This window comes from Haliscomenobacter sp. (assembly GCF_965225875.1).
In the GTDB taxonomy this organism is placed as follows: Bacteria; Bacteroidota; Bacteroidia; order Chitinophagales; family Saprospiraceae; genus Haliscomenobacter.
The window spans coordinates 2,988,258-3,045,928 of the sequence record NZ_CBDDBS010000002.1 but is presented as its reverse complement, the minus strand read 5'-3'; the positions used below and the strand labels follow the sequence as shown (position 1 = coordinate 3,045,928).

The following is a 57,671-nucleotide window of genomic DNA, read 5'->3' as shown; positions in this document are numbered from 1 at the left end:
TGTTGCCCCCGCAGTTTGTACATGTTCTTTTGAATGCCTTCCCCGATCATTTCGCCCTGAATGGCCAGATTTTGCCGACTGAGTTTTTCCTGCAACTGTGTTTCGGCTGCTACTTTCCAGTAAGAATTAGGATCTTCATCCGACAACTCCCAGTTGCGCGAACAGATGCCGAAATGGCCGTTGCGCTGGTAAGCGGTGAAGGAAGTTCCATCCAGTTTTTCGGTGACCACAAAAGGTAAACCCTGCCAGTTGGCAAATTCTTCTAGCAAGTTTTGCACCCGCTCCTCGTCCGTTTTGGGGATAAAGCCCGGAAAAGGCCCGATCACCTTGCCCGTCAAATCGGCTGGAATGGGCGGCTCATATTTGTCTACCCGCAAACGCTCAGTCAGGTCGGTACCCAGCGGCTCGGCCGGATCCACCTCGGGAAACCAGTCCAAAGGCAAAAACAAACCCTGCGACAATTGCCCCCGCAAACGGATGGTACGCAGCCGAAAACCTTCAACATCGCCCATTTTGCGCAGCGAAGATTTGCGCAGAAATTCAAAACGAGGATCACCCACGGGTAAAAAAGAATCGATTTCAAAATAAACCCCCTTTTGCCCAAGTTGAACTTCACCAATTTTGACGACACAAGTCCAACCGTCGACCACCGCTACTTGAATGGCGTCAGCTCCAGGAATGGCTTGTAATTCAGAGCATTGACGAATGCTGGCCAATTTTCGATTCATGAAAATGTCTTACATTTAATGAGGTTTTGAAAAAATACCCAACGGAGTTTTGTAAAAACGAGTTCCATCAAGAAAAAAAATTCATTTTCTCCGTAACCTTTTATCTAAACCCAAGTAACCTAAAATAGAACGCACACGAAATAAATGCAGCGCACACCTCATCCTACTGACGAAGAACTGATGGTACAGCTTGCCGATGGCAAGTTGGATGCTGCTGCCGTGTTGTTTCAGCGCTACAAGGTCAATTTGTTCAACTTCTTTCTGCGCCAGGGCATTGCCCGGGAAGCCAGTGAAGATTTGGTGCAAAACCTCTTCGAACGGGTGATCAAGTACCGGCAAAGTTACCGCAAAGGTATGGCCTTTCGGGCCTGGTTGTACCAAATTGCGCGCAATGTACAAGCCGATTGGCAAAGGAAAGGTGGTAAGATGATCCAGGAAGACGTCAGCCAGTACGAAAACCGCCCAGAACTACCTGAAATGGGTCTGGGACAGGAAGAGAACCTGGTGATGATGGAAAAAGCCATGCAACAATTGCCGCCAGAGCAACTGGAAATTTTGTTGCTGACCCGCTATCAAAAGATGAAGTACGCCGAGGTGGGGGAGTTGATTGGCTGCTCGGAAGGGGCGGTGAAACTGAAGGTATTTCGCGCTCTACAACAATTGCGCAGCCTTTATTTTAAACTCGAACAACTATGATGATGCACGATAATACTGCCTTGCTCCTGATGGAATACCTCGAGGGCACTTTATCCCCGGAGGCACGTCAGGAACTGGAAATACAACTGGCTCAAGACGCAGAACTGCGCAAAAGCCTGGAAGAATTGCAAATGGTGTGGACGCAAATGGAACAATTGCCGGAGCAGCAACCTTCTGCGGCATTGGACCAGGGCTTTAATGATTTTTTAGGAGCAGAAAAAAGCAAAGTGCAATCACCCAACTGGCGTGGGAGGATTTTTTCCTTCCACGCGCTTCCGCGCATCGAATTGCAGGCAGCAGCAGCGGTGGCGCTGGTGTTGGTTGGGCTTGGGTTTGGCTGGTTTTGGCGCACCAATCAGCGACAACAAGCCGAAATTGTAGCCTTGCGCAACGAGATGCACAGTACCCAAAAAATGCTGGTGCTGGCCATGTTGGACAAACCCAGTGCCAGCGACCGCATCCAGGCGGTGAACGTCCTGGAGCAACAAAAAAAGGCCGACCCCGAAGTGATCAAAGCCTTGATCAATACCCTGAATTTTGATGACATGGTCAATGTGCGCATGAAAGCGGCACAAGCCCTGAGTACATTTTCTGAAGATCCAATGGCTCGTAAGGCCCTGATCAGTAGTTTGTCAACGGAACAAAGCCCCGAAGTACAAATCACCATCATTGAAATTTTGGTCGAGCTGGGCGACAAACGGGCAGTACCCACTTTGCGCTCGGTTTCTGAAGACCAAAAGCAGATGGACTTTGTACGAGAACAAGCGGCTAGTGGAGTGGAACGACTCTTGTAATGGTTGAGGAGGTTGAGAAAGTTGAGAAGGTTTAGGCTGCCGCAGCGATTTTGATAATGCCCTTGTCTAAGCCGCTGCGGTAGCCTCAACCTCCCTCAACCATCTCAACCTTCCTAAACCTATCTTCGACATTTTTTACCTTTTCAAAATACCAAAATCATGAAGTATTTATTCGCTCTGGGCGCAGCGTTGCTGTTGCTCACCCCGGCTACTTTTGCCCAAAAAACCTTCAAAAAAGCCTTTACTGGCTCTTCGCCTAAAGTGAGCATTATGATTGAAAAAGCGGAAATTGAAGTAAGTGGCTACAGTGGCAATGAAATTCAAATTGAAGCCGATGGCACTTTTCCTGGCCCTCCCGAACGCGCCAAAGGACTCAAACCTTTGTACAACAGCGCCGAAGACAACACGGGCATTGGGCTCGAAATCAAGGAAGCAGGTGGCGTGATGACCGTCAAAAAAGCGAGTTACCACGAAGCCAAGTACAAAATCAAGGTACCCAACAACGCGGATGTCAAAGTGGAAATTTTGGACTGGAACAAAAGTGACCTGGACATCAAAGACATCAGTGGCGAGTTGGAGATCATTGGCAAAAGTTCGGACATTAAGCTGACCAATGTAACTGGCCCCATTGTATCTAACACTGTAAATGGCAACACTGAGGTCATTTTTACCAAAGTCAATCAAAGCAAACCTTGTCACATCAGCACCATCAACGGCTTTGTGGATGTAACCATGCCCGCCGATACCAAGGCAAAATTGGCCATGTCGACCATCCACGGTGAAATTTATTCAGACCTGGACATCAAATTTGCCTCGGACGATAAAACCAGAGGGCTTACCCCCATCCGACGCAACATTTCAGGTGCCAGCCTCAACGGTGGTGGAGTAGAATTGACCATCAAGTCCATCAATGGAGATTTGTACCTGCGCAAGAAATAGTCCAGAGTCCACCTTTCTTCCTCATACCTAACTCAGTTCCTATCATGAAAAATTTGATCTTTTTGTGCCTGATCCTCTTGTCAGGCTGCACGGGGCATGCCCAAAATTCACCCACCACTCCTGCTCAAACCCAAACCAAAAGTGGAGACGCGACGGACTTTACTTACTCGATGCCCAGCGGCAAAAAAGCGGTGTTGAAACTGCCTTTTGCCCGGACCATCACCGTAAAAACCTGGGATAAGGCTGAATTGAAACTCACCACCATCCTCAAAACCACTCGGGAAGAATACAAAAAAATCCACACCATGGAAGCAGTGGATGGCCAGGAGGAACTCAACATCAAGACTGATTTTCAGAAGGATTTTATGCGCGATGAGCGGAGCTCTGGCCAATTTTGGTGCAGAGATTGTGACTCCTTGTTGAACGCTGGTGTCAGCAACATCGCCTGTTATTGCCTGCGTATTGATTACGTAATCACACTTCCGGCCGGTACTTCCCTGGCTCTGGAAAGCATCTCTGGCGACATTGAAATACGTGGCCACAATGGCCCACTGCGCGCCAAAACCATCAGCGGATTTGTGGACATTGATCGTACGGCCAACACGGCAGCAACTTTGGAGTTCAAAAGTGTCACCGGAGAAATTTACACCGATTTTGACATCGACTTAAGTGGAAATAGCTCGGCTTACAGCAAAAAAGTTGCAACCAGCATCAATGGGGGCGGCAGCAGCGTACGCGCCGAATCGGTAAGCGGAGACATTTATTTCCGCAAACGTGGGAAGTAACCTTTTGAAAAACCTTCAACCGTCGACTTTTTCAAAAGAATGCAGCAGCAACAATCCAAGAAATAAGGCTTTCTTTCTAATTCTCGCATAACACAAGAAGGGCTGGTGTGTGAACCAGCCCCCTGACTAATTATTTCAAATTGCTCATTATTTCGGCTCAATCAAATCCCACAAATTCCCGTACAAATCCTCAAATACCGCTACTGTGCCGTATACCTCCTCGGCAGGTTCTCTTACAAAACGAATGCCCTGACTTTGGTAATGCCGATAATCCCGCCAAAAATCATCGGTGTACAGGAATAAAAAGACCCTACCTCCGGTCTGGTTGCCAATGCGGCTTCGTTGTTCTGCTCCCACTCCTTTGGCGAGCAAAAGGCAACATTCCCCTTGCCCTTGTGGGGCCACCATCACCCAGCGTTTGGTGTCACTTAATGGTGTGTCTTCCAGGAGCTGAAAGCCCAGTTTTTGGGTGTAAAAAGCGATGGCTTCATCGTAGTCGTCAACCACCAGGGCGATGTGGGCGATGCGTTGGTTCATGTTTGTTTTTGGGGTAAAAATAAACCCAAAAGCGGACAATCACTGTCCAAAACTGAACAATTGTTGAGGTTAAAAATTGTTGATTATCAATGGAATAAAAGAATTTTTTTCGCTGGCACGGAACTTGCGTTACCAAAACATACCGAAATCACACGACCATGTTACAAAACTATTTTAAAATTGCCTGGCGCAGTCTTTTGCGCAACCGCACCTATACCATCCTGAATGCCACTGGCTTGACGGTGGGCATTGTTTGTGCCTTGATGTTGTACACTGTCATTCAATTTGAACTGAGTTACGACACGCATCACCAGAAAAAAGACCGGATTTACCGCCTGGTGACCGATATGGAAACACCCGAAGGGCCAAATTTGACCGGAGCCATTCCTTATCCCGTGCCCGCTACGTTAAAAGCCGAGTACCCTCAAATTGAACGCGTTTCTTTTTACATCGGCGGCGGACCAGGCCAAATTACCGTCAATTCCAGCAACCAAAAATTCCGGGAAACCAGTGGCATCTATGCGGTGGAGCCCAGCTTTTTCGACATTTTTGATTACACCTGGTTGTCCAATGACGCCAGTGCTACCTTAGGGCAACCCGATAACGCCGTTTTGACCCAGGAAGTGGCCGAGCGCTATTTTGGTACCTGGCAAAAAGCCCTGGGCCAAACCATCCGACTCAACAACAACCGCACCCTGAACATCAGCGGGGTGATCAAAAATCCACCCGCCAGTAGTGACCTGCCCATCACCGTTTTGTACTCGGTTACGCCGCGCACTTCGACCGACTGGGTTTCGATCAATAGTGCCTGGCAGGCTTTTGTGTTGCTTGCTCCCAATACCAGTGGCGAGCAGTTCAATACCATGATGCCGGAATTTGCCAAAAAACACCGCCCAGCGGATGCCCATAAAGCCGTGTTTCGCTTGCAGCCTTTGAGGGAGATGCATTTCGACGCAGCTTATAGCACCCCCTCTGGGCGTACTTTTTCCAAAGCCACCATTCGCTCACTGACCCTGGTGGGTGTTTTTCTTTTGTTGATGGCTTGTATCAATTTTATCAATTTGGCCACCGTTCAGGCCATTCGGCGCTCCAAAGAAGTGGGGGTACGCAAGGTAGTAGGGGGCAATCGCCGCCAACTTTTGGGCCAGTTTTTAGCAGAAACCACCCTGATTGTGAGCCTATCCGTAGGCGCTGCCTTACTGCTTTCTCAGGTGACCATGCCTTTGGCGAGTCGTCTGCTGGAATTTCCCGTGACTTTACAAGTATTGCATGGTTGGGATACGCTGGCCTTTATTGTTGGCTTAACCCTGGCGGTTACCTTCTTGTCAGGGTTTTACCCAGCCATCATTTTATCGGGCTTCAACCCGATTGTAGCGCTGAAAAGTCGCGTAAAAAGTACGGGCAATGCGACTTTGCGCCGGGCCTTGGTGGTGTTTCAGTTTGCCATTGCTCAGGTTTTGATTTTTGGCATGTTGGTGGTGGTCAAACAGATGAATTTTTTCCAAAGCACCAATCTTGGTTTTAGCCAAAAGGACCCGGTAATTCTGATTAGTGTACCGACTGATAGCGTCAGCCAATCCAGGGTCAATTCGCTAAAAAATGAACTGTTGCAACAACGTGGAGTTGCGGAAGTCAGCATGAGTTTTAATTCACCTGCCGACGACCGCAATTGGTTCACACCCCTGCGCTACGACAATGCCGAAAAGGACAGCGATTTTGCGGCCAATATGAAAGTGGCGGATCCCAATTATTTCAGCTTATACGACATTGAATTCGCGGCCGGCCATGCTTTTGCCAGTACGGATACCTTCCGCGCCTTTGTCGTGAATGAAACCTTGCTGAAACGCTTGGGAGTAAAAGACCCACAAGATGCCATTGGCAAAACGATCAACCTTTGGGACGGCTACTACAAAGCACCCATTGTGGGCGTAGTGAAAGACTTCCATTCGGAATCCCTGTCAGAGGAAATTGCACCCGTACTGATGATGCACAGCGACAACTACGGTACCGCCAATGTCAAACTCCAGGCTGGGCAGTTGTTGGAAACTATTCCGCTGATTGAAAAAGCCTGGAACAAAATTTACCCTGAATACATCCTGGATTACCAGTTTTTGGATGACCGGATTGCCAGTTTTTACCAGCAGGAGCGGCAAATGTCGCAATTATTCAAACTGGCGGCGCTCATTGCGATCATCATCGGGTGTTTGGGTCTGTTTGGCCTGGCTTCATTTACTGCCGAGCAGCGGGTGAAGGAGATTGGCATTCGCAAGGTCCTGGGCGCTACGACCGGGAGTATTGTGAGCATGTTGTCCAAAGATTTTTTGTGGCTGGTATTGGTGGCTGCCATTATCGCTTTCCCCATCGGCTGGTACCTGATGCATGCCTGGTTGGATGATTTTGCGTACAGCATTCAGATCACTTGGTGGATGTTTGGGTTGGTAGGGATTTCTGCTTTGGCTATTGCCTTGATTACGGTGAGTTTTCAGGCGATTCGGGCTGCGCTGTCGAATCCTTTAGAGAGTATGCGGAGTGAGTAAGAGGATTGCAGCAAGCTTAGGTGTTTCTTAGGTGTCTTCGGATTCTAAGGTGGTGAAATCATTTTTTTACCACCTTAGAATCCGAAGACACCTAAGGGGCACCTAAGAAGCTGCTCATGTGCAAAAAGTAGCAATGGCTATTGCAATTTAGATGACGAATTGCCCGAATACATCTTGTTTTTTCTTTTAAAAGGTAAGATATTAACGGAAAATTCCACTCCCATGAAAGGTTGGCTTTACTTTTCCCTTTTGATCATATCATTTTTTATCTCAAACTGCAAAAACCAGGAATGCGACTACATTCAAGAAATCACTAAAGCTAGCAAAGACTACATCGAAACCAGTGACTCCACTGCGTTTAAAGGCCAAAAAACCTTGGTATTTGATGAGGAAAACATCCAGATGAAATACAATTATTCTTTTTGTGAAACCAGTGCTAAGGGTGCCTGGAGTTGCCGCAGTGTGGTGACGATTCAAAACCTGACCGACCGCCAAGTCCGCATTTATTTTTACCGCAGTGAGGCCAATCAAATGGCGAAACAAGGTTTAATGACAGTGATAACTTGTGCGCCGCAGGGAAAAAGTCAAAATATTGCTTTAAATTTTATAGCAGCGCAGAGCTGTACTAGCCTCGACAATTTATTCCGCTTGATCCGAGTCAGTTATCAATAATGGGATTTTTCGTTCTACCCGGCGTAGCTTTTCGCCTGTTCCCCTTTCGATCCCTTGTTTGCATTTTACAATCAAACCACTGATTCCTTTTTCCTGCAAAAAAACGTGTAATGCAGCGCTGATTGTGGCAGAAACAACTTGAAAATCTTCACTTTCTAATTCCAACTGCAATTCCAACGCCCCCACTTGCCGCAAACGGTAAGTCCGAAACCCCTCCGTACTCCGTGCAATCACCCGGCAAATCAAATCTGGAAATACCTTGATTAGCTCTCCATCGGCTCCAGGAAACACCAAAATATCGTCCTCCCGCCCTTCAATCCGCTCCAGGGCAGTGAAACAAGACCTACAGGGGCAAGGCTCCTTTTTTTCCACCAATACATCGTTCAATTCGTAGCGAACGATCGGCTGCGAACTGCGGGTGAAATCTGTGATGATGGGGATGAAGCGCGACTCGTCGAGGTATTTTTTTTCAAAAATGGCGATGTCCTCGTTCAGGTGCAGGGTGCCATGTTTGCAGGTAACGGCCAGGAAGCCTTCGGTACATTGGTACACTTCGCGGAGGGGAACTTGAAAAGTCTTTTGGATAAAGTGCTTGTCCGCATCATTCAACACCTCCGCAAAAGAAATGAGCAACTGTGGCTGAATGCTGATGCTGCCCGCCACTTGGCCTTCGGCAATTGCGCTCAGGATCGAAGGCTGGGCGGCCAAAATATGGGGATGGAAATCCGCCAGCGCTACCAGCAGTTTTTCAATGGGTTGAAAAATGTCGAAAAAGCGAAACTCCAAACTGGCCGATTGCACCGAGCTGTACAAATTGCTGTTGGCCCGCAGAAAAAAAGCCACTTTTTGGCGCTTGAAGAATTGGATAGGCACCACCCTGCGCAAGACCATGGCGGTCCATTGCGCTCTTTCCGTAGCGGATACCAAAAACAGGCCACAGGTACCGCTGGTTCCGGTGGATAAACCCACCGTAGCGCCCTTGAGTTCGGGGCTGAAGTCGCGTTCAATTTCCGCTTGTAGGGCCACCTGCATGGCTTCTTCCCGCTGGATGCCCAGGGTGTTGATTTGGTCAAAGTTGGCCATGAAGGCCGTTTTGTTCATCAGGGGGAAATCGGCCAAATCCGCTTTTTGCTGAGCCAGTTTCTGGTAAAAAGGGGAGCGAGCAAGGACTTTTTTTCTAAACCTCTGCCATTTACGTTGCTGAAAACGCTCCAAAGCCTCCCGCCGCAGAAAGGTGCCGCGAAGGGTGTAAACCAATAGGAAGTATATGATTTTGAGTTTGAACATCTTTGTTATCAGTACATGGGGTTAATAGGTACAGGTTGTTGAGCGATAAGTGCAAGGGAGTAAACGCAGAGCGAAAAAAAAGAGCATAAGCTTATTCATTGGTCTGGATATGGATGTTTACGGATATTTTTACGTTTTATAAACGAGTCTAAACCTGTTCGGCATCGAACAACAAAGCATAGCAATGTATGCAGTATTTTGTAGAAAAACATTCCATCGTCAGGCAAATTTGGGGCAAAAGTGACACCATCCTGTTCATTTTTGCGGGGGCTGCCGCTGAATTTGCCTTGAATAAAGCGGTGGACTGGCTGTACTTTACGGGTAAGTTGCCTTCCGACCCTTTAGGCAGGTTGTTTTCTACGGTTCAATACGCCCGGAGGATCGTTTTTGCCCCTTTGGAGGGCGCCCATGCGGCCATTGACACGATGCGGCAAATCCACGATGCTGTAGAAAAAAAACGTGGCGCACAAATCCCCGACTGGGCTTATCGCGATGTGCTCTTTATGCTCATTTATTATTCGATTGCCGCTTACGAATTGCTTGAACGAAAACTAAGTGAGGCCGAAAAAGCGGAGGTTTATGACGTTTTTTACCGCGTGGGCAAACGCATGGGTGTAAACGAACTGCCTCCTACCTACGCCGAATGGCTACCCGTCAGGGCAGCACACCTGGCCGCCGACCTGGAACAAAGCTCCTTCAGCATCGACCTTTTTCAACAGTACAAAAAACACCTGGGGGCCATGCGCTTTCGGGTTTTGATCGAAGGGCAAAAACTGGTGGTTCCTGATCGGGTAAAGGAGTTGCTGCATTTCAGCGATTTTTCATTGCTGACCCCGGTCGTGCCCTTGTATAAAATCAGCAGATTGATGAAAATGGACTGGTTGCTGAAAAGTATTTTGCTGCCGGGAGAGTATAAGGCGCAGATTGAGGCGTTGGATGTGGAGTGAGGGGGAAACGGAAATGGTACTTATTGGTTTTTTCGAAAGCCGATTTGACAGGGGGTAAATTGGAACCCTTTTTATAGGATAACTTTGATTTCTGCTCAAAAGACTTTAAATTGTCCTACGAATCATCACAACATGCAAGCGATCAGAAGTATTTATAAGGTTGAAAACGGGAAGTTAGTAATTGAATTGCCCGCCTCTTTTCAACATACAGAGGTGGAAGTGATTATTTTGCCAGCTGCTGCAGAAGAAGATGTGGCAACATTACCAAACGCCATTGATCGGGGTAGTAAAGCGGAGCGTCTGGAAAAATTGGCCTCGATGAGTGTTTGGGATGAGGCAGATGAGCAAGCGATCGTTGAAAGTCAGAACCTAATCAATCAATGGAAAGTAGTCGAATTTTAATTGATACCTCAATTGTGATTGAATATCTGTGTAGTAATAGTCGACAACAAACAAATTTCACAAAGCTGTTTAGTGACAACGAGCTTTATTTGTCTTCCATTTCCGTGTTCGAGCTATTCAATGGAGCAACTTCAGAGGCTAAAAAACAAGATGTAGAACAAATTTGTCAACAGATCACCGTGCTGGATTTCAACCTGGACACTGCTAAGATTGCCAGCGAAATTTATCTTGACTTACGCGCTAAAAATAAGTTAATTGAATTTAGAGACATCCTGATAGCAGCTAGTGCCTTATAGCATGCACTACCAATTGCAACCTTGAATCGGAAGCATTTTGAGCGGATAGAGTGGTTGGAACTCGTCTGAAAGCAGCATATTCTTACGAGCCAGATTTGAATATCTTTGAAGACGGTTTTAAAACTCGACATTCAAAAGTTGACATATGGTTATGCTCATTTAATCAGCGAGGTAATGTTTTGCAAGATGAATAGTCTTCAATACTTGAGGCGAGTTGATTATCAAGTAATTGTTAAAACCAACATACAAACTTAGTGCCAGCGACCAGCGGCAGCGCCGCCAAAACGTCTGTAGCATTCAGGTCAAGCAAGGTTTTTAAGGTGCAGCGCACCGTAACAAAAGGGAATTGTTTCGGTACTACGTACCTTAAATCTGTCTCCGTTCTTCAAGCTACAGACGTTTTGGCGGCGCTGCCGCTGGTTGTTAGCTCTAAAGTTCTCCAATTGCTTGACAATCAACTCACCTCAAGTCTATTAGATTTGTTATTTTTACCTAGCCCTCAGAAACTTAGTAAATGATTCATAAGATTGAATTGGCTCCAATTTTCGCATTCCTTCTTGTATAACGTGAACAGGAGGGTTTTCTCCTTCCGATAAAGACATATAATAGTGAGTAACCCCTTGACTACTTAAAAAAACGATATCGTCTTTTTTTAATAACGCTAACCCAATATCACCAAAGTCTAAATACAGATTACATTCTGCACTGCCTCTATAACCGCTTAACTCATACATTGAGTAATCTATTCCTGTAAAAAAATATGCCTGTTTTCCCATTAGATGAAGGAACTCTCGGTATGCCTCAGGGAATTTGCACGTATACATCTTTTCAACTTCCTCGATTTCTTTAAACGAATATCCTTCCATATAATGTGGATATTTTAGATGATCAAGGAGTTCTTTAGTCAAGTATTTCATGAGGTAAATATAGAAACTGGAAGTATTACTTTTATTCCGCAAGTTTAAATTAGATAGCTATCGTGAGTTTTAAATTAATGGAATTGAAAATCAATTCGATAAATCCTAGACAAGGTATTTTGCTGCCTGGAGGGCAGCTATCTTGGTAGATACAAGGTAATCGGGATATTGTTGCGGCTGCCCGGCGGGCAGCTATCTTTGAAAAAATCTTGTAGATAGCTGCCCACCGGGCAGCCAGGAACCAAAACCATTCCATTATTTCTACCCAGATAACTGCCCTCCTGGCAGTTTTAATTCAAAACTCACGTTAACTATGAATGTAATCCTATTTTAGGACGAGATCCGAATCGCTCTCTACCGTACCGCCCCCCACAACACCTCCGCCGGATGCTCTACCTTCCTCCCCGTCCCATCCAAAATCTGATGCCGACAACTCGTCCCCGGTGCTGCAATGATCTCCTCTGCCCCCGCAGCCCTTACCGCCGGAAACAACACCAATTCCCCCACCTGCATGCTCACCTCATAATGCTCTTTTTCGTAGCCAAAGGAGCCCGCCATGCCACAGCAGCCCGATGGAATCAGCTCCACCGAATAATTGCGAGGCAAAGTCAAAATTTGAGCTGTCGCCTCTGCACCCACGATTGCCTTTTGGTGGCAATGGGCGTGTACTTTTACCAGTTTAGCCTCATCAGTAAAATCATCCGAGCCAATGCGGCCAGCCTGAGCTTCGCGCAAGAGGAAGCTTTCGAGTAAAAAAACGTGTTGCCCCAGGGCTTGGGCGCTTTCCCGCTCGGCAGCGGGCACCAGTCGGGGGTACTCGTCGCGGAAACCCAAAATGGCCGAGGGCTCGATGCCAATTAGGGGCGTTTCGGCGCTCAGCAAGGGCGTGAACAACCGTACATTGGCAATGGCCAACTCCCGCGCTTCTTTCAACAGGCCTTTGGAAAAATAAGCCCTGCCCGAATCGGGATGTTGGGGCATTTCCACCTGATAGCCCAGTCGGAGCAAGAGTTTGATGGCCGTTTCACCGATGTGCGGGTCATTGTAATTGGTGAATTCGTCGCAGAACAGGTAGACTTTGCCTTTCGGCGCACCATTTATCGCCAGTTTTTTACCCTCCCGATTCCACCAACTGCGCAGGCTGCGGCCTACGGGTGGCAAGGAGCGCTCGGGAGCAACACCCAGCACTTTTTTGACCAAGCCACCCAGCGCTTTGCTGCCCAAAACCGCATTGCTCAAACCCGGCATCCTGGCCGCCAGCTTGTTGATTTTTCCGATGTTGCCAAAAACGCGGCTGCGCAGCGGCGTACCATTGGCCTTTTGGTAGTGGTACAAAAACTCCGCTTTGAGGGTGGCCATATCCACACTGGAAGGGCATTCCGACTTACAACCCTTGCAAGACAAGCACAAATCCATCGCCTCGTAAATCTCGGGATGATCGAAGGGGTTCGCCTTGGTATTCATGGTCAAAAACTCGCGCAAGGCGTTGGCGCGGGCGCGAGTGGTGTCCTTTTCGTTGCGGGTGGCCATGTAGCTGGGGCACATGGTGCCGCCGGAGAAAGACAATTTGCGGCAATCGCCGGAGCCATTGCATTTCTCCACCGCATCCAACAAACTGCCCGGGTCGCTGTAGTCAAAAATGGTCTCGATGTGCCGCTCGGGCTCATCCTGCTCATGCCGCAGCGAGGTGTCCATCGGTGGCGCATCGACAATTTTGCCGGGATTAAAAATGTGCTGGGGGTCCCAGGTTTGTTTGATGCGGCGCAGAATTTGGTAATTGTTTTCGCCAATCATCAGCGGGATGAACTCGCCGCGCACCCGGCCATCGCCGTGCTCCCCGCTGAGCGAGCCCTGGTACTTTTTGACCAAATGAGCGGAGGCCTCCGCAATGGCGCGCATTTCCGCTACGCCCTCTTTGCTTTTGAGGTTCACCGAAGGGCGCAGGTGCAACTCGCCCGCCCCGGCGTGGGCGTAATACACGACCTTTTGGTCAAACTGCTTCATCACCTCGGCAAATTCGGAGATGTAAGCGGGCAGGTCGGGCAGGTCGACGGCGGTATCTTCTACAAACTCGATGGTTTTTTTCACGCCCTTCAGGTTGGACAAGACTCCAAAACCAGCAGCGCGTAAAGCCCACACACTTTTGCTGCGGGGCGCATACACCTTGGGGTAATGGTAAGCCAAGCCCTGTTGCTGCATGTCCAGAATCATGGCGTCGGCTTTGGCTTCGGCCTCCTGGAGGGTTTTCCCCCTAAACTCGATCATCAGCACCGCCTCGGGGTCACCCTCGATGAAAAAGCGATTTTTTTCTTGCTCGATGTTGTCTTTGGTGCAATCCAGGATCATTTTGTCCATCAACTCGCAGGCCGTAGGCTGGTGCGACATGGCTACCAAAACGGCCCGCATACTTTCGTCCAGATTGGTAAAGTGCGGTGCAACCACTACATCGACGGGGTCGGGCAAGGGGTCGAGTTTCAGTTTGATTTCGGTAGTCAGCGCCAGTGTGCCTTCCGAACCACAGAGCATGGTCGCGAAATTGAAGGGTTTACCCTCGGGGCTGAAGGGCTGCAGGCGCAACAACAAGTCGATGGCGTAACCCGTATTGCGCCGGTGGATGCTGGGCTTAGGATATTGTGCACGGATTTCTTCCTGCACTTCGCTTGGACTCAATTCAGCGAGCATTTGGCGGTAAACCTGGCCTTCCAGCGTATCCAATTGCAGTTTGGCTTCCAGCTCAGCGGCGCTCAAAGGGCCGAATACTGCCTCGGAACCGTCGCTCAACACACAACGCAATTCCTCGACGTGATCCCGCGTAGAGCCGTACACGATGGAGGTAGTGCCGCAAGAGTTGTTGCCCACCATACCGCCCAACATGCAACGGTTGGCGGTAGAGGTGTTGGGGCCAAAATAGAGGCCAAAGTTTTGCAGGTGCCGATTGAGTTCGTCGCGGATCACGCCGGGTTGCAGGCGCACCGTTTGTTCGGCGGTATTGACTTCCAGGATCTGGGTGAAATATTTGGATACATCCACCACGATGCCTTCACCCACACATTGCCCGGCCAGGGAGGTGCCCGCGGTGCGAGGAATGAGGGAGGTCTGATGCTCGCGGGCAAAAGCGACCAACTTTTTGAGGTCGGCAACCGAGCGTGGCAAGGCCACCGCTAGCGGGTAAGCTTTGTAAATAGAGCCATCGGTAGCGTAAAGGGCGCGGAGCAAACTGTCGAAGTAGAGCTCCCCTTCCAGTTGAGTGGCCAGTTGGGCGAGTGCTTGTTGCATGAGTCGTGGATTGTGAGGGGAAAGATAGAGAATGTGGCGGAAAACAATAGTTGATAATGCTGTCAAAGTGATTTCTTAAGTGGTGAAAAAAAATTAGCGCAGGATGCTCTTTCACCACCTAAGAATCCTAAGACACCCAAGAAATCACCTGAGGAATGATTAGCACTACGACAAATGGTTTTTTCACCACTCGATCACATCTTCAGCACCTTCTGCGCCACAATTTCCTGGCCTCCCCAGCGCAAACGCAAGATGTACATCCCTTGTGGCCAAGTGTTGGCATCAATTTCCACCAAACCGGGAAAATTCGCCGGAATATTCACTTGCTGACTGTATATGCGCTGCCCTTGCAGGTTGAACACTTCCAGCGTAGCATTTTCGATGGCCTGGGTGCTACGAATGGGCACCAGCAATTGTTCGTTGAAAGGATTCGGATGAGCCAAGAGTTGGGGACTCTGCTGCGCTTCCGCATAACAATATGCCGAAAGCAAACGTAAACTTTTATCGGCCCGCAAATACCCACCAGTCACTACTTTGCCACGCAAATCAGCTATGGGTTCTACGCCATCCAAAATTAGTCGTCGGGCCAGGAGGGCGGCTTCGGCTGGAGATTGGCGTGCCAAATCAGCCAATTGAACACAGGGTGAGGAATACAATAGGGCGATGGCTCCGGCTACCTGGGGGGCAGCGAAAGAGGTACCGGAAAACTCCCGAAAACCTTCGCGCAAACGAACAGAAAGCACTTCTTCGCCCATAGCAGCCAAATCGACTGATTGAGGCCCAAAACCCCGCTCTAATTTCCCCTGCCGATCAATACTCGTACTCACTATAAGGAAAGGACTGGTGCATCCTGAAGGTATATCGCCAGTTTCGTCCATGTTCTCAAAACGATTGCTGGCGGCATTGATGCTTAAAATCCCCTGGGCTCCCAAGCTATCAAAGAAGGGGCACCAAATGGGATAATCATCAGACCGCAATCCCGGCAAACCCCAAGAAGCATTGATGGCAACAATGTAAGCCCCCTTCACACCATTGGTTTGATTGTACAAAAGCCTTTGGGAATAAGCATAATTGAACGAGCGTAAAATGATCTCTTCATTTCCGGTGGCGCCCCATACAATCGGCAAGATTTTTACATTCCAGTTCACTCCGCTACCATCAATGCCATTATTCCCTTTTGCACCCACGATCCCTGCTACTCCTGTACCGTGGCCTCCAGCATTGGTTTCATTGACATCACCATTGAATCGTTGACTATTCCAACCCCGATAATCGTCAATGTAACCATTCCCATCATCATCGATTCGGTTGTTGGGAATCTCCCGGGTATTTCTCCAGAGGTTTGGACGTAGGTCGGCGTGGCTACTATCGATACCCGTATCAATAATAGCAACAACAATGCTATCTCCAAGCGCATTCACTCCTCCTGTGGTAATATTCCAGGCTTGCTGCAAGCCAATATCCAAACCTCGGTTGCCACCATTTTGCCCCTGATTGTACCACTGCCATTGTTGGGGAAAGAGTGGGTCATTGGGGGTGGTACCGCGCAATTCCACATAGTGGTTGAACTGAGCCAGCGCAACGGCAGGGTCCTGACGCAGCAGGTTCAGCAATTGGGTTTCATCCACACAATTCGGATCGAATTGTATTTTCCAAATATTGAGGGCTGAGGCCACTGGAACAAAGGCCTGAATGCAGGAGTAGGCAGATTGCGTTTTTTTCTCCAGTTTGTTTTGCGCCCACAAGGTGGCATCACTATTGGGTTGGAGTTGCAAGAGGAGTTCACCCGGTACGTGCTTGGGTGCTTGAGCACACAAAAGACAACTCCACAGACAGAATCCAAGGAAGGTAAAAGTTTTATGCATTGGGTCAAAGTTTAGGTCGGTCTAAGTTTTGAACGCGAGTAGGGTGTTTTTATTACTAGCTTTAAGTACAGTATGCTCATTTTAGCTAATTTTGTTCATTATTTCCCATCGAAACAGCCTTTGAATGAGAAAACTGCTTTGCGCCTTACTGATCCTCCCCGCTATTTCCCTTTTTTCCCAAAACACCGTCAGCATCAAAGTTCGGGATGCTCTTACCCAGGAGCCCTTGCCCGGTGCGGCCATTTTGGTGGAGGGGTTCAACATTGGGGGGCAGACCGATTCGGCGGGCGTGCTCATGCTGAAGGATGTTCCAGCTGGGGCTCATACCCTCCAATGCCGTTATTTAGGCTACCGCACCCAACAACGCAGTGCTACTTTTCCCCTGGCCAAAAATGTACAAATTGTCTTCTCGCTTTTTGAAGTAGAGGAGGAGCTGGAGGAAATAGTCATTCGGAGCACCCGCAGCAGCAGGGGCATTGCACGGATTCCGAGCAGGGTGGAAGTCATTGCCCTGGAAGAACTGGAAGAGAAAATCAACATGAAACCCGGCGACGTCCGCATGTTGCTCAACGAAAGTACGGGCATCCAAACCCAACAAACCTCCGCTACCTCGGCCAATGCCTCCATTCGGATTCAGGGCCTGGACGGGCGCTACACCCAGTTGCTGCGCGATGGGTTGCCACTGTATTCGGGTTTGTCCAGTGGTTTGGGCTTGTTGCAAATTTTGCCCCTCGATCTCAAACAGGTGGAAGTCATCAAAGGCTCCGCTTCGACGCTTTACGGCGGCGGAGCGATTGCTGGCTTGGTCAATTTTATCACCCGCCAGCCCGAAGAAAAACCCCTTACCCGCCTGTTGGCCAATATTACCTCAGCTGGGGGGCTCGACTTAAGCGCATACACTAGCCGCAAACTCGATGATGACGTGGGTTTTACCCTCCTGGCATCGCGTAACTCCGGCTCTTCCTACGACCCTGCCGATATTGGTTTTTCCGCCATTCCCCGGTTCAATCGACTGAGTATCAATCCCCGCTTTTGGTTCTATTTTCAGGAAAACACCACCATTCAAGCCGGATTCAATTACAGCACAGAAAACCGCCTGGGGGGCGACATGAAATACATTCGGGGACTGGCGCAGTGGGGCTATTTTGAACGGAACAAAAGCAATCGTTTTGCGACCCAATTGCAAATCGACCACAAGTTCAACAAACGGCTTCAGTTTAGCTTGCGCAATAGCATCGGGCGCTTTAATCGCGACCTGACCCAATCTCAATACCGCTTTGATGGGGCTCAATTGAACTCTTTTTCAGAAATTCATGCTCGCTTGCGCCCGGACAATGACCGGGAGCTGATCGCCGGGATCAACTACCAAAGCGAACATTTTGAGGAAGGCACCCTACAAACCCGCCAAAACCCCCTACCCCCACGCAATTACAACCTGCGCAACTTTGGCACTTTTGCCCAATATACCTGGAGCCCAACCGAGCAATACACCCTGGAAGCGGGCTTGCGCACGGATTTGATTCAACACTACGGTGCGTCGGTATTGCCTCGTCTGGCCGTTTTGTACAAAATGACTGAAGCAATTTCAGCCCGGATCAACATTGGTCTGGGGTACAAAGCCCCCACTTTGTTTACTGAAGAAAGTGAAGCCCTGGCTTATCGGGGTATTGCGTTGCCTGATGCAAACGCACTCCGCCTGGAGCGGTCTTTTGGGGTTAACTTCGACTTCAATTACCAGGGCAGTTTTGAATTGCCGTTTTTGGATGAGGAAATCACCTACAGCTGGAACCAGTTGTTTTTTTATACCCAATTGAACCATCCTTTGATTTTGGAAGCTCAAAACCAAGGATCGCCCTATCACTTCATCAACCTGGAGGGCAATTACACCACCCGGGGTCTTGAAACGAATTTTAAATTCAGCTACCGGGAGCCATGGAAGTTATTTGTAGGCTATACCCTGACCGACGCCAAACGTAAAGACGGCGGCGCTTCGATACAATTGCCCCTGACGCCCAAACACCGGATCAATACCGTGCTGATGTATGAATTGGAAGACCAGTGGCGCTTTGGCCTGGAGGCTTATTATTTTAGCCCCCAGCGCCTGAGTGATGAAGATGTACGGAGCAAGGCCTATTGGATTTGTGGGTTCATGGGCGAAAAAAGCTGGGATAAGTACACGTTTTTTCTCAACTTTGAAAACTTTTTGGATGCCCGGCAAACCCGCTACGGGCCGATTTATTCCGGTTTTCCCAACAACCCTTTGTTTAAAGAAATTTATGCGCCGATGGATGGTTTTGTGGTGAATGCGGGCGTGAAGATTACTTTTGAATAGTTAAACAAAATAGCCAGCAAGTAGATAGATTTTTACAACATGTACACAATCAATCAACTCCCCGGTCGATGCACCCAAATCGAGGGAGAAAACTGGCTTTATTTCAGTGGTACAGGCTACCTGGGCGCAGCCTGGAATGATGATTTGCAAGCACTGGTGCAGGAAGGCATCCAGAAATTTGGTTTGCATTTTGGAGGTTCGCGCTTGTCCAATATCCAAATCAATATTTTTGGCGAAGCCGAAGCATTTTTGGCTCAACACGTTGGCGCAGAACAAGCCTTGTTGTTGTCGTCAGGCACCCTGGCCGGGCAATTGTTGATGAAAGTTTTGGGCGCTCATGGGGAAGTATTTCCTGCGCCGGGTGCACATCCGGCCATTTGGGCAGGGACAGGGCCAAGCATAAAAAACTGGGATGATTGGGTGGGAAAAGTACAAGAACTGGCGAGCCAGTCTGGCCCTCCTTTGATCCTGGCCGCCAATTCGGTGGATCCTTTGTATGTGAGGCAGTTTGATTTTAGTTGGTTACAACATTTGAAACCTCAACGGGAATTGATCGTCGTGATCGACGATTCACATGGATTTGGGGTGCTGGGCGAAAATGGTAGCGGTATTTATCCACAAATTATTTTGCCTGCTGGTGCTGAATTGTTGGTTGTAAGTTCATTGGGTAAGGCCTTGGGGATTCCGGCTGGGGTAATCCTGGGCCCAAAATCCTGGATGGATCGTTTGCTGCGCAATCCGTATTTTGGTGGGGCATCACCACCTTCACCCGCTTTTTTGTGGGCCTTGTTGCAAGGACAGGAGATTTATACAAAAGCCCGGCAGAAACTGCAACTAAATGTCCATCAATTCGTACAATATTTATCGACTGAATCAGATTTTCATTTTTTTCCAGAATATCCCGTATTTTATACCGCAAATTCTGGATTAGCTGCGTTTTTAGCAGAGCGGAAAATCCTGATTTCCAGTTTTCCATACCCCACGCCACAGGATGACCTGGTTACTCGCATCGTGTTGAGCAGTCTACATACTGATGGCGACATTAAAGCCTTGATTAAAATTCTACAGTTTAACCTTCAATCTCAAAAACCACGATCATGAGCAGATCGATCCTCATTGTTTTTTCATTGTGTTTGGCTTTTTTGCCCAATTTGAACGCACAAAAAAACACCCTGCGTTTGATTTTGGAAAAACAAGGCCCCGGGATGGACTCCATCCTCAGTAAGGTAGATCGTTACCAGGTGCAGATCATCTACACCCAGATTGATCGAGATGCCAATAATTTTCCATCTTTTCGATCCTTTACGTACAATTTGGACACCAACTTGTACTACTATCCGGCCAGTATGGTCAAAATGCCGGTTGCATTTTTAGCCCTGGAAAAACTCAACCAGATTAAGGTTGAAGGTTTGTCCAAATACAGCCCCATGCACACTGGTGCCGGACGCCCGCCCCAAACTTCCGTTTCGGAAGACACCAGTGCCGAGAATGGCCAGCCCTCAATTGCAAATTACATCAAAAAGATTTTTTTGGTAAGCGATAACGATGCCTACAATCGTTTGTACGAATTCCTGGGGCAGGAATACCTCAACAAGCAGTTGTGGAACAAAGGCTACAAACGCAGCCGCATCATTCACCGCTTGTCGGTGCCGGGCTTTGATGTGGAAAGCAACCGGTATACCAACCCAATTACTTTTTTTGACACGCTGGGCAAACCCATCTTTCAGCAAGGACAGGTGATGAGTGCCGCTTATCCGCGACTCAACTTGCGCAAACAATTGCAGGGCAAAGGTTACATCGAAGGTGATAGCACCATGATCAACCAACCTTTTGATTTTTTGAACCGCAACTATGTGGGGTTGGAAGAAATGCACGATATGCTCAAGGCGGTACTTTTTCCGGAAGCGGTGCGGCCCGATCAACGGTTTGATCTGACGGAAGCGGACTACAAATTTTTGTACAAATGTATGTCGGCTTATCCTCGTGAAAGCATGCATCCGGCTTATCCCGAACACGCCGAGGAGGACAATTACGTGAAGTTCCTCCTGTTTGGCGATAAAAAACCTCCAATGACCATCCCCAACAACATCCGTATTTTCAACAAGGTGGGCCTGGCTTATGGCTTCCTCAGCGATGTTGCCTACGTCGTCGATTTTGAAAATGGTGTTGAATTTATGGTGGCGGCCACCATCCGGGTGAACAACGATGAAATTTTTAACGATGGCAAATACGAGTACGACGAGATTGGATTGCCGTTTTTAGGAAAAGTAGGCCAGGCAATTTATGTACACGAATTGCAGCGGCCTAAGTTGGTGCGGCCGGTTTTGGCGAAGTTTAAACCAGAGGATGGTGAGTAACTTTAAGGAAGCAAAAAATATTTGAAGAAATAAACTTATTTCGGGAATCTCACAAACTCAAAACTCGCTCCCCGAAAGTTCTAAACTTTCGGGGAGCTCCAAGCAACGCTCACACCTTAAACACCAAACTAAACCTCGCCCCATTCCCCAACTGCGACTCCACTCCCAGCACCCCACCGTGCAACTGCAAAATTTGACGCGAAAGGCTCAAACCCACTCCCGTTCCATCTTCTTTTGTGGTGTAAAAAGGAATAAAAATCTGTTCCAGTTTATCCGGTTCGATGCCGGGGCCATTGTCGCTGACCTCCAGGGTGGCGCGTTGTGTCGTTTGATCGAGTGAACTGCGGATGTCGATACGGGCATTGGGTTTCCCTTCCAGGATTTCCACGGCGTTTTTGATTAGGTTGATGAGCACCATTTCAATTTGATCCTGATCCATACTGATTTCAAGCCCATCCGGTTGAATGTCATAAGTCAGTCGAATGCCTTTTTCCCGCAAGGTAGGAGCAAAAAGGGAGGTGATGCGTTGCACCAAAGGCAATACCAGTACCGGATCCATATTGGGTTTGGGAATGCTGGTAAAGGTGCGGTAGGCATTGACGAAGTTCATCAAACCATTCGTCCGGTTTTCCACCACTTCAAGGGCCTCGTTCAGGTCTTGCCAGGTTTCGGTGGGGCCGTGATCGGGTTGCTCCATTTCTTGCTGAACAATGTCGCGCATGGTGGACACCAGCGAGGCAATAGGGGTAACCGAGTTCATGATTTCATGGCGCAATACCCGAGTGAGGTTTTGCCAGGCTTCCAACTCTTTACTCTCCAGCTCGGACTGGATGTTTTGAATGGCCACCAATTTGATCAGTTTGCCCCGCATACGAATGGCGGTACTGCTGATCGACAGTTGTCGGTCTGCGGAGGCCTGGAACAATACACTTTCCCCTGAAATCAGGTTGGTCAACAAACTTTGCAACTCGGGATTATCTTCCTGTAAGTCTTTTAAAGTTTTGAGGCGATACAAACCCAAAAGCCGCAGGGCGGCATTGTTGATCAATTCAATCCTGCCCGATTCATCAAAAGCCAGCAAGCCCGTGTTGACGTGTTGAACGATGGTTTGCAGGTATTGACTATTGGCTTCTTTATCCGCGCGGACTTGCCGGAAGGCGTCCAATACATCATTGAACTGCTTGCTCAATTCCCTAAAAGTAGAATCGTCCTGATTGGCGGCGAAACGCACCGAAAAATCATCGTAACGCACCGACTCCAAAAAGCGCACCAACTTCCGATTGGTGATGTTGACGTAATTGAACAAATTGACGACCCGCCAAAGCAGTAAAATGATCAGCAAGGCGGTAAGCGCCATTTGGTTGGATTGCGGCAAAGCCCAGGCAATTGCTCCGATCAAGACCACGATCAGTAGAATACGCAAAACCAAACCGGAAGCAAAAGTGCGAAGGTACATGTGGGTTGAGTTATATTCCGTATTTTTCCAAACGACGATACAACGAAGCCCTGGTCAAGCCCAATTCCTTGGAGGCTTCACTGATGTTGCCCTGGTGTTTTTTAATGGCTTTGAGAATGGTTTCGCGCTCCATGTCTTCCAGGTTCATACTGGCCGCTGAGAGCGCATCAACATCGATGGAAGGATTAGAGCCCAACATAAAATCGTCGGGTTGTAGGGAGCCGGAATCCCGGGCCATGATCACTGCGCGTTCCATGGCATGTTGAAGTTCACGCACATTGCCCGGCCATGGGTAAGCGAGCAGGGCTTTTTTGAGGGATGAACTGATGCTGGAAATATTGCGGTTGTACTTGCGGTTGTACACCTGTAAAAAATGCTCGCTCAGCAGCAAAATGTCCTCCGCACGTTCGCGCAGGGAAGGCAGATGGATTTCGATGGTATTGATGCGGTACAATAAGTCTTGCCGGAAACTCCGGTCCTTGACCATTTCATACAGCGGCATATTGGTTGCCGAAATTACCCGTACATCAATGGGGCGTGCCTGATTGGAACCTACGCGGGTGACTACGCGGTTTTGCAGCGCAGAAAGCAGTTTGGCTTGCAATCCGGCGGTGAGGTTGCCAATTTCATCCAAAAAAATGGTCCCCCGGTTGGCTGCTTCAAAACGCCCCGGTCGGTCGTCGCGTGCATCGGTAAAAGCACCTTTGACGTGGCCAAAAAGTTCACTTTCAAACAAGGTCTCGGTGATGGCGCCAAGGTCTACTTTTACAAAATGTTCGTTAGCTCGCAGCGATTGCTGGTGAATGGCCTGGGCAACGAGTTCTTTACCCGTGCCGTTTTCGCCAAGGATTAATATGTTGGCCTCGGTTTGGGCCACCCGATTGATGGTTTCAAAAACCTTGCGCATGGCCGTACTATTGCCCAGAATTTCAGGTATAGCGTCATTGTGGGCAATTGCCAGGCCCTTTTGTTTGGCTTTCAGCTCGTCATTTTCCACTTTTGAAGCGCGGAGCTTCATGGCCGAAAGCAGGGTAGCCAGTAGTTTTTCGTTTTCCCAGGGTTTGAGCACAAAATCGGTGGCGCCACCCTTAATGGCTTGCACCGCCATTTCCACATCGCCATAAGCAGTAATCAGGATGACCACCGCTGAAGGGTCAATTTGCAGGATGCGCTCCAGCCAAAAAAAACCTTCCTTGCCACTGCTGCGATCTTTGGTAAAATTCATGTCCAACAAAATCACATCGTAGCGCATGTTGTGCAACAGTGTCGGCAAATTTTCAGGATTGCGTTCGGTTTCCACTTGGCTGAAGTGGCGTTTTAGAAAAAGTTTGGCTGCGGTAAGTACGCCCGAATTGTCGTCTACCACCAATATTGCGCCTGGGTGAAGGTCTGATTTATCTTGCATATACCATCAATCAATATAAACGTACACTAAAATAAGGGCAAAGGCTAAGCCAAAAATGCTGAGGATGACAGGGTGAGCCGTAACCTAAACTTAACCAAAGCTTTATAGATGCAATGATACAAAAAAAATGCATGAGAGATAAAAAAAGTGTTCAAAATCGGACACTTTGGTGTTCGAAAATGAACCGGAATGCCCAGGTTCAACAGGAAAGATCATCCTTGGGGGCCAGTTCAAAAAAGGTATCCTGCAGGTCTTTTTCTTCGGTATGCCGACAGGGAAAATCCTTCTCAATCAATAATTGTAAGTATTGACCATCACTGTAAGCCTGTTGGTGTTCAATACTCACTTCTTCACTATTGATCCAATTGTTGGCGAGCTCGGTGGGTAGAAGTATCGTAATTTGTTGGGCTGTGTAGTTGGCTTGAGGGTGTTCGGCCAGCCCCAATTTGAGGATGTATTCCAATTTTATCCCCGGGGCAAAATTAATGGGGACGCTTACTTCACCCTGGCTTTGTAATGCATCCAGATCCGATTTGCGCACCCGCAAGCGGATGCTATTGGCGGTACAGCGCAGTTTCATGTTCGTGATTTTTTTAACATCTTTTCAAAGAAATAGGAAAAAAAACAATTTTGCGGCTTTAAAACCTGTTTAAAAACGCAAGAACCATTACATAATGAGAAATTTATTACCCATTCTTGCCTTTATTGCCCTGGCTGTGTTGGCCGGTTGGTGGTGCGTTTGCCTGATTCTTGGCTATTGTGGCCCAAAAACGGAAGTCAACAACGACAACGAGCGTCTCAAAACCCTGGCCTTTAATCACGGCACCAAAACCATTCTCCAAGCTTACGACCATTTCGCTTTTGATACTGGACAGGTTGCACCCAAACTCAACGCCAATAACGCACTTTTTTTGGACAAAATCACTGCGTATTTGCAGGAAAACCCCAGTTTGCTGCTCAACATCACGGGGGGCTTTGGCATTGACGAAGAAGGACTAAACCGAGGCTTTTTCGAAAACCTGGGTCTGGCTCGTGCCAATGCTGTGCGCGAATTACTCATTCAGCGCAAACTCGATCCCGCTCGCATTACCTTGAGTTTCAATACTGGCGCAGGAGCCATCCGCCAACAGCCCATTACATTTGATGCCTATACTTCGGCACAAAGTGTGGACTTCGTGCCTTTGGCCTATACTTTTGAGGACATGACTTTTTCGGATGAAAGTTTTGCCCCTAATGGCGCTGAGTTTCGGCCTATTTTGCCCCTGGTGGAATACGCTGATTCCGTACGCAAATTTTTGGCTTTACACAAAGAGAGAGGACTCAGCATCATTGGCCATACCGACAACCAGGGCGATGTAAAGGCGAATCTGGCATTGGGCACACAACGCGCCCAAAACGTACTGCGTTACTTTCGGGAACTGGGCATTCCTCCCCGTCAAATGGCCGCTTTCTCAGAAGGTGGAAAACACCCTGTCAGTGACAACAATACAGAAGTAGGTCAGCGGCGCAATCGCAGAATTAATTTTATCATCGAGTAGAGCATCTGACTTTTCATTAAAGTAATTAAATTGCGTCAAATCGGGCGTGAACCTAATCCATAACGAGCCCAATCCACAACGTACAGCATATGGAAAACTTAAATCAACTCTTCAGCAACCTGGGTACCGAACAAAGTATCTTAATCCTTAGCTGGTTGATCATTGCCTTTTTGTTTGGCTTATTGGCAGGCTATTTTTTGCGCAACCGCTATGTCAATGAGTTGAATCGCCAATTGGAAGAAAAAGATCAATTGCTGACGGCAAGGCAGCTAGAGTTGGATCAAGTTCAACATGAATTGTCGCTGAAAGAAGCTGATTTGAAACGAGCAGCCTTTGAAGCAGAAGAGGCTCAATTGAAAATTCGCCGAGGAGCAGAAGAAGTGGCCAGGCTAAACCAACTGGTGGCTTCAGCACAGGTGGAATTGGACAAAATGAAGGCCGAAGAACAGGCTTCAGCCAGCATCATCAATGACCTGAATGATCAAATTTTGGGCCTTAAAACCAAAAATGCCCAGCTGGTGGAAGGTGGTGCAACTCCTGTGGACGTACCTGTAGGTGGAAGTGGTGAAGCGCTTGATCGTTTGGGTGCCATCGAAATGCAGTTGGCCCGGCTCACCGAAGAAAACTCGGCTTTGTTGCGGAAATTGGGAGAATCTAGCGAAGGTCCTTTTGCAGAACAGCAACCCCTACCCACAACGGATGCTCAACCTACGCCTGAGACCAACATCAGTGAACCTGCTGGTGAGTTTTTTGTACCCAAAGTAATTCCTGCGGAGCCAGAACCAGTACAAGAAACCCCCAATTTCGGAAACGAACCTTCTACCTTGTTCAACGCCGACAAGGTTTTGCTGCGCACGGGAGATAAAAACGACCTCACCGCCATTGAAGGCATTGGCCCATTTTTAGAAAAGAAACTCAATGATGCAGGGGTGTTTACCTACGCAGACATTGCAGCATGGGATGCTGAAAAAATTGCCGAAATAACCACAAAAATCAGCTTTTTTGAAGGTCGTATTGAAAAGGATGACTGGGTTGGACAAGCTAAAAAGCTAATTGATGAAACCCCAGAAGAATTTGCTGAGGCCAGCACCATTGCGGAGGCGCGTAGCCTGGAGCTAGAAGAAATCCATGTTGTACCTGCCTTGAACGACCTCAAATTGATCCTGGGCATTGACGAAGCGATTGAAAAAATCCTGTTCACGGCGGGCATCAATTCCTTTGCCGAATTGGCCAAAATGGACCCCGATGAAATCCGCAATATTCTGGTGGTAGTCGACCCGGCTCTGAATGGCGTTGATCCAAGTGCATGGCCCGCTCAAGCCAGACTAGCGCTTGACGAGGAATGGGACGTTTTGCACGACTACCAGGAACAACTGAAAGCAAGCTGATTCCTCCCGGGTAGAGGTGAAAAATTGAAAGAGAAAAGATTGCATGGTGTGTGAAATCCTTTTATTTTTAAAGAATTATAGGATTAAACATACACCTACTCCATGAGTACCGAGAGGAAAAACCCTATTTTGGTTACGGTCACGGTATTGACCGCGATCGTCGGATTAGTCACCGCACTGTACAAATGTGGTGCCGAACAGCAAAATTTTCTTAAGGCGGTCAATACCCCCACCCACCAGGAGGAAAAAAAGTTTGAGGAGCCTAACAACACTTCATCAGAAGTCTCCAACACCGCTATTTCCGTACCTAAGCCACCCCCACCCCCACCGACTACGAGTACCAATGTCAGTATCATTTATACCGGTGACCAATTTGGCTGCACTCTGCCCATTAGCATCACCATTGGAGACAAGACCTTTCAACCCACTAGCAATGCCTATACTGCCTACAATATTCCCTTGGGTACGCAACAATACCGCATTCAGGGCAACATCACTTGTACCAGCATCGGTGGTTGTACTGCTTATGGAGAAGGGCTGATCAATGTACGGGAAAACGCCACTTTTGCCATTCGCTGGCAAAACACCGCTTATGCTCAGTGCTCGATTGGCCTGTTCGAACAATAAATAAACTAAGGTGCCCTTAGGTGTGTGTCTAAGGTGGTTCAATTTAAACGGCCTGTAGGACCTAAGTTTATTTAGAACCACCTTAGGGCACTTTAGAAATCAGCTAAGCTATTTTTTTACTTCGTCTTCGCTTTTTCAAAAACCAGCGCCGCACTATTCATACAATACCGAAGCCCGGTTGGTCGGGGCCCATCGTCAAAAACGTGGCCTAAATGTGCATCACAACGGCTGCAAACCACTTCGGTACGAGCCATGCCATGGCTGTCGTCTCCTTTTACCTGCACGTGTTTAGGATCAACGGGTTTGAAAAAGCTCGGCCAACCTGTACCTGATTCAAATTTTGCAGCAGAATTGAACAATTCCAGCTCGCAACAAACACATTTGTACACACCTTTTTCGTGGTTGTCCCAATAGGCATTTTGAAAAGCGCGCTCCGTTCCAGCTTGTCTGGTTACGTAGTATTGCTGTGCGGTAAGTTGTTTTTTCCACTCTGCATCCGTTTTTTTGATTTTTTGGATGCTGTCTTGCGCATAAATGCTTACGCTAAGGAGTAGGGCAACCAGCCCCAGGAAAAGTTTATTGATCATTGTTAGAACGTTAGTTTGAAAAAATGCTGTGGATGATGAGGTACATCAAATAGATAATGATCAATACGGAAAAAGGTTGTAGATGGTTTATAATCCCCTACTTGATAGTGCTCAATCTGTCCTGAGCGATACATTTTCGCACAATGAAAATGGGCTGGTGCAATATCTACTGCACCAGCCCAAATCCTGAACTTATAAATGCCTGTGTTATTTTTTGCCACCAAACAATCCACCCAATCCGCCCAAAAGGTCGTCGGTGAAATCGCCGTCGCCGTCTTTATCCAGGAACTGGCCAATCATGTCCATGGCTGGATTGCCGCTGGCTTTTTTCTGCTGGGTGCCTTGCAGCATATTGAGGATGCCGCCGATGTCGAAACCGCCGCCACCTTGTTTGCCTGTTTTGCTGAGTGCGCTCAAAATGATGGGTGCCAACATGGACATCAAATTGCCCGTTTTGTCGCCACTCAAGCCACTCATTTTGCTGATCATGTCGATGATGCCACCTTGTTTGCCGCCCAAGAGTGAATTCACAATACCTGCACCATTTTGCATCAAGCTAGCTTGACCACCTGCTTGGCCACCACCACCAGAGACCATGTTCATCACGTCATCGATGATGCTGCCGTCTCCATCTGCATCCAGCATGCCCAACAGGCCACTGGCACCCTGTTCAGTTGCAGCGGTTTTGGACATCGCAGAAGACATCGCTGCTACAATACCATTGGCTGCAGCACGAGTTTGTTCTCTTTCCGCACCGCCGATTTGTTGGCTCAAATTATCGATGAAATTGTCATCGTTCAAGTGTTGATCAAGGATATCGGCAAATTGATTTGACATGATGTTGATTTTTGTAGTAAGTAAAATAAAAAAACTTACTCAAAAGACGGCTGCCTTTTGAGTAAGTCACTTTATTGGGCTAAAAAAAGCTAAAGTTTGCGGATTTTTAGTCGAGTCCCGGCACGAATGATGCGATTGGAGTTGAGTTCGTTTATTTTGAGGATATCCTGCAAATTGGTACCCGGAAAACGATCGGCAATTTCAAAAATACTTTCTGGCCGCGTTGTTACGTAATACTGAAACGATTCTTGCTCAGGTGCCAGGTCTTTGGCCGAGGGAGCGGCTATTTTTGCTGCTGGCTCCAACAAACCCAATTGCAGCATCGGAATCAGGCTGAAGGTTTCCATTCGCTCAACGCGCAATTTCCAATTCTTGGCGCGGAAAATTTTGAGGAACTGGCCAGGAGCGATCGCAGTGGAATCCAGTTTGTTCCACTCTTTGATCTTGTCTACGGTACAGCCGTACATTTTGGCCAATGCTTCCAGGGTTTCGCCAGTGCTCACTTCGTGGCTTTCTTCTACGAGGGCACTTGCTGCGGACACGTCGCGCACTTTAGGCGCGTTCATGCTGCTGATCAACTCTGGTTTAACTGCACCATCCGGGCGATTGCTTTCCAAATAAACCCGTACTTTTTCCATGACCTTGGAAGGCATGGTCAGATAGTACCCACGGGCACTGGCGGGGATGGACTTGCGGTTGAAAGCCGGATTGAGAAACTCGATGGTTTCGATACTCACCCCGGTTAGTTTTGCAACTTCTTCAAAACTCAAATCCTGATGCACCAGAATAGAGGTAGTCAGCAACAGTTCCTCCGCTGGGAACTTTGGAGTCAGCCCGTGTTTGTCGAAGTGCTCCAACAAATAGCTGGCTGCAATAAAAGCTGGTACATAGTTGGCGGTTTCCTTGGGCAAATCACCACGGATGGCCCAATAGTTGGTGCCACGCCCCCGCTTGAGGGCACGAATCACCCGACCACTCCCCGAATTATAGGCAGCAATTGCCAATTCCCAGTCCGAAAACTCTTTGTACAGTTTTTTGAGGTAAGTGGCAGCAGCTTCAGTCGAACGGCGGGTATCCCGACGTTCGTCGATGTTAGCATCCACTTGTAGGCCCAGGCTGCGCCCGGTTGGAGCCATAAATTGCCACAGTCCCATTGCGCCCACCCGGGAAACAGCCCGGTTGTGCAAAGCAGACTCTACAATGGATAGTGCTTTTAGTTCTTCAGGGAGGTCATTCTGAAAGAGGACGTCTTCAAAGAGGGGGAAATAAATAAACCGACGTCCGAGCATTTGCTCTGTGCCTTCACGGCCTTTAACGAGATAAGTTCGAAGGTAGCTCATTACAACCGGATCGTATCGCGGTTTCACTACCCTGTTTTCCATCGCGTGGAGTCTGCGGGTAATTTCCGCTTCGTCCAGTTCGGTCTCGTTTGTTACTGTTTTTGCTTGGGTTACGAGGCTACAACACAGAAAGAGTGTTAGCATCGCCAGCAAAAATTTTTGACATGACGATTCCATTTGCTAAGGTTATTAATGAGTTTTGGGTGTTTTTTGCAGGCTAGTTATTGGATAAAAATACCGAGCAAGAACCCCCATTTCCCATGATTTTTGGTTATGGTTGTAATGTAAAGGTAGTAAACTTTTTCAAAGTTGTACGCACCTGCACTCCCCTTCATACGTAAATGACAGAAAAAGGATGCAAAATTCGGGCTCATTTTCAAGGAAAAGCGTCAATTTTTTTTCAAAAGCCAACGTACCAATACGGGTGCCAGCATAAGTTCTGTAAGCATTCCAGCGAACAAGGTGATGCTCGTCAGCACCCCGATGATCACACTGGTGGGGTGTTGTGAAAATAGCAGCACTAAAAAACCAAAAAAGAGAAAAACGGTGGTGAGAATAAGTGCTTTTCCGGTTTCCAACAGGGTGGTACGCAGGGCTTCTTCAACGCTGCGGCCCCGGTTGCGCTCCAGTTTGAGTTTGGCCAAAAAATGGATGGTATCGTCCACCGCAATGCCAAAAACGACTGAAAAAACGATGGAGATACCCGCATCCAGTTCTACACCCCAGTAGCCCAACAGGGCACCCGCCACAAGCAGCGGAACCAAATTGGGCACCAAAAAGATCACCATCATGCGCCAACTCCGCAGCACCAAGGCAATAATGATGCTGATCAAACCGACCGAGGAACCCAGGCCCAGCAATAAATTGCGCCGCACGTAGGCGGCATTTTTATCCATCACCAGACCAGTACCCGTTCGTTGCACTTTGACAATTTTGGGGTCGATGTTTTTGGCCATCCAGGCATCCAGTTGTTGCCCATAGGCCTTGATGTTGTCTGCACCAATGTCACTAACCCGGGAGGTAATGCGGGCTTTGCGCTCATCGCGGCTAACCAGTACTTGAGCGTTGAGCTGGGGCAGGCGCTTGGCCATGCGTTGGTATTGGGCAAACTCACCCGGGTCTTCGGGCAAACGATAGGCATCCTGGCGGTTATTGTGGGTCATCTGGTGGATGCTTTTGTAAATGGCAGTACTGGAAAAAATGGCTTGCACAAAATCGGCCTGGTGTAGCTTTTTTTCAATTTTTTCCATTTCACGCAATACTTCAAAGTCCGTCACGCGGTAATCGCCCTGGGCGTACACGGCAAATTCCATGGGACGAAAACCGGCCAGGTTTTTTTCAAAAAATAAAAAATCGCTGGTGATTTTGCTATTGCGGGGCAGGTTACTGATGATGTCGTAATTGGTGGTGATGCGGGAAATGCCCAGGAGACTGACCAAAACCAGCCCCAAGGTCGTCAGTACAATCTGACGGGGGTACTTGGCGGTAAAATCGACAATCCATTGCAGCAGGCGCTCCCAAAAGGCGTGCTCTTTCTGGGGTTGGGCAATCTGGTCGGCGCGGAACCAGGTCAGCATTACGGTAGTGAAGAGGATGACTGTGAAGTAGGCAATCATGACCCCTACTGCCGCATTGATACCAAAGTCTTTGATGGGCATGACCCGATTGCTGACCAGCGACGCAAAGCCAATCGCTGTGGTCAGGGCGGTCATAAAGGTAGCCAAACCCACGTCGCGGATGGTATTCCACATGGCCGTATTGCGCTCATTCCCTTTATGCAGTTCGTCGTTGTACTTGGACAGGATGTGAACAATGTCCGAGGTGCCAATGATCAATACCAGCACTGGGTACAATGCCGAAAGGGTATTGAGCTCGCGCACGAAACCTCCCAAAAAGCCAATGAAGAGCAAAAGCCCTAAGGCCAGTGAAACCACTGCAACTACCGTGCCCCAAATCCGCCGGAAGACCAGGTACATCACTATACTCACCAAAATGGCTGAAACGAGGGTGGCCACAATAATCTCGCGCTGTTGCAAACGCACCATTTCCTGTTGAAAATAGGGCCGACCCAGGTAGTGATAATCCTCAAACTGGTACTTTTTTACTGTTTTTTCTACTGCTGCCATCAGTTCTTTGGCGTCAGATAGCTCGATCGATTCGATTGTCTTGATGAAAATGACCAGGGTATTGCCGTCCTCCGAGATGAGGTTGCGCACAAAACGTTCGTCCTGGAGTAAACGGGCCCGATCCTGGGCATATAATTCCGGTTGGTCGATGTGAATAGCCGGGACAGTGGTGATGGCAAAGGGCGTTTTGATGGGGTAGCCAATCTTGGTCAAGGATTGAGCTTGTACCACGTGGGGTAGGTCGCGGCAATCGAGGGTGAGTTGATGAAATTTTTCCAAAAATTGCTGCTCAAAAACGCCTTCAGAACGATGTACTGCAATGAGCAAAAAGTTATCGTCGGTTTCAAAATCTTTGACAAAAGCCTTGAAAGCTTCCAGGTCGGGATCCCCCACCGGGAAAAACTGCTCGAAGTCGAAAGAAAAACGAATATTGAATGCAGCACGGACGCTCAGCAGCGACAACACTGCAAAGAGCACCAAAACCAGAATGCGAAACTGTTTCGTCATAAACACAGGATTAAGCAAGCTCTAACTCAAAACCTTTTCTTTGGTTCATTGGGATGGTAAGAGCATGTTTAAAATTTTTGACGCCGCTTCGCTTTTCGGAGCGACTTTTTATCTTTACCCCGAACAAAAATAAGTTGAATTATGCCGTTGCAGTTGCCCAGTATCCTGGAGAAATTTCAGGAAAAAGTGGAAGCTACCTTGAACCACACGATACGCATTAAGCCGAGTGCACAAGCACCCATCTATTTGTGGCAAAGCAAAATAGGTGGCAAGCCCTATTGGCCTAAAACCATGGACTACCCCAAAAGTGCGCAGGGTGAATTATTGTTTTTTCTGGCACAGTTCAATTTTGCGGAAATTCCGGCCTTGGAGGGTTTTCCGACCAAAGGAATGCTTCAATTCTTCATTGCCGCCGATGGGATGTACGGTCTGGATTTTGACCAGCCACAAGTTCAGGATAGCTTCCGGGTGGTATACCATGCCGAGGTCGTAGAGGATAGTGCATTGCTGGAAAGTGACTTTGCTTTTTTGGCCGATTTTGATCAGGATACGCCACTTCCACCAAATGCTTCCTTTGCGCTGAATTTTAGCCTGGAGGAAGAATGGCTGGGGCCGCCCGATTACCAGTTTGACCAGGTTTATTCAGAAGCATTTTTAGCCAGTTTTGGTGAGGAACAGGAAGAGATTATGGACTTTTTTTATGAGCTGGGTTCCAAATCCAGCGGTCATAAACTAGGCGGCTATGCCTTTTTTACCCAATACGACCCTCGCGACCCCGCTGTTCCGATGCAGTTGTTGTTTCAAATGGATTCAGACAGCGATATCGATACCATGTGGGGAGATATGGGCATTGCCAATTTTTTTATCCGCCAGGAAGATTTACAAGCCCTGCGTTTTGATCGGGTTTTATACAATTGGGACTGTGCATGACCAGGATTTTACATTTCATTGAAAATTTTATTTTATTTTTATGGTTATATAGTCTGATTTACGTTTCCTATTAGCACCAAAACGATCAATAATGCTTGAACCTTTTTTCGACCCGGATTTATGCGAAGCTGGCTGTGATGAAGCTGGCCGTGGATGTTTGGCCGGGCCGGTGTTCGCAGCGGCAGTTGTTTTGCCCAAGTCATTCAGGCATCCCCTTTTGAACGATTCCAAACAGCTCTCAGAGCAGCAGCGCACCGAATTGCGTTGCATCATCAAGGCAGCTGCCCTCAGCTGGGCGGTAGCTCAGGTAGATCCCGTCGAAATTGACGAAGTCAACATCCTCAATGCTTCCTTTTTGGCCATGCATCGGGCGCTGGATAAACTAGACCTACAGCCGGAACTCATTTTAGTAGATGGCAACCGCTTTACTCCTTATAAAAGCATCAAACACCAGTGTGTCATTAAAGGTGATGGCATTTACATGTCGATTGCTGCGGCATCAATATTGGCTAAAACTTACCGCGACGATTACATGGCCAACCTCGCCGACGACCACCCGCAATACGGCTGGATCGCCAACAAGGGCTACCCTACCAAAGCACATCGCGAAGCGCTGCGGCACCATGGGCCTACCCCCCATCACCGCCGGTCCTTTCGCTTGTTGCCCGAACAGATGAGCCTGTTTTAATGCTCCACATGGATTATTCAAGCATTGGTAGAGCTTCTTTCTTGGATTGTCCAAAAAAGCGGCAATACATCCCTATTTGTCGTAAATTGCTTGAAAATTTTGAACCATGAGCCAAAGCAACAAAAGCGACAACCCATGGAATGCCATCATTGGTGTCGCAGTTATCGTTATTTTTATGGTGGGGCTGTTTATGCTGGCCCGCTTTGTTTTCCGCATCTTGGCCTTTTTGTCGCCGATCATGTTGATTGCAGCTTTGATCATTGACTATACCGTAGTGACCGATTACCTAAAATGGGTTCGCAATACGTTCCGCCGCGATGCCATCGCCGGGGTGATCATCGGGATACTTTCAGTGATTGGTTTTCCGGTCCTGAGTGGTTACTTTTTGGCCCGGGCCTTATTGAAAAAACAGGTAAAAAAAGCCAAAGCAGAATACGAACGCCGTCGCGACGGTGACCTGGTGGAGTATGAAGAACTGGAAACAGATTTTCCACCGAGCTTTCGCAAGGAAAAAAGATCCATTAACGACGATGATTTGGTGCGTTAGGAACGAGAGGAAAATAAGTTGCCAAATTTAGCAAAGCTATTTTGAGTTTAGTCAACTATCTTTTGAGGCGAATAGCAAACCTATTTAACGAAAAAGATAGGAAGAATAAGCTCAAAAGAGCGGAGCTAAATTGGCAAATTATTTTATTCTCGTTCCTTAGTGCCAAATAGGTGCCCGTTCATAATTAAGGGCCCTTAAACCAGGGAGGAAATAGGCCGATGTTTTACCTATTGATCAGCACACTTGTATTAGGTACGGCCTATTTTCTCCTAATTTTGTATTTTTTGTACCATTGGTCAAAAATCCCTCAAGCGGACGCTAATCCGCAGCCTTTTCCTTCCACTCCCGTTTCCATCATCATTCCTGCGCGCAACGAAGCCACGAATATCGGGGCTTGCTTGCAAGCCATTTTACGCCAAAATTACCCCGCCCAGCTCATGGAGATCGTGGTTGTAAACGATCATTCCGAAGATGATACGGCTTCCATTGTCCAATCCATTGCAGATTCCCGCATCCGTTTGATTGACCTGGCTGATTACCCGATCCAGGGGCATGCTTTTAAAAAACATGGCATTCAAACCGGCATCCGGCAAAGCCAGGGAGAGTTGATCCTCTGCACCGACGCTGACTGCCAGATGGGGCCGGAGTGGCTGGGCCGGATGGTGGCTTTTTTTGAGCAGGAACAGGTCCAAATGATTGCCGGGCCAGTCAATTTCCACCAAGAAAAAAGCCTCCTTGAACGTTTTCAATCGCTCGACTTCCTAGGCATGATGCTGCTCACCGGGGCGGGTTTACAGTCGGGTTTGATGCGCATGGGCAACGGGGCCAATCTGGCTTACACCCGAGCTGCATTTGGCGCAGTAGGCGGCTTCAGTGGGGTGGACCAGCTGGCTTCGGGCGACGACCTGTTTTTGATGCATAAGATTGAGCAACACTACCCGGGACAGGTCCGGTTTTTAAAATCACTGGAGGCTACGGTGTACACTACGGCAATGCCGGATTGGCGGTCTTTTTTTCAGCAACGGGTGCGTTGGGGTACCAAAAACGCGGCGTACCAGGAATGGCGGATTACGGCGGTATTGGGCCTGGTTTTTGGGTTGTGCTGGGCCATTATTGGGGCGGCCTTGTTGTCGCCTTTTGTGCCTGGATTGGGGTACTGCTTATTGATTTTATTGGCGGCAAAAATTGCAGCGGATTATTTGTTGCTGAGTACGGCGAGTACTTTTTTTCAAAGGAAGGATTTGTTGCGGGTGTTTTGGCAGGCCCAGGTTTTGCATGTTTTGTACATCGCGGTTGTTGGGCTTTGGGCTAATGTACGGAAGGGTTATGAATGGAAGGGAAGGGTGGTGAGGTAGGGCTTGGGTGGTACTAGAAGTGAATGATTTGATTGGGAAAATGAGAAATGAGGATAGCCATTGATTTTTTGCTGTTATTGCATCTTTCCTTTAATTCTTTTTTTTTGTAGAAAAATAGTCGTTTATGGTGATTACTCGTTTTTTTGATGAAGTGATCGATTTTTTGACTTCTTTTCCTCGCCCGGAAGATATTGTGGCCTTCAAACCTTCCGTTGCATTACAGTCACGGGCTGAAGATTTATTGGACAAAAAACGAGAAGGGGCTTTGACTCCTGATGAAGCGCGTGAACTGGATTATTTCATGGTCATTGAGCACCTGATGCGAATGGCTAAAGCTCGGGCGCGTCAGCGTCTTGCGTAATATGGGTATGAAAAATTTGCCATCTCCACCTTGTCCAATCTCCAACTAGAAGTGATTAACCGGTATATTATTAAATTACTTTCTGCTTTTAGAGAATTGAACCCACTCTTCAGCGATCGACATACAAAGCATTTCGGTTTCAGGTTTGCTTCTATTGGTTACAGAAACGCATTCTGGTTCTATCTCGGACGAGTAGCTTGGAATACAAATAATTGCACCATCTATGGAGCTAAATTCAAGATCTAATAACTTTTTAACTACTCTAGCCGTTGTAAACGTATCTATTAGACTAGTTTTCGAGATTACAATGATGACATAACCATTTGAATAGTTTTTACCAAAATAGTATTGTCTCGTATCGCGTAATTGCCTATTAGCATTTTTCAATACTCTTCTTAGCGGTTCTTCAAAATTATCATGCTTTCCTTCCCGGTTTTTCTCTGGTAACCTTAATTCATACAACCCTATTCCTTCTTCATTAACCTCAATAGGTTTGGGAAGAAAAGAGTGCAAAGAATCAATAATGCCCCCATTTTCAAAATAATCTTTCTCAATTACTTTAAGTTCTACGACTGTCTGTATGTCTACATTTACATAGTCTGCATTCTTGAAATTTGGAGACTCACCAACATCTCGAGAAACTCGTGTGAATTGGATAGAATTCATAAAATAATCAAACTCGACTTCTAGTTGTTTTGATTGCATGATTTTCTGCTTCTCTCGATTACAACAATAAAATAACAAAGTCATCAACACTCATTCCACCAACTTCCTTAACCGTACATTCCCAGGCTGAATCACCGCAAAATATCCTTCCAATTTATCCAGATGATGTGAAATGAAATCAAAGACTTTTTGGAAGCGAGACTTTGATGGCAACTCCTCCATGCGTACTAAAATAATGCCCGAATGTACTTTTTGAAGTCGATAAACCAGTTCTCCGAAATCTTTATCTCTGGTAATCAAAATTCGTTTTTCCGAGTTGGCCAGTTCTAAGACAAACTCATCCTCAAGGCTGCTTGCTGATTCTGCTACATAAAACACATCCCAATCATTTTGTCGAAGCAAAATGACCAAACTTCTATCCACCCCTTCATCAGCTATGAATTTCATAATTTTTAGTCCATGTGTTTAAAAATGGACATTACAAATTTCTGGTTAATTTCAGATTGAAGCGACTTTGCGCGTACCAGTTCTTGTTTTTATCAATAGTACGCGGAATGCCATAAACATAGTGGCTACAATATTTTCGGCTTTTGCTACAACCCTCATGCCGCTGTAGGAATCAACAGCTCGCCTTTAAGTGAAGAAACGGCAAAAGCCAAGGCTGCATAAATATGATCTTTAATTAAGCGGGGATGCTCTTCGAGAATCATTTCAATAGACTCACCATTGGCCAATTTTTCCAGAATCAACTCCACCGTCATACGGGTATCTTTGATCACTGGTTTGCCCATCATCACTTTAGGGTTGATTTCGATGTATTGTTCAATCAAAGTTTGAGTCATCACATGGTATCTTATTCATTCAAAAGTAGATTTTTTTTAGGGATTTTCCAAACGCTACTGTTGGCGAGGTGGATTGTAAAACCAGTTTAAAGTCCCTTCGCCCGGATAGCATCAAATCCAGTTACCAAAATTGGAACCCCAAAGCTTACTTTTTTGAGTAAAAAAAGTGAGGACAGCCATACAATTAAGTCTGGCTTCAGACTCAAGCCAGCCACCTCCTACATATACTTCATTTTAATCACTACTGAAAAATTGGCATCACTCACCCCAAACTTAAATTGTTCAAATTTAGGTCTACTCAGCCCGGTCAGGTAAAAATTTGAAAAGCCAAACCCCTCTTTGGGCATCATCAGTCCATAGTCCATTTTGTCATTGCTGTTTTCATCGTCCAGCACTGCGATGCCGTAAGTGCCACTCGGCAATTCCACGCTGGTGGTCATTTTTCCACCCGAAAGCTCATGTTTATCCAGGTGCATAATTTTGGATGCTTGTTCAGTGCTAAAGCTGGCTTGATCTTTAAAAACGCACAATCGGATCGTACCTTCTTTGTTCCGGACATTGGTAATGTTCACGGTAATTGTACTAGTATCCAGACTTTGGCTAAAAGCAGGTTGATCCATTACAAACAGCAATGAGATCAGATTGAGCAAGCAGGTGATCATGATGAAATATTTTGTCCTTCACAATGGTATTCAACAGGGTGCTAAACGCAGCTTTGTGGAAAGGATGGTGATTGGCTCAAAACCATTTGCACTGAATGGCTTGAAACACGACCAAAGCAACACGATTTTAAGCACAAAGGGAAAAAGAGGACACAAAAGACACAAAGTTAGACGTTGACGACGCTTCGCTTTGTGTCCTTGGTGTCCTCTTTTTCCCTTTGTGATAACCAATTATATCGCTTTATGTTTCACAAAAGATCAGAATGATTCATCCTGTTACTTATCAATGCGCCAATTCCAAATCTGCCTCATCAATATCCTCAACTACCTTCTTCACCTCCACCTTTGGCGGCAACAACTTGTACAATAGCGGCGTCACAATCCGGCTCAACAAGGTTGAACTAATCAAGCCTCCAATCAAGACCCAGGCCAGTGGCGAAATCAGTGGCGAGTTTTCCAACACCAGTGGAATCAAGCCCCCAATTGCGGTGATGGTCGTCAGCAGGATGGGCAAAAAGCGCGTTTCTGCACCTTCGGTAATGGCCTGCTCCAGGGGCATGCCCTGTTCGCGCAATTGGTTGGTGTAGTCTACCAGCAGGATCGAGTTTTTGATCTCAATCCCGACCAGCGCAATCATCCCGATGGTTGCTACAAAGGACAAGGTTTCGCCAATCAACCAAAGCATGGTCAGGGCGCCAATGATACCCAAAGGAATCACCGACAATACAATGATGGTACTTTTGAAAGTCCGGAATTCGAGCACCAAAATCCCCAATAAACCAAAGATGGAAATGATGATGATGGTTTCGATGCCCCCAAAGGACTCCGCAGCACTTTCCCTTTCTCCCCCAGCCGCATAAGTGTAGCCTTTCGGGAAGGGATATTCGGCCAGTTTCGCCAGGATTTCGTCGGTCAGTTGAGCGGTATTGTAGCCCGTTTTGACAAAACTGGTAATGCCCACATAGCGCTCCTTGTTGAAGTGCCGCAACTGGGAGGGCGAAGCACCTAGTTCCAGTTTCGCAATCTGGTTCAAGGGGATCAAGGCGCCGCTCAAGGAAGTGATGTAAATGCGGGAAAACACCTCCAGCGCCTCCTGTTCGGTGCGTGCTACCGATACCTTAATCGAATATTCTTCCCCTTCGTTGGTTCGGAATTCACTCACATCCAAGCCCGCGATGCCCATGCGGATGGTACGGGCTACCTCGGCTACGGGAATGCCCAATAGACCCGATTTTTCCCGATTGATGATGACTTTGAGGTCGGTCTTTTGGGTTTGCAGTGGGTTGGTCACATAGACGGTACCTTCGGTACTTTTGACCATTTTTTCCACCACAAAAGCCAGTTTGCGCAGGGTGTCCAGGTTGTCCCCCAAAATCCGCATTTCGATCGGGGCGGCTACTGGGGCACCTTGCTGAAAGCGGCGCACCTGGATTTTGGCTCCGGGAAATTGATCAAAGGCCAGGCGTAAACTATCCGTCAAGGCCACAATGTCGGGCACTTGCATTTCGGACTCTACCTGCACGAATAGTTGGGCGTAGTTGGGGGCCTGGTTGCGCTGGAACTCGTTGTAATACACCCGAGGGTTGCCCTTGCCCACGTTCGTGCTTACGGTGCGTACCCGCGAGTGCCGCCACAATTCCGCTTCCACTTTGCGGGTAATTCGATCCGTTTCTTTCAAACTGGTACCCAATGGTGCTTCAATATCCACGTTGAACATCGGTTTTTCCGAGGCAGGGAACAAACTGAAGCCAATGCTGGGCACCAACATCAAACTCCCCATAAAAATCAAGCCCGTAAACAAGAGGGTCAAAAATGGGTGACGGAAACCCCACAACAAAACCACCCGGTAAGGATCGTTCAAATAGCGTTTAAAGGCCCGCATGAAAAAATTACCTTCTGACTGCTCGTGCTGGCGCAGCAACATGCTGGACAAAAACGGAATGATGGTGATGGCTACAAACAAGGAGGCAATCACGGTTAGCATCACCGCCATGGGCAAACTGCGGATGAATTCTCCAGAACCTTCGGGTAAAAAAGCCAAGGGTAAAAAGGCCAGAATCAAGGTGGCCGTACAACCAATGACGGCTACGCCGATTTGTTTGGTGGCCAAAATCGCCGCGTCCTTGCGGCTATACCCCATGCGCAGAAAACGTTCGATGTTTTCCACAATTACGATGCTGTCGTCCACCAACAACCCGAGAGATACCACCAAGCCTACGATACTCAACTGATTGAGGGTATACCCAAAAAAATTGAGCATCGCCAAACCAATCGACAAAGACAAGGGTATCGAAATCATTACCACCAGCGAAGCTCGCCAGCCTAGTGGCACCAGGGTCAGCATCACCAAAAATACGGCAATGGCAAAGTCACGTCCAAGGCCACCCAAGCGGTGCTCTACATTCACTGCCTGGTCAAAACCCGTATCCAGTTTCATGTCGGCGGGTAATTCTTTGGCAAACTCAGCAACGACGGGTTTGATTTTTTCGTCAGCCTGGATGATGTTTTTGCGGTCTTTCAACTTGGTGATCACCCAAATGGCGCGGGTGCCGTTGAAGCGGGCGATGTGTGCTTCGTCGGCTTCGCCGTATTGCACATTGGCAATGTCGCGCAGGTAAACAACCCGCCCTTCGGTGGTGCTTTGCACTACGACACTGCGCAAATCGTCCAGGTTTTCGAGGCTGCTGGTGGTTTCAATGTTGAATTTTTTAGAACCTACATCTACGCTACCCCCGGGAATGTTGACGTTATTGGCCTGAATGGCACCCAATACCTGGTTCAAACCCAGACGGTTTTGGGCCATTTTTTCCAGATTGACTTCCACTTCTACTTCCCGTTCGGGGTAGGCCTGGATTTCAATTTCCTTGAGGTCGCGGATTTTTTCTAAACGCTTTTTCAACTCCTCCGCTTGCTCTTTCATGGATTCAAAAGGTGCAGTAGGCGAAGTGATCGCGGTTTGTAAAATGGCCACATCGGAAGAAGAGGCCCGGATAATGTCCAGCAACAAAAGATCATCGGGCAGGCTGCTGCGCAGGCGGTTCACTTCCCGGATGACGTCGTTGTTTTTGGCGTCTACGTCAACCCCGTAAGTGAATTCCAGTTGCAGGCGCATCAAACCATCGTCGCAGTCGGTATTGATTTTTTTGATGTCCTCCAATTCGGATAGTGCATCTTCAATCGGGTCCGCCAGCAGTTCTTCGATGTCTTCCGGGCTCGCCCCCGGGTATACAGCCAGCACCACGAAGATGGGGGCGCCAAAAGGAGGATCTTCACCCCTTGGCATATTGAACAGGGCACTGAGCCCCAGCAACAGTACCATCACAAAAATGATGATGGTGAACTGGTAATTTTTGACGGAAAATTCGGCTATTTTCATCTTGGAAAGGTTCGAAGGTTGTGGATTTAAGGCGTTGTTGATGGACTATTTTGGTTAACACCACAAAATCTGGGCTAAAACGACCAGCGGCATTAGCCGCGAAACGTCAATAGTACAAGGAACGAAGAGAGATTTTGGAGGTGCGTAGCACCGGAACAATGTGTGGGTTTCGGTGCTACGCACCTTAAAATCCAGCTTTGATCACAATCTATCGACGTTTCGCGGCTAACGCCGCTGGTCGTTTCAACCTGAAATCCTACTTTATTTCAGTTATTGGATCACTTTGACTTTACTCCCATCCTCCAGGTACGGCGCACCCGAGGTAACCACCTGGCTACCCGCAGTTAATCCAGCCGCGATGATGGCTTTGTTCTCAAAAATCTGGCCGATGCTCACTTCGGTGCGTTTGACGGTATTGTCGCCTTGCAGCACGTAGACGAAGGCTTTGGTGCCACTACTTTCTACCAAAGCATCGATGGGCACAATGGGGTGCGCGCCATCTTCTTTGGGGTAAATATTCAAGGAGGCAATTAGGCCTACGGCGAGGCGTGGCATGGTGCCAGTAAAGGCAAACTCAGCGTCGAAAGTGCCACTTTGTGGGTTACCAACGTCGGCTAGCTGGCTGACTTTGGCGGCAAAAGTGCGGTTGGGGTAAGCATCCAGTCGAACCTCGGCGCGGTCGCCCAACTTCAGTCTGGCCCAATCCCGGTCAACCAGGCCACTTTTGACCACCCAATCGGCCTGAGCCGAGCCCAGAATGTAAAATACGGGTGTGCCTGGCCCTACCACTTCACCTTGATTCATTAGTTTTTTGACCACTTTGCCGCTGATCGGCGAACGGATTTCCGAATAGCTCTGGTTGTAGCGGGCAATTTGCAGGTTTTGCTCTGCAACGCTCAAGCCTGTGGTAGCGTCTTGTACCTGTTCGAGCGTGGCTACACTATCGGCGTAGAGGTTTTTGGCGCGGGTAAGGTCGCGTTTGGATTTGCCAACAGCTTCGTTGGCTTGTTGCACTTGGGCGTTGATTTCGGTGAGGTTAAGGGTAGCCAACAATTGGCCCTGGCGGACAAAAGCGCCTTCCTCCACCAAAATGCGGGCAATGATACCGCCGGTTTTGAATGCAGGTCGTGCCTCATTGGACGCAGAAACAATCCCTGAAACCTGTACGGGTACCGAGATGACTTCGCTGCTGACGGCTACCACTTTTACGGGAATTGAAGTGTCGGGTGCGGGTTTGTTGGTCTCGGCGCTGTGGTCTTTTTTGCCACAAGCTGCCAAAATCAACAAGGAAAGAAGTAATGGGAAAAACTGTATTTTCATGACAATAAATTGTAAAATTGGAGATATAGGGTTTCGGATATGCGATTTCGGATTTCGGGATGGCTTTGCATCCAAGAGGCAACGCGACTCCGAAATACGAAATCTCGAAATCCCAGATTATTTCAAAGGATAAGCAGCCAGGGCGCGTTCCAGTTCGGCTTTGCGCATCAGCACATTATAGTAGGCAATAGAACGGCGAACGTCAAGGTTAGTGACCTGGGTACGGGCATCGAGCAACTCGATGTAGCTGGTCACCCCTTCTTTGTAGCGGCGGAAAGTATCGCGGTAGTACTGGCGGGCGGCGTCTTGCTGGGTGTCATAACTTTTCAGCACTTCCTGCTCAGCTTGTACCGCATTTTGAGCAACCCGGATTTGGAGTTGAATCTGGTCTTTGACTTGCGCAATTTGTTCGTTCATTGCACTGACATTGCTGGCCGCTTGCTGCACTTGTAGCTTGTTGCGATTGGCCGTCCAGAGGGGGATTTCGAGGGAAATGCCCAGCAGCGCGTAAGGGCCCACGTCCAGACCGAAGGCTTGGGAGCCGACGTCGAGTTGGGCACCCAGCTTGGGTTTGCGGTAGGTCTCTTCCAGATTTACCACCAACTGGTTGATCTCCTGAGCTTTGTTCAACTGGGCGATTTCTTCGCGGTTTTCCAAAATAAAGGGGCGACCTTCCTGTTCGCTCACTAAAATACGGTCGCCCCCCTGAACTATTGGAATGGTATCAATGGCAATGGGTTGATCGAGGCTGCGGCCCAGCAGGTGGTTGAAGTAGGCGGCAGCATTGCGCTGTTGGTTGCGGGCTTCTACGGCCTGGGCTTCTACGGCTGCAATCTCGGAATTGGTACGGGTGATCACGCTGGGGATGGCTTTGTCGTTGCGCACCAGACTTTCGTTGACCCGTTTGCTTTCCTGAAGCAATTGGGTTGCATTTTGGTAAATCTGGGCCGCTTCTCGCGCCTGGAGGTATTGGTAGTAGGCCAGTTTTACGTTTTTGGCCAATTCGCGACGGTACACCTGCATGTCGATCTCCTGAAGGGATACCTGGGCATTTTTGATGCTGCGGTTGATCTTGATTTCCGCATTGATGATGGGCTGCTGGGTGCGCACCTTGATGTCGTAAAAATTATTGGGGGCCAGCAACTCGTTGACGTTGTCAATTTGGGGAAATTGGTTGCTGTTGGTCATTTGATTGAGGGTGGAATAAACCGGGTTCAGCAAATCTCCAACCGGGAATTCCAGTCGACGGCCACCCGCTGCAAGGGTGTAAGTTCCGTTTAAGTTGACAGTGGGATAATACAGTCGCTTGGCTTCTTCCAGCGCCAGTAAGTTGCGCTCCAGCACAAATTGCTTTTCTTTTAGGGCGTGGCTGTTTTGGATGGCCTCCTGAATGTAGGCATCCAGTGGGTTAGTCTGCCCCGCAACGATCAGGGGCAATAACAGTAGTGGGAAAAAGAACAGTCGGATAATTCCACGGATGAGTGGGGACCTTGGTGTTTTCATGATCAACTACAATTCAATGTTTGGGTGAATCTGCCATAAAGTTAAGGCTAACTTACTGGCTTAGACAGCGAAAGCTGCTGAGCTGTGGCAAATCGACATTGAATTGTAAGTATGGGGGGCTGAGTTGTGGGGGGAATGGGCTGCTTCGTAGGTCTTTTTCTTTTCACCACCTAAGAAACTGAAGGCACTGAATGGGCACCTTAGAAATGGGGGCGCGAAGCGATATTTTTCGCTTCGCGCCTTTGTTATAAGAATGATTAGAAATGCAATTTTTATTACCTACACCTCCGCCAAATACTCGTGCACAAACTTAATCGCCATAGCCCCTTCCCCTACTGCTGAAGCCACCCGATTCATCGCTCCGGCGCGCACATCCCCGGCGGCAAAAATGCCGGGCTGGCAGGTTTCCAACAAGAAAGGTTCGCGCTGGCGTTTCCAGATCGATTTGAATTGAGGGTATTGTTTCAGCTCCTTGCCCGTTTCGATGAAACCTTTGTCATCCATGAGGATATTGGAAGGAAGCCACTCGGAAGCGGGGCGGGTGCCGATGAAGATGAACAAGGAGTCTGCTTTGACCTGGCGAGTTTCTTTGGTTTCCACATTTTCCAGTACAATACACTCCAGAAATTCGTGACCCAGGGCCTCAATGACCTCGGTTTTGCCTAAAATTTCGATGTTGGGAATGGCCTTGATTTGGTCAATCAGGTAGGAAGACATGGTAGCCGTGAGGTCTTCACGGCGGATCACAATGTGGACTTTGTTGGCAAATTGGGAAAGATACACCGCACCTTGCCCCGCAGAGTTGCCGCCTCCGACCACATAAATCTGCTTATCGCGGCAGGCGTTGGCCTCAGTGGTAGCTGCACCGTAATACACGCCCGCTCCGGTGAATTGATCAGCGCCCTTGGCGGGCAATTTGCGGTAATCCACCCCAGTAGCAATGATCACACTTTTGGTGTTGATCTGGTTGCCGTCGCGCAAGGTCAGTTTTTTGTAATTGCCTTCAATCTCAATTTTGTCCACCCCCGTTGAAGATAAAAACTCTGCGCCGAGGCGGGTGGCCTGGGTGATGGCTCGCCGGGTGAGATCGGAACCACTCAATCCATCGGGAAAACCGAGGTAGTTTTCAATCCGGGAGCTTGTTCCAGCTTGTCCACCGGGGGCACGGCGTTCAATCAGCAAGGTCTTCAAGCCCTCCGAACCACCATATACTGCCGCGGCTAAGCCAGCGGGGCCTGCGCCAATGATGGTGACGTCGTAAGTTTCCTGGGTAGCCTGGGTAGCCAAACCCAGTTTTGTGGCCAATTCAGGAATGCTGGGGTTGACCAGCGGGGTACCATCCTCCAATAAAACCAGGGGTAAGTCCTTTGTTTCCAGGTTGTGGAGGGCCAGCCATTCTTTGGCCCGTTCATCACTTGCAATGTCCAGCCATTGGTAAGGAAAGAGGTTCCCGGCCAAAAAATCCTTGATTTCATGCGACTTTGGAACGTATTGGTACCCAATCAATCGGATGCCGTGAAACTCAGGAATGTAGTTGTTTTGCCATTGATCCAGGAGTTTGTCGATGACCGGATAGAGTTTTTCACTGGGCGGGTCCCAGGGTTTGATCAGGTAGTGATCCAGCCCCACATTGTTGATGGCGCGAATGGCCGCTTCGGTGTCGGAATAGGCGGTGAGCAAGACTCGTTTGGCTTCTGGAAAATACGTTTTGGCTTGTTCCAGAAACTCCACGCCCAGCATATTGGGCATACGTTGGTCAGACAAAAACAGCGCCACCGTTTCGCCCTGCTTTTTTAAATCGGGCAAACTTTGCAATGCCTCCAGAGGGGAGTCTGTACTCAGAATGCGGTATTCATTTTTGTAGGCGTTGCGCAAATCATTCTTGAGTGAGCGCAGCACTTGTGGATCATCGTCGATGGAAAAAATGATGGGTTTTTTATCGGAAGCCATAGTTGAGTGTTTGGGTTGAGAAGTTGAGAAGTTGAGAAGTTGAGGCTGCCGCAGCGGCTTAGACAAGGACATTGTCTAAATCGCTGCGGCAGCCTCAACTTCTCAACCCCTCAACTTCTCAACTTTTATAGAGGTAGACAAACCGTAAAAATCGTTTCGCCTGGTTTTGATTTTACATTGATTTCGCCGTGGTGTTTCAGTACGATGCGGCGGGTGATTTCCAGCCCCATTCCGGTGCCTTTGCCCACTTCTTTGGTGGTGAAGAAGGGGTCAAAGATTTTATTGAGTACCGTTTCAGGAATACCCGCACCATTGTCGATGATGTCGACTATCGCCTTGTGGTTCTTGGTATAGGTACGTACTTTCAACACGCCGTTGGTAGCAGGAATGGCATCAATGGCATTGTCGATCAGGTTGGTCCAAACCTGGTTGATTTGGCCGGGGAACACTTTGACCAACGGCATCTCCGGGTCAAAATCTTTAATCACCTGAATGCCTTTTTCCTTGAATTGGTGCTTGAGCATGATCATTGAGCTGCGGATGCCTTCGTGCAGGTCGCTGGGTTGCAAGTCCTGGCTTTGGTCCATGTGGGTGTATACTTTGACGGAGCCCACCAAACTCCCGATCCGATCCGCCGACTCCCGGATTTCCTGTACCAGCCGCTCCATGCTCAAGGTACTTTCAATCCACCACATCATGGCATTGAGTTCCTTGCCATTGAGGGCGGCTTTCATGGCTTCGGCGTCGCTGAGGTGTAGACCAAAATCGAGGAAAGTTTCGGCGATGTCGTCGGCATTGTCTACGTCGTGATCTTCAAACCAGTCCAGCAGTTCATCCTTACAATCTTCCCGTTCCAGCAAGCTTAGCTCTTTGATGGGCCCCTGGCGGGCTTTGGCAAAGAGGATTTCGTTCAGCGCGTCGGTTTCTTCGGGGGTCACCCGCATGGTGATGATCGACTTGAAGCGTTCGGGAGATTGGTGCAAGCGTTGGTACAACTCATCGGCACTACGTACCAAGGCAGCAGCGGGATTGTTGAGTTCGTGCGCCAAACCTGCCGACAGTTTGCCCAGCGACATCAGTTTTTCCTCCTGCAAACGCTGCTCGGTGAAGGTTTTGATGCGGGAAGACATGGTTGCCACCAGATTTTGGGTCAGTTCATAACTCACCCTGGCCATCTCCACGAAACAATCACGGTGCAAGGCCAGGATCTCCAAATCATTGACCGCAATGCCGTAACCCGTATATTTTTTCATGCGGGAAAAAGGCAACAAACCAGTAACGCTACCGCTACCGCTTTCATTGATGTCCCGAAACTCATTGCCCTGCCTGAACCGCAGCAGGTATGTGCCCTTTACGGTGAGGAACATGTGCTCGGCGGGTTCCTCAGACTTTAGGAATGTTTCAGCGTCGTGGTATAGACGGTACTCGGCGTGGTCGATTAACCATTGGATGGCCTCAGGAGCTACCCCGTCGAAGATGTCAAACTTGGACAGGGTGGCCAATAAATCGGGGTGTTTATCGATGATTTTCACAGCAAATAATTCAGTTGATTCAGGGAAAAGGGTAAACTAAATTATCATTCAATACGGGTAAAAAACATTCTCCTCGTAACACCACAACCAGCTTTCCCCCGGCTCGGCAGAGCTGACCACGGGATGACCACTGGCATGGAAGTGTTTGGTTGCGTGTTTATTGGGCGAAGAATCACAGCAGTGGGTTTCGCCGCAGGTTTGGCAGGTACGTAGGTGTACCCAATGCCCACCCGCTTTGACACACTCGGCGCATTCGTGGGCTTTGGCCATTTTGATTTCGTCGAGTGGGGGCATATGTTGACAAGGTTCTTTTGCCATGTTTGCTTGGTTTATTCAAGTACAAATATGATTATTTAAGTACAAATAAAACGTCGGTAAAATACTGTTTTTGATCCTGAAAATGGGCCAATACTTTCAACTCAGCATCTGCAGCCAGGGATTCAATTTCGGCAAAATCAAATTTTTTGGACAACTCCATATCAATCGCTTCCCAGGCGGCAAAGTCTATATTGATATCCAGGTCTTTGATGTACACCCTTTGTGCAATCGTGCTCAAGAGGTAACTTTTGGTGTGCCCCGTAGTAGGTTGATACAAGGGCCAATGCAAAAAAGTTTGTGGGTCAAAATTTGCACCCAGTTCCCGATTGATGCGCAAGAGGTGATTGTGGTTAAAAGCTCGGGTCACTCCGGCTGCATCGTTGTAGGCGGCCAGGATAATGCTCGGGTCTTTTTTGAGGTCAAAACCAACCAGCAGCAAATCGCCGGGAGACAACTCGGCGCGCAGTCGCTGCAAAAAAGCCCGGGAGTCCGTCAGGGTCATGTTGCCAATGGTCGAGCCTAAAAACAACACTAGTTTGCGCCGTCTGGTTTCAGCAACAGGCATTTGGTGCAAAGCAGTGAAATAATCCCCCTCCAGTGGGACCACGGGCAAATCGGGCCACAAAGCACTCAGCGTTTCTTGCAAATGCGCCAAAATGTTGGCAGAAATATCCACTGGCAAGTAACGAAATTGCAGCGCTTGGTTTTGAAATTGCTCCAGCAGGATGCGGGTTTTGAGCCCATCTCCAGCCCCCAATTCGATGAGGTCAAAAGGTGCCTCCCCCAGATATTGTGCCAGGTCCCCGGCGTACTGGCGCAGGATTTCATCTTCGCAGCGGGTCAGGTAATACTCCGGCAATTCCATGATGTTTTGAAAAAGCCGATCCCCCGCCGCGTCGTAGAAGTATTTGGACAACAAATATTTGGGTTGGCTGCTCAAGCCCTTGAGGGTGTCCTGAGCAAAAGCAGACAATTGTGTATTTGTTTCAGTAGTCAATGTCATTCAATAAGCTTTAGTTGTAGGGCAAAATAAAGAGTCTCTTAGCGGGCCAAACGGATTCCAGTGAATTGCCAACGTTTGTCGGTTTGGAAAAAATTGCGGTAAGTGATGCGCATGTGTGACTGGGGCGTGGCCACTGACCCACCGCGCAGCACCATCTGGTTGATCATAAACTTGCCATTGTATTCCCCTAACGCGCCTTTAAAACGCGGATAATTGGGGTAAGGCAAATAGGCACTCGCCGTCCACTCCCAGGCATCGCCTAAAAATTGGGTGGCTTCGGTTTCGCCAACGCCCTGCGGGTGCCAGGATTGCTGCTCCAAAAAATTGCCTTTGATTTGCGGCTCCGTCAGTCTACACGCCACTTCCCATTCCTGCTCGGTAGGCAGGCGCAAACCCTTCCAGCGTGCAAAGGCATCGGCTTCAAAATAACTGATGTGGGTGACGGGCAAGTTGAGGTCAACCGGCCGGAAGCCTTGCATGGTGTAATGGTGCCAACCCTGGCCATCCACCGCATACCAGTACAGGGGTGATTTGCTTTCCAGGCTTTTGACCCAATCCCAGCCTTCGGCCAGCCAATATTCGTAGTTGTCGTAGCCACCTGCAAGCATAAATTCCAGGTACTCGCCATTGGTCACCAAACGATCCTGAATGGCATAATCCTGAAGGTAGACCTGATGGGCGCTGAGCTCATTATCCCAACAGAAGCCCTCACTTTCATGGCCAATCTGGTACATTCCCGCATCCACTTCAATCCACCCTGCCGGACGTGCAGAGTGCCCTTGGTCAACATCACTGGGATCGTAAGCGGGGAAAAGTGGATTGTTGCCCAGAATGTATTTGATGTCGGTCACCAGTAGTTCCTGGTGCTGTTGTTCGTGTTGCAGGCCAATTTCGAGAGTGAAGCGGGCTTCGTCGGCCCATGCTTCGCTGCTGTTTTCAATTTGCTCAATCAAGTCCAGCAGGTGCCGATCTACATGTGTCCGAAACTGGTAAATGTCTTCTACCGAAGGGCGGGTCATGTTCCCCCGGTGGCTGCGGTGCACCCTCGGCCCCTGACTTTCGTAATAGCTGTTGAAAAAAAAGGGATATTTTGAATTGAAGACTTCGTAATTTTTCAGATAGGGTACGAGTAGAAAATTTTCAAAAAACCAGGTGGTATGCCCCAAATGCCACTTGGGCGGGCTCACGTCGGTGATGGGTTGCACCACGTAGTCTTCGGTGGCCAGGGGTGCGCACAATTGTTCGGATTGCTGGCGTATTTGGGTATAGCGGGTACGCAAGGAAATATGGGTAGCAGTTGGCATCATGGTTGTGGGTTGGAGTAAATATAATGGAATGAAGCGGGAAATAGTTTAAATGGTATTTTTTGGCTATTTGTCCTTCTCATGGTAATGGGAAGCAAAAAAGCGGAGTTTGTAAAAGGTGACTTTGTTGATAGTGTCGCTTTCGTCAAATATCCCCTCATTTTTTCCTATCTTTACCCCCCTAAAAAATCCACAGACCGTGAATTACCTGACGCTGGAAAACGTGACCAAGACCTACGGGGAAAAAGTACTCTTCCAAAACATCAACCTGCAAGTCAACAAAAACCAAAAAGTGGGGCTCGTAGCCAAAAACGGCTCCGGCAAATCCACTTTGCTCAAAGTAGTAGCAGGGCTGGAAAAATCTGAAGGCGAGCAAGCCCGCATGATCATGCACCGCGATGCCCGGGTAGGATTTTTGTTTCAAGACCCGGAGTTCAACCCCAACCACATCATCATTGAAGCGGCTTTGGATGCCGACAATCCAGCGTTCAAGGCCATCAAAGCCTACGAAGAGGCCTTGCTGCAAAGCGACAACGAAACCATCTTGCAGGCGGCCATGACCCAAATGGACGACCTCAAAGCCTGGGACCTCGACGCCAAACTAAAAGAACTGCTCACCCGCTTTCGGATCAACAATCACGCCCAGCCGGTGCGGACGCTTTCGGGCGGACAAAAAAAGCGCCTCGCCCTGGTGCGCATGATCCTGGCCGATCCTGATTTTTTGATTCTCGATGAGCCTACCAACCACCTGGACCTCGATATGATTGAGTGGTTGGAAGAATACCTGGCCCAGCCCAACTTTACCATCCTGATGGTGACCCACGACCGCTACTTCCTGGAGCGGGTTTGCAACCAGATCGTGGAATTGGATCAAGGTCAGGTGTACAAATACAGCGGCAATTATTCGGATTTTTTGGAAAAAAAAGCCGCCCGAGCCGAAAACGAAAACATCGAGCTGGAGAAAGACCGCAAACTGCTCAAAAAAGAACTGGACTGGGTGCGCCGCCAACCCAAGGCCCGCAGCACCAAGGCCAAGTCGCGGGTAGATTCTTACAGCGAACTCAACGAAAAAGTGTCCAGCGTCACTGTTGAAAAAGAAATGAAAATCGACATCAAAGGCCAGCGCATGGGCAAAAAGGTGCTGGAACTGCACAACGTCGGCAAAACCTTTGGTGGCACGAAGATCGTGGAGGGCATGAACTACAAGTTTCGCCCTTTTGAGCGGGTCGGCATCGTAGGCCCCAATGGTGTGGGCAAAACCACTTTCCTCAAAATCCTCACCGGTGAAATTCGCCCCGATACCGGTAAGGTTGTGCAAGGCGACAATACCCTCTTCGGCTATTACACCCAGGATGGCATCCAGCTCAAAGAAGACAAACGGGTGATCGACGCGGTGCAAGACATTGCCGAATACATCCCCCTGGAAAAAGGGCTCAAACTCAGCGCAGCTCAACTGCTGGAACGTTTTTTGTTTAGCCGCAAACAGCAGTTGGTGTTTGTATCACAGTTGAGTGGAGGTGAGCGTCGTCGCCTGTTTTTGCTGATGATCCTGATGCGCAACCCCAACTTCCTGATTCTGGATGAGCCCACCAACGACCTGGACATCCTCACCCTCAATATCCTGGAAGACTTCCTCCTCGAATTCCCGGGCTGCGTGATCATCGTCACGCACGACCGCTACTTTATGGACAAGGTGGTGGAGCACCTTTTTGTATTTGAAGGGAATGGCCAAATCCGCGACTTCAACGGCGATTACAGCGAATACCGCGAAATCCAGCGCGAAAAAGAACGCGAACAACGCCGCCAGGACAAAGCCGAGCAACAAAAGGCCAAGGACGAACAAAAGGAGGCCAAACCCGGCCTGACTTTTGATCAACGCAAGGAAATGAACCGGATCGAGAAAGAAATCCAGAAACTAGAGGAAAAAAAGGCGCAGGTGGCGGATCAGTTCAATCGGACAGATTTGACCCCGGATGAGATCAAAAAGTTTTCGCAGGAAATCAATCAATTGACGGGGCAAATTGAGGAGAAGGAGATGCGGTGGATGGAATTGGCGGAGTTGGCGTGAGGTTGCTCAATGGAAAAATAGTAAAACCAAAGCGACACATTTATTTATCACAGAGTAAAAAAAAGAGAGGACACAGAGGACACAGAGCAAGCACTGTCAACGTCTAACTCTGTGCCCTCTGTGTCCTCTCTTTTTTCCTCTGTGATAAATAAATGCCGCTTTGGTAACTGTTCAAAAAAATTGAGATACAGTTTATTCAGTGATCACCAACCTCCCCCGCAGAACCGATCCCGCTGTCCCCCAAACGGTCAAATAATACCGCCCAGCCTCCAGCATTTTCTTCGCCCTTAAAAACAGATTACCTCCTTTTACCTGAAAGTCCACTGGAATAATCCCCCCTTGCTCATTCGCCAATAACAGAGAACTGGCTTGAACATCAGGTGGCAATTTTAGCTGCAACTCCTCCTTTTTGCCCCCTTTTTTTACCGCCAAATCAACCACATCTTCCGGGATCACTTGCAGCCGACCTGCCTCTTCCAATTTTAAAAACTGATCCACCACAAGCTGGGCAAAAACATCCACATGCCCCGAAGGCCAAAATACCCGCATCGAGTCGACCACCTGCGCCTGCCCCAAGCCGAAGTGTACCCGCAGGTCGTTGTGCCCCTGAAAATTGTTGTGGGCCTGTACCTCCCGGATTTGCCATTTGCCATTCGCCTTGATGCCAACCCTGGCCCCCAAGGCCGAGCGATTGCTACGGGTGCCCTGGAGTTTGAGTTGCAGCCAATGGCGTTGGGTGCCGCTCACGAGCTCATTGCGGAAAAGGGAGCGCGCCGCCCCTGCCCCATTGGTGTACAAATCCAGGTCGCCGTCGTTGTCGTAATCGGCAAGCGACACTCCAGCCAGGCCATAAACCGCGATAGTCGGCGTTTGAGTTTCCGTAAAATTACCCCGGCCATCATTCCAGTAGCAGTGCACATAATTTGCAGAATCGCGGGTAAACAGCACATCCAGGTCGCCATCGTTGTCGAGGTCAGCCCAGTTGTTGCTCAGGTAGCTGCGGCGATTGGAAAAAGGACTGGGCCAGGGGACGTACTTACCCCCATCGTTGCGCCAAAGCCCCGACACCGCGCCGCTATAATTGCTGAGGCACAAATCGAGGTCGCCGTCGTTGTCCACGTCGGGGAAGTTGTACACCTGCCCGTCTTGCGGCTGATCAAAAGGGTAGGATTTTAAACGTATGAAGCCAAAAGTGCCCGTTTCCTTGAGCTGGTTTTGAAAACAATGGTCAAAACCCGGTCGGCCACCCGGACCAGTACCAATGAACAAGTCCTGATCACCATCCAGGTCGTAATCGCTCCAGGTGGGAATGGTAAAGGGTGCCAGAGAATCGACAAAAGACCAACCACTTTGCGCGACAAACTGGCCATCGCTGCCCTGCAAAAAGAACTTGCAGGGTGAGGCCGGATTGCCATGAAAGCCCCGGGCGTGGACAAAAAGTGGGTCGAGCCGACCGTTGTTGTCGGCATCAGCCAGCGTGGCGTCCCAGGCCGGGAAGCTATCGCGCAGGCCGGGTAGGCTCAGGCTGATGTTGACAAATCCGGCGGCACCGTCGTTGCGGTACAAGCCAGAATTGCGGGCTGCCAGGATCGCATCGGGGTCACCGTCGTTGTCGATATCGCCCCAGGCAGCCCCGGCAGCCCCTTGAGCGCCGTGGGTGCGGGTCAGGTCGGGCAATTGGCGAAATTTGCCATGGCCTTCATTGTGAAACAAAAAGCGCTGACAAACCAGCAGATCGGGCCGATTGTCGTCATCCAGGTCGATCCAGGCTGCACCTTTGTAACGCGCCGGGGTGTTCTGAAAACTCAGTGCTGGGTTTAGGCTGTCTTTTAGGAGGCTGAACTGGCTTTGGGCCAGCAGGCCAAACCAAAAAGCGGAGGCAAACCAAATGGCGCTTGTCAGCCAAAGGTTGCCTCCGTAGCACAACGGTTTGAATTTTAGTGTCCCGAGCATTAAGTAATGCACACTTTTAGAGGCCTCTTTTTTAGCTAGGCGTTGTTGCTCATCAGTCACGTAGCTTCGGCTATGCTCCTTCTTCGCGCCTAGCCTAACTAAAAAATAGGTCCCCAAAAAGCATACATTACTTAATGCTCGGGACACTAGTCGGGTGTTCTGCATCTTTTTTTCCCAAATCTGTACATTGAATGGCAAAGAGGAGTAAATCTGGTTTCAGATTTACCCATTGGGCAAGCAAATGTGTATTTTTTGCAAAAAAAGATCCCATGCCTCAGCCGCCTTCACTGGATACCTGGACCATTCTATTTGCCCTGGCCGTTTTTCAGGCCTGGTTCCTCACACTCGTGTTTTGGCACAAAGCCGACAAGGAGCGACGCGGCAATCGCTGGTTGGCTCTCTTGCTCTGCGGTTTTGGGTTGATGATGGCAGAATACGTCTTGTGGTGGACCCGCTACATTTACCAGTTTCCCCATTTTGCCATGTTGGGTTTGCAGGTACCTTTTTTGTTTGGCCCGCTTTTGTGGTTTTACCAGCGCTGGGTGTATGAGCGCTACTGGCCACGCCCGCTGGATTATTTGCTTTTTTTGCCTTTTTGCCTCGCGATCCTGCCTTTTTTGCCCTGGTATTTTAGTTCTGCTGCTTACAAAACCAGCGCTTTACAAAAGCAGTTGGTCTACCCACAGATGGGCTGGATTAGGTTGGTTTTATTGTATGCCCGTTTGGGCTACCTGCTTGGTTTTTCCATCTGGATCATTCGTTATGCCTATCGTCAAAGTGAAATCAACAGCAGCATCAGTTTCTGGACCCGCGGCCTGGCCTGGGCCTTTCTGGGATTCGCCATTTGTTACAGCAGTTATTTTGTACTGGTTCGTTTCTCTTTTTTCAACCTGAGCTGGGATTACCAGATTTCAATGGCCATGACGGTTCTGGTGTTTTTTATTGCCTACGCAGGATACACGCAGCCAGCTGTATTCGATGGTTTGGGTTGGAAAAACCCGGTACTGGTGAGCAAAAGCTCCAGCTCAAATTTGCCCCAAACGGTGTTGTCAGGGATAGAACGTAAGTTAAAACAGGTGATGGAAAAGGAGGAGTTGTACCTGGAGGCAGAACTGAGTTTGGAGCAACTGGCCCAACGCCTGGATGTCTCCAAATACCATCTTTCCCAAACGATCAACGAGGCGATTGGCTGCAATTTTTATGAGTACATCAACAATTTGCGGGTGGAAAAGGCAAGAGAGTTGTTGCTGAGTGAGGTTGAACCAGAATTATCGGTCAAAGAGATCGCCTACCTGGCGGGATTCAACAACAAGGTGTCTTTTTACAATGCCTTTCGGAAAAAATTCGGACTGGCGCCTTTGCTTTACAAAGCGGCGATTAAACAACAGGAGGCGTCCAATTAAAAGGCAACTTTAAGATGGTGCTAAAATGTCAGAAGTGGCGAATACGGGCCTGCTTCGCAGGCTTTTTTCTTTTTCACCACCTTAGGCACCGTAGTTCACCTTAGGGGTCACCTAAGGGATAGTGCGCCTTAGGCACCTAATTGAATACTTTTTTGGCTCTACATACTTCGGCGGTATTGTCCCCCTACCGCATACAAAGCATGTGTAATCTGCCCCAGCGAGCAGCTCTTGACCGTTTCCATGAGCGCGGCAAAAAGATTCTCATTGCGCACCGCTAATGTCTGCAAATCCTGCAAAGCCTGGCTTGACCTTGCTACTTGCGCCTGATTCAAACCTTGCAACGTTTGAATCTGCGCTTCCTTCTCTTCCGGCGTGGCCCGAATCACCTCCGAAGGGATGATTGTCAGGGAACCCTCTTTGCTCAGGAAAGTATTCACCCCGATGATGGGGAAATCGCCATTGTGTTTCAAGGTTTCGTAGTAAAGGCTTTCCTCCTGGATTTTGCCCCGTTGGTACATGGTTTCCATGGCTCCGAGTACACCACCCCGTTCGCTCAGGCGGTCAAATTCGAGCAATACTGCCTCTTCCACCAAATCGGTCAACTCCTCAATGATGAAAGCGCCTTGCAACGGATTTTCGTTTTTGGCCAGGCCCAATTCCTTGTTGATGATCAACTGGATGGCCATGGCGCGGCGCACACTTTCTTCGGTGG

49 protein-coding genes (2 of these 49 cut by a window edge) are annotated in these 57,671 nt (G+C 48.6%); 22 read left to right on the top strand and 27 right to left on the bottom strand.

Translation table 11 applies throughout. From position 1 onward, the window contains the following. Positions 1-728, bottom strand: partial view of an RNA ligase (ATP) gene (locus ACO08K_RS14840; protein WP_421797190.1) — the 5' portion only. It extends 274 nt beyond the left edge of the window; the window shows 728 of its 1,002 coding nt (coding positions 1-728); it begins with the start codon at positions 726-728; its stop codon lies off the left edge, out of view. Between the two features lie 144 nt (positions 729-872). On the opposite strand from ACO08K_RS14840, the gene ACO08K_RS14835 reads away from it, so the two are divergent. The 4 genes from ACO08K_RS14835 to ACO08K_RS14820 all read left to right on the top strand — a co-directional run bounded on the left by ACO08K_RS14835 (position 873) and on the right by ACO08K_RS14820 (position 3,942). After that, positions 873-1,424 carry an RNA polymerase sigma factor gene (locus ACO08K_RS14835; RefSeq protein WP_421797189.1) on the top strand — a complete coding sequence of 184 codons (552 nt, stop codon included), beginning with the start codon at positions 873-875 and terminating at the stop codon, positions 1,422-1,424. Further along, positions 1,421-2,218 carry a HEAT repeat domain-containing protein gene (locus ACO08K_RS14830; RefSeq protein ID WP_421797188.1) on the top strand — a complete coding sequence of 266 codons (798 nt, stop codon included), beginning with the start codon at positions 1,421-1,423 and terminating at the stop codon, positions 2,216-2,218. The genes ACO08K_RS14835 and ACO08K_RS14830 overlap by 4 nt, the downstream gene beginning before the upstream one ends. 159 nt (positions 2,219-2,377) lie before the next feature. After that, positions 2,378-3,157, top strand: a complete 780-nt coding sequence (locus ACO08K_RS14825; protein ID WP_421797187.1) for a hypothetical protein — start codon at positions 2,378-2,380, stop codon at positions 3,155-3,157. 44 nt (positions 3,158-3,201) lie between these two features. After that, complete coding sequence (locus tag ACO08K_RS14820) at positions 3,202-3,942, top strand: hypothetical protein (protein WP_421797186.1); 741 nt, start codon at positions 3,202-3,204, stop codon at positions 3,940-3,942. Between the two features lie 147 nt (positions 3,943-4,089). Here the strand turns inward: ACO08K_RS14820 and ACO08K_RS14815 are convergent, their stop codons facing one another. Beyond that, positions 4,090-4,479 (bottom strand): VOC family protein, encoded by a 390-nt coding sequence (locus ACO08K_RS14815; RefSeq protein ID WP_421797185.1) that lies wholly within the window; start codon positions 4,477-4,479, stop codon positions 4,090-4,092. A gap of 158 nt (positions 4,480-4,637) precedes the next feature. Between ACO08K_RS14815 and ACO08K_RS14810 the strand changes: the two genes are divergently transcribed. Then, a complete protein-coding gene (locus ACO08K_RS14810) occupies positions 4,638-7,016 on the top strand; it encodes an ABC transporter permease (protein ID WP_421797184.1) in 2,379 nt (792 codons plus the stop codon). A 222-nt stretch (positions 7,017-7,238) separates the two neighbouring features. Then, the gene (locus ACO08K_RS14805) at positions 7,239-7,688 is read left to right on the top strand and encodes a hypothetical protein (protein ID WP_421797183.1); all 450 of its coding nucleotides are present in this window, start codon (positions 7,239-7,241) and stop codon (positions 7,686-7,688) included. On the opposite strand, the gene ACO08K_RS14800 is transcribed toward ACO08K_RS14805, so the two are convergent. Then, on the bottom strand, positions 7,656-8,975 hold the full coding sequence (locus ACO08K_RS14800) for a F390 synthetase-related protein (protein ID WP_421797182.1): 1,320 nt from the start codon (positions 8,973-8,975) through the stop codon (positions 7,656-7,658). The genes ACO08K_RS14805 and ACO08K_RS14800 overlap by 33 nt on opposite strands. Positions 8,976-9,163: 188 nt before the next feature. Between ACO08K_RS14800 and ACO08K_RS14795 the strand changes: the two genes are divergently transcribed. From ACO08K_RS14795 to ACO08K_RS14785, 3 genes are all read left to right on the top strand, one after another. Continuing rightward, positions 9,164-9,922, top strand: a complete 759-nt coding sequence (locus ACO08K_RS14795; RefSeq protein ID WP_421797181.1) for an oxygenase MpaB family protein — start codon at positions 9,164-9,166, stop codon at positions 9,920-9,922. A 132-nt stretch (positions 9,923-10,054) separates the two neighbouring features. After that, positions 10,055-10,324 carry a hypothetical protein gene (locus ACO08K_RS14790; protein ID WP_421797180.1) on the top strand — a complete coding sequence of 90 codons (270 nt, stop codon included), beginning with the start codon at positions 10,055-10,057 and terminating at the stop codon, positions 10,322-10,324. Then, entirely contained in the window at positions 10,303-10,620 is a 318-nt protein-coding gene (locus ACO08K_RS14785; protein ID WP_421797179.1) for a type II toxin-antitoxin system VapC family toxin, read from the top strand. Before ACO08K_RS14790 ends, ACO08K_RS14785 begins: the two co-directional genes overlap by 22 nt. 488 nt (positions 10,621-11,108) lie before the next feature. Here ACO08K_RS14785 and ACO08K_RS14780 read toward each other — a convergent pair whose 3' ends face one another. From ACO08K_RS14780 to ACO08K_RS14770, 3 genes are all read right to left on the bottom strand, one after another. Beyond that, complete coding sequence (locus ACO08K_RS14780) at positions 11,109-11,537, bottom strand: SMI1/KNR4 family protein (RefSeq protein WP_421797178.1); 429 nt, start codon at positions 11,535-11,537, stop codon at positions 11,109-11,111. A gap of 354 nt (positions 11,538-11,891) precedes the next feature. Continuing rightward, entirely contained in the window at positions 11,892-14,813 is a 2,922-nt protein-coding gene (locus ACO08K_RS14775; protein ID WP_421797177.1) for an FAD-binding and (Fe-S)-binding domain-containing protein, read from the bottom strand. A 194-nt stretch (positions 14,814-15,007) separates the two neighbouring features. Next, complete coding sequence (locus ACO08K_RS14770) at positions 15,008-16,678, bottom strand: S8 family serine peptidase (protein WP_421797176.1); 1,671 nt, start codon at positions 16,676-16,678, stop codon at positions 15,008-15,010. Positions 16,679-16,802: 124 nt separating this feature from the next. Between ACO08K_RS14770 and ACO08K_RS14765 the strand changes: the two genes are divergently transcribed. From ACO08K_RS14765 to ACO08K_RS14755, 3 genes are read left to right on the top strand one after another with little or no spacing between them, the layout of a single operon-like run. Next, the gene (locus tag ACO08K_RS14765; protein WP_421797175.1) at positions 16,803-19,010 is read left to right on the top strand and encodes a TonB-dependent receptor; all 2,208 of its coding nucleotides are present in this window, start codon (positions 16,803-16,805) and stop codon (positions 19,008-19,010) included. A gap of 39 nt (positions 19,011-19,049) precedes the next feature. Beyond that, complete coding sequence (locus ACO08K_RS14760; RefSeq protein WP_421797174.1) at positions 19,050-20,111, top strand: aminotransferase class I/II-fold pyridoxal phosphate-dependent enzyme; 1,062 nt, start codon at positions 19,050-19,052, stop codon at positions 20,109-20,111. Continuing rightward, positions 20,108-21,367 (top strand): serine hydrolase, encoded by a 1,260-nt coding sequence (locus ACO08K_RS14755; RefSeq protein WP_421797173.1) that lies wholly within the window; start codon positions 20,108-20,110, stop codon positions 21,365-21,367. Before ACO08K_RS14760 ends, ACO08K_RS14755 begins: the two co-directional genes overlap by 4 nt. Positions 21,368-21,476: 109 nt before the next feature. Here the strand turns inward: ACO08K_RS14755 and ACO08K_RS14750 are convergent, their stop codons facing one another. The 3 genes from ACO08K_RS14750 to ACO08K_RS14740 form a co-directional block, all read right to left on the bottom strand. Further along, positions 21,477-22,823: a sensor histidine kinase gene (locus tag ACO08K_RS14750; protein WP_421797172.1), complete on the bottom strand. Its 1,347-nt coding sequence runs from the start codon at positions 22,821-22,823 to the stop codon at positions 21,477-21,479. 10 nt (positions 22,824-22,833) lie between these two features. Continuing rightward, on the bottom strand, positions 22,834-24,228 hold the full coding sequence (locus ACO08K_RS14745; RefSeq protein WP_421797171.1) for a sigma-54-dependent transcriptional regulator: 1,395 nt from the start codon (positions 24,226-24,228) through the stop codon (positions 22,834-22,836). A gap of 199 nt (positions 24,229-24,427) precedes the next feature. Beyond that, positions 24,428-24,808 (bottom strand): DUF7009 family protein, encoded by a 381-nt coding sequence (locus tag ACO08K_RS14740; protein ID WP_421797170.1) that lies wholly within the window; start codon positions 24,806-24,808, stop codon positions 24,428-24,430. A gap of 94 nt (positions 24,809-24,902) precedes the next feature. Here ACO08K_RS14740 and ACO08K_RS14735 point away from each other — a divergent pair, with 94 nt between their 5' ends. The 3 genes from ACO08K_RS14735 (at position 24,903) to ACO08K_RS14725 (ending at position 27,781) form a co-directional block, all read left to right on the top strand. Then, positions 24,903-25,766 carry an OmpA family protein gene (locus tag ACO08K_RS14735; protein WP_421797169.1) on the top strand — a complete coding sequence of 288 codons (864 nt, stop codon included), beginning with the start codon at positions 24,903-24,905 and terminating at the stop codon, positions 25,764-25,766. An 89-nt stretch (positions 25,767-25,855) separates the two neighbouring features. After that, positions 25,856-27,154: a helix-hairpin-helix domain-containing protein gene (locus tag ACO08K_RS14730; protein ID WP_421797168.1), complete on the top strand. Its 1,299-nt coding sequence runs from the start codon at positions 25,856-25,858 to the stop codon at positions 27,152-27,154. A gap of 102 nt (positions 27,155-27,256) precedes the next feature. Further along, positions 27,257-27,781, top strand: coding sequence for a hypothetical protein (locus ACO08K_RS14725; protein ID WP_421797167.1), 525 nt, complete (start codon positions 27,257-27,259; stop codon positions 27,779-27,781). 116 nt (positions 27,782-27,897) lie between these two features. Here the strand turns inward: ACO08K_RS14725 and msrB are convergent, their stop codons facing one another. From msrB to ACO08K_RS14705, 4 genes are all read right to left on the bottom strand, one after another. Further along, positions 27,898-28,368 carry a peptide-methionine (R)-S-oxide reductase MsrB gene (gene msrB, locus ACO08K_RS14720; RefSeq protein WP_421797166.1) on the bottom strand — a complete coding sequence of 157 codons (471 nt, stop codon included), beginning with the start codon at positions 28,366-28,368 and terminating at the stop codon, positions 27,898-27,900. A 207-nt stretch (positions 28,369-28,575) separates the two neighbouring features. Next, a complete protein-coding gene (locus ACO08K_RS14715) occupies positions 28,576-29,205 on the bottom strand; it encodes a DUF937 domain-containing protein (RefSeq protein WP_421797165.1) in 630 nt (209 codons plus the stop codon). Positions 29,206-29,294: 89 nt separating this feature from the next. Beyond that, positions 29,295-30,689 carry a transglycosylase SLT domain-containing protein gene (locus ACO08K_RS14710; RefSeq protein ID WP_421797164.1) on the bottom strand — a complete coding sequence of 465 codons (1,395 nt, stop codon included), beginning with the start codon at positions 30,687-30,689 and terminating at the stop codon, positions 29,295-29,297. Positions 30,690-30,934: 245 nt separating this feature from the next. Continuing rightward, entirely contained in the window at positions 30,935-33,178 is a 2,244-nt protein-coding gene (locus ACO08K_RS14705) for an efflux RND transporter permease subunit (protein ID WP_421797163.1), read from the bottom strand. A gap of 141 nt (positions 33,179-33,319) precedes the next feature. On the opposite strand from ACO08K_RS14705, the gene ACO08K_RS14700 reads away from it, so the two are divergent. The 5 genes from ACO08K_RS14700 (at position 33,320) to ACO08K_RS14680 (ending at position 37,059) form a co-directional block, all read left to right on the top strand. Further along, positions 33,320-34,108, top strand: coding sequence for a YwqG family protein (locus tag ACO08K_RS14700; protein WP_421797162.1), 789 nt, complete (start codon positions 33,320-33,322; stop codon positions 34,106-34,108). A gap of 91 nt (positions 34,109-34,199) precedes the next feature. Beyond that, entirely contained in the window at positions 34,200-34,796 is a 597-nt protein-coding gene (locus ACO08K_RS14695; RefSeq protein ID WP_421797161.1) for a ribonuclease HII, read from the top strand. Between the two features lie 106 nt (positions 34,797-34,902). Further along, a complete protein-coding gene (locus ACO08K_RS14690; protein WP_421797160.1) occupies positions 34,903-35,343 on the top strand; it encodes a hypothetical protein in 441 nt (146 codons plus the stop codon). Positions 35,344-35,627: 284 nt separating this feature from the next. Continuing rightward, the gene (locus tag ACO08K_RS14685) at positions 35,628-36,698 is read left to right on the top strand and encodes a glycosyltransferase (protein ID WP_421797159.1); all 1,071 of its coding nucleotides are present in this window, start codon (positions 35,628-35,630) and stop codon (positions 36,696-36,698) included. 124 nt (positions 36,699-36,822) lie between these two features. Continuing rightward, positions 36,823-37,059: a hypothetical protein gene (locus tag ACO08K_RS14680; RefSeq protein WP_421797158.1), complete on the top strand. Its 237-nt coding sequence runs from the start codon at positions 36,823-36,825 to the stop codon at positions 37,057-37,059. A 75-nt stretch (positions 37,060-37,134) separates the two neighbouring features. Here the strand turns inward: ACO08K_RS14680 and ACO08K_RS14675 are convergent, their stop codons facing one another. The 12 genes from ACO08K_RS14675 to egtB form a co-directional block, all read right to left on the bottom strand. After that, positions 37,135-37,764 carry a hypothetical protein gene (locus ACO08K_RS14675; protein WP_421797157.1) on the bottom strand — a complete coding sequence of 210 codons (630 nt, stop codon included), beginning with the start codon at positions 37,762-37,764 and terminating at the stop codon, positions 37,135-37,137. A 51-nt stretch (positions 37,765-37,815) separates the two neighbouring features. Continuing rightward, the gene (locus tag ACO08K_RS14670; RefSeq protein WP_421797156.1) at positions 37,816-38,172 is read right to left on the bottom strand and encodes a DUF5615 family PIN-like protein; all 357 of its coding nucleotides are present in this window, start codon (positions 38,170-38,172) and stop codon (positions 37,816-37,818) included. 155 nt (positions 38,173-38,327) lie between these two features. Then, complete coding sequence (locus ACO08K_RS14665; protein WP_421797155.1) at positions 38,328-38,567, bottom strand: DUF433 domain-containing protein; 240 nt, start codon at positions 38,565-38,567, stop codon at positions 38,328-38,330. Positions 38,568-38,785: 218 nt separating this feature from the next. Next, complete coding sequence (locus tag ACO08K_RS14660; RefSeq protein ID WP_421797154.1) at positions 38,786-39,229, bottom strand: DUF2141 domain-containing protein; 444 nt, start codon at positions 39,227-39,229, stop codon at positions 38,786-38,788. 283 nt (positions 39,230-39,512) lie between these two features. Further along, positions 39,513-42,605 (bottom strand): efflux RND transporter permease subunit, encoded by a 3,093-nt coding sequence (locus tag ACO08K_RS14655; RefSeq protein WP_421797153.1) that lies wholly within the window; start codon positions 42,603-42,605, stop codon positions 39,513-39,515. A 270-nt stretch (positions 42,606-42,875) separates the two neighbouring features. Next, the gene (locus ACO08K_RS14650; protein WP_421797152.1) at positions 42,876-43,925 is read right to left on the bottom strand and encodes an efflux RND transporter periplasmic adaptor subunit; all 1,050 of its coding nucleotides are present in this window, start codon (positions 43,923-43,925) and stop codon (positions 42,876-42,878) included. 117 nt (positions 43,926-44,042) lie between these two features. Next, positions 44,043-45,428: a TolC family protein gene (locus ACO08K_RS14645; protein ID WP_421797151.1), complete on the bottom strand. Its 1,386-nt coding sequence runs from the start codon at positions 45,426-45,428 to the stop codon at positions 44,043-44,045. Positions 45,429-45,707: 279 nt separating this feature from the next. Then, positions 45,708-47,378, bottom strand: a complete 1,671-nt coding sequence (locus ACO08K_RS14640; RefSeq protein ID WP_421797150.1) for an FAD-dependent oxidoreductase — start codon at positions 47,376-47,378, stop codon at positions 45,708-45,710. Between the two features lie 125 nt (positions 47,379-47,503). Continuing rightward, positions 47,504-48,910 (bottom strand): ATP-binding protein, encoded by a 1,407-nt coding sequence (locus ACO08K_RS14635; protein ID WP_421797149.1) that lies wholly within the window; start codon positions 48,908-48,910, stop codon positions 47,504-47,506. Positions 48,911-48,958: 48 nt separating this feature from the next. Beyond that, entirely contained in the window at positions 48,959-49,228 is a 270-nt protein-coding gene (locus ACO08K_RS14630) for a UBP-type zinc finger domain-containing protein (protein ID WP_421797148.1), read from the bottom strand. A gap of 31 nt (positions 49,229-49,259) precedes the next feature. Then, positions 49,260-50,231 (bottom strand): L-histidine N(alpha)-methyltransferase, encoded by a 972-nt coding sequence (egtD, locus tag ACO08K_RS14625; RefSeq protein WP_421797147.1) that lies wholly within the window; start codon positions 50,229-50,231, stop codon positions 49,260-49,262. Positions 50,232-50,269: 38 nt separating this feature from the next. After that, the gene (egtB, locus tag ACO08K_RS14620) at positions 50,270-51,538 is read right to left on the bottom strand and encodes an ergothioneine biosynthesis protein EgtB (RefSeq protein WP_421797146.1); all 1,269 of its coding nucleotides are present in this window, start codon (positions 51,536-51,538) and stop codon (positions 50,270-50,272) included. A gap of 196 nt (positions 51,539-51,734) precedes the next feature. On the opposite strand from egtB, the gene ACO08K_RS14615 reads away from it, so the two are divergent. Further along, positions 51,735-53,603, top strand: a complete 1,869-nt coding sequence (locus ACO08K_RS14615) for an ABC-F family ATP-binding cassette domain-containing protein (protein WP_421797145.1) — start codon at positions 51,735-51,737, stop codon at positions 53,601-53,603. A gap of 192 nt (positions 53,604-53,795) precedes the next feature. Here the strand turns inward: ACO08K_RS14615 and ACO08K_RS14610 are convergent, their stop codons facing one another. Continuing rightward, positions 53,796-55,556, bottom strand: a complete 1,761-nt coding sequence (locus tag ACO08K_RS14610; protein WP_421797144.1) for a CRTAC1 family protein — start codon at positions 55,554-55,556, stop codon at positions 53,796-53,798. 269 nt (positions 55,557-55,825) lie between these two features. On the opposite strand from ACO08K_RS14610, the gene ACO08K_RS14605 reads away from it, so the two are divergent. Continuing rightward, positions 55,826-56,959 (top strand): helix-turn-helix domain-containing protein, encoded by a 1,134-nt coding sequence (locus ACO08K_RS14605; RefSeq protein ID WP_421797143.1) that lies wholly within the window; start codon positions 55,826-55,828, stop codon positions 56,957-56,959. A 158-nt stretch (positions 56,960-57,117) separates the two neighbouring features. On the opposite strand, the gene ACO08K_RS14600 is transcribed toward ACO08K_RS14605, so the two are convergent. Next, positions 57,118-57,671: the 3' end of a methylmalonyl-CoA mutase family protein gene (locus ACO08K_RS14600; RefSeq protein ID WP_421797142.1), read on the bottom strand. Its footprint extends 2,821 nt past the window's final position; only the last 554 of its 3,375 coding nucleotides appear in the window; its start codon lies off the right edge, out of view — the gene reads right to left on this strand; its stop codon occupies positions 57,118-57,120.

Coding starts and splice junctions, on each gene's coding strand:
- ACO08K_RS14835 (WP_421797189.1), top strand. CDS start 873: ATGCAGCGCACACCTCATCCTACTGACGAAGAACTGATGGTACAGCTT.
- ACO08K_RS14830 (WP_421797188.1), top strand. CDS start 1,421: ATGATGATGCACGATAATACTGCCTTGCTCCTGATGGAATACCTCGAG.
- ACO08K_RS14825 (WP_421797187.1), top strand. CDS start 2,378: ATGAAGTATTTATTCGCTCTGGGCGCAGCGTTGCTGTTGCTCACCCCG.
- ACO08K_RS14820 (WP_421797186.1), top strand. CDS start 3,202: ATGAAAAATTTGATCTTTTTGTGCCTGATCCTCTTGTCAGGCTGCACG.
- ACO08K_RS14815 (WP_421797185.1), bottom strand. CDS start 4,479: ATGAACCAACGCATCGCCCACATCGCCCTGGTGGTTGACGACTACGAT.
- ACO08K_RS14810 (WP_421797184.1), top strand. CDS start 4,638: ATGTTACAAAACTATTTTAAAATTGCCTGGCGCAGTCTTTTGCGCAAC.
- ACO08K_RS14805 (WP_421797183.1), top strand. CDS start 7,239: ATGAAAGGTTGGCTTTACTTTTCCCTTTTGATCATATCATTTTTTATC.
- ACO08K_RS14800 (WP_421797182.1), bottom strand. CDS start 8,975: ATGTTCAAACTCAAAATCATATACTTCCTATTGGTTTACACCCTTCGC.
- ACO08K_RS14795 (WP_421797181.1), top strand. CDS start 9,164: ATGCAGTATTTTGTAGAAAAACATTCCATCGTCAGGCAAATTTGGGGC.
- ACO08K_RS14790 (WP_421797180.1), top strand. CDS start 10,055: ATGCAAGCGATCAGAAGTATTTATAAGGTTGAAAACGGGAAGTTAGTA.
- ACO08K_RS14785 (WP_421797179.1), top strand. CDS start 10,303: ATGGAAAGTAGTCGAATTTTAATTGATACCTCAATTGTGATTGAATAT.
- ACO08K_RS14780 (WP_421797178.1), bottom strand. CDS start 11,537: ATGAAATACTTGACTAAAGAACTCCTTGATCATCTAAAATATCCACAT.
- ACO08K_RS14775 (WP_421797177.1), bottom strand. CDS start 14,813: ATGCAACAAGCACTCGCCCAACTGGCCACTCAACTGGAAGGGGAGCTC.
- ACO08K_RS14770 (WP_421797176.1), bottom strand. CDS start 16,678: ATGCATAAAACTTTTACCTTCCTTGGATTCTGTCTGTGGAGTTGTCTT.
- ACO08K_RS14765 (WP_421797175.1), top strand. CDS start 16,803: ATGAGAAAACTGCTTTGCGCCTTACTGATCCTCCCCGCTATTTCCCTT.
- ACO08K_RS14760 (WP_421797174.1), top strand. CDS start 19,050: ATGTACACAATCAATCAACTCCCCGGTCGATGCACCCAAATCGAGGGA.
- ACO08K_RS14755 (WP_421797173.1), top strand. CDS start 20,108: ATGAGCAGATCGATCCTCATTGTTTTTTCATTGTGTTTGGCTTTTTTG.
- ACO08K_RS14750 (WP_421797172.1), bottom strand. CDS start 22,823: ATGTACCTTCGCACTTTTGCTTCCGGTTTGGTTTTGCGTATTCTACTG.
- ACO08K_RS14745 (WP_421797171.1), bottom strand. CDS start 24,228: ATGCAAGATAAATCAGACCTTCACCCAGGCGCAATATTGGTGGTAGAC.
- ACO08K_RS14740 (WP_421797170.1), bottom strand. CDS start 24,808: ATGAAACTGCGCTGTACCGCCAATAGCATCCGCTTGCGGGTGCGCAAA.
- ACO08K_RS14735 (WP_421797169.1), top strand. CDS start 24,903: ATGAGAAATTTATTACCCATTCTTGCCTTTATTGCCCTGGCTGTGTTG.
- ACO08K_RS14730 (WP_421797168.1), top strand. CDS start 25,856: ATGGAAAACTTAAATCAACTCTTCAGCAACCTGGGTACCGAACAAAGT.
- ACO08K_RS14725 (WP_421797167.1), top strand. CDS start 27,257: ATGAGTACCGAGAGGAAAAACCCTATTTTGGTTACGGTCACGGTATTG.
- msrB (WP_421797166.1), bottom strand. CDS start 28,368: ATGATCAATAAACTTTTCCTGGGGCTGGTTGCCCTACTCCTTAGCGTA.
- ACO08K_RS14715 (WP_421797165.1), bottom strand. CDS start 29,205: ATGTCAAATCAATTTGCCGATATCCTTGATCAACACTTGAACGATGAC.
- ACO08K_RS14710 (WP_421797164.1), bottom strand. CDS start 30,689: ATGCTAACACTCTTTCTGTGTTGTAGCCTCGTAACCCAAGCAAAAACA.
- ACO08K_RS14705 (WP_421797163.1), bottom strand. CDS start 33,178: ATGACGAAACAGTTTCGCATTCTGGTTTTGGTGCTCTTTGCAGTGTTG.
- ACO08K_RS14700 (WP_421797162.1), top strand. CDS start 33,320: ATGCCGTTGCAGTTGCCCAGTATCCTGGAGAAATTTCAGGAAAAAGTG.
- ACO08K_RS14695 (WP_421797161.1), top strand. CDS start 34,200: ATGCTTGAACCTTTTTTCGACCCGGATTTATGCGAAGCTGGCTGTGAT.
- ACO08K_RS14690 (WP_421797160.1), top strand. CDS start 34,903: ATGAGCCAAAGCAACAAAAGCGACAACCCATGGAATGCCATCATTGGT.
- ACO08K_RS14680 (WP_421797158.1), top strand. CDS start 36,823: ATGGTGATTACTCGTTTTTTTGATGAAGTGATCGATTTTTTGACTTCT.
- ACO08K_RS14675 (WP_421797157.1), bottom strand. CDS start 37,764: ATGCAATCAAAACAACTAGAAGTCGAGTTTGATTATTTTATGAATTCT.
- ACO08K_RS14670 (WP_421797156.1), bottom strand. CDS start 38,172: ATGAAATTCATAGCTGATGAAGGGGTGGATAGAAGTTTGGTCATTTTG.
- ACO08K_RS14665 (WP_421797155.1), bottom strand. CDS start 38,567: ATGACTCAAACTTTGATTGAACAATACATCGAAATCAACCCTAAAGTG.
- ACO08K_RS14660 (WP_421797154.1), bottom strand. CDS start 39,229: ATGATCACCTGCTTGCTCAATCTGATCTCATTGCTGTTTGTAATGGAT.
- ACO08K_RS14655 (WP_421797153.1), bottom strand. CDS start 42,605: ATGAAAATAGCCGAATTTTCCGTCAAAAATTACCAGTTCACCATCATC.
- ACO08K_RS14650 (WP_421797152.1), bottom strand. CDS start 43,925: ATGAAAATACAGTTTTTCCCATTACTTCTTTCCTTGTTGATTTTGGCA.
- ACO08K_RS14645 (WP_421797151.1), bottom strand. CDS start 45,428: ATGAAAACACCAAGGTCCCCACTCATCCGTGGAATTATCCGACTGTTC.
- ACO08K_RS14640 (WP_421797150.1), bottom strand. CDS start 47,378: ATGGCTTCCGATAAAAAACCCATCATTTTTTCCATCGACGATGATCCA.
- ACO08K_RS14630 (WP_421797148.1), bottom strand. CDS start 49,228: ATGGCAAAAGAACCTTGTCAACATATGCCCCCACTCGACGAAATCAAA.
- egtD (WP_421797147.1), bottom strand. CDS start 50,231: ATGACATTGACTACTGAAACAAATACACAATTGTCTGCTTTTGCTCAG.
- egtB (WP_421797146.1), bottom strand. CDS start 51,538: ATGATGCCAACTGCTACCCATATTTCCTTGCGTACCCGCTATACCCAA.
- ACO08K_RS14610 (WP_421797144.1), bottom strand. CDS start 55,556: ATGCTCGGGACACTAAAATTCAAACCGTTGTGCTACGGAGGCAACCTT.
- ACO08K_RS14605 (WP_421797143.1), top strand. CDS start 55,826: ATGCCTCAGCCGCCTTCACTGGATACCTGGACCATTCTATTTGCCCTG.